Below are 57,325 nucleotides of genomic sequence, written 5' to 3'. Positions count from 1 at the left end.
GCAAGCGCTTCGAAGCGCTGTCGGCGAACCCCTTGTTTGCCGGGATGGAATACACTGAAGATCGTGCAAAGCTTGAGGAGTGGATGCCCCTGATGATGAAGGGACGCACCACGAATGAAAAGATCGCGGCGACACGCACTGAAAGCGGTACCGACGTGAACTTTGGCGCACTGACCACTAACCTGCTCCATCACCTGACTAAGCAGCCGGGCACCAAGATTACCTATAACCAGAAGGTTACCGATCTGCATCGCGAGCCTGACAATCGCTGGCGACTGACCATCCAAGATACCCAGACCGGCGCAACTCGCACCTTACGGGCCCGGTTTGTTTTTCTTGGCGCAGGCGGCGGTGCTCTACCACTCCTGCAAAAATCCGATATACCGGAAAGCCACGGTTATGGCGGTTTCCCGGTGAGCGGTCAATGGCTGCGCTGTGACAAGCCGGAAGTGGTCAGTCAGCATCAGGCCAAGGTGTATGGCAAGGCAAGCGTAGGCTCGCCCCCCATGTCCGTACCCCATCTGGATACGCGTGTCGTGGACGGCAAGAAATCTCTACTGTTTGGTCCATTTGCAGGCTTCACAACGAAATTCCTGAAGCAAGGCTCCTTTATGGACCTGCCTAAATCCATTCGAGCCAACAATCTGGGCCCCATGCTGGCTGTGGCACGGGATAACATGCCCTTGACCAAGTATCTGATCGGTCAGGTCATGCAGACGTTCGACCAGCGTATCGAGGAGCTTCGGGGCTTTTATCCAGAAGTGGACAAGAATGACTGGCGCCTTGAGATTGCAGGTCAACGCGTTCAGATCATCAAGAAAGATCCCAAGACGGGCGGCACTCTGCAGTTCGGAACGGAAATAGTGTCGGCACAGGACGGATCGATTGCAGCGCTACTGGGTGCCTCTCCAGGCGCGTCGACGTCAGTCTCGATCATGCTTACGCTCATTCAGCGCTGCTTCCCTGAGCAATACAAGAGTGAGGCCTGGCAGGCTCAGTTATTGAGGATGTTCCCAGCACTCAATGGTTCGCTGGATAAGGACCCTGAGCTGCTTCAGCGCGTGCGTTCACACTGTAATGAAGTTTTGCAACTCCGATAATATCGGTGAAAGAGGACGTGTTGAGCACGTCCTCTTAGAATAATTAGAATATTTAGCTAGCGTGTATTCACTGGACAACCGTCCACCCCGCCCCGAATACCGCCTCAGTGACTGTCGAATGCCATGAGAAACTCTTCCATGGCATTCGATTCGCGACCTTACTCAAGCCACTGCAGACGTCCAATCCACCCAGCCAAACTTCCAGGTTGCCAGGATCAGCAGACCAAAGACGATCCGATACCAGGCGAACATCGCATAACTGTGGTTACCAATAAATTTCAGGAGACCACGCACGGCGATCATCGCGAAAATAAAGGACGTGATGAAACCGATAGCGAATACAGGTAGGTCACTGGGCTGAAAAAGATCCCTGTACTTGTAGCCTGAATAGACCGCGGCGCCGACCATGGTAGGCATGGCGAGAAAGAATGAAAACTCGGTTGCAGCTTTTCGAGAAAGGCCGATCAGCAAACCACCAATAATGGTAGACCCCGAACGGGAAGTACCTGGGATCATAGCCAAGCATTGAATGCAGCCAATCTTGAGCGCATCGACCCAGGTCATGTCATCGACATGATCGATATTCGTGTTGTGTTGGCGCCGCTCCGCCCACAGCATGATCACCCCACCAATAACCAGTGCCATGGCTACCGTGATGGGATTGAACAGGTATTCATGGATCGCATCGGCAAAGGCAACGCCCAGAATGACGGCTGGAAAGAAGGCTACCATCAGATTTACGGTAAACCGTTGAGCTTCTCGTTGGCGGGGCAAGCCGACCACGACATCGATGATCTTGCGGCGAAACTCCCAAACGACAGCCAAAATCGCACCCAACTGAATAATGATGTTGAACGCCATGGCTCTATCGCCACCAAATCCCAACAGGTCGGCCACAATAATCTGGTGACCTGTACTTGAGATCGGCAGAAACTCGGTCAAGCCTTCTACGATGCCCAAAATTAGCGCCTGGATGGCACTCCATAGATCCATTCGTTTCTCCATATAGCTGCCGAGGTAGCAGCGCTAGCTTGCTTATTCAATTGGGGGAGTCAGGTCTACAACCGGAACGCCGTGAACAATACCAGGCCTTACTTTTCGTTGGCATACGTTCAATAAAACGGAGCGATACAACTGAAGGTAAGATACGGTCCCTGTCCGACATATTTTCCCAGGGTGCTTAGGGTGTCTTCTTTTGAAATAGTTGCAGCCGTTTTAGGCGTTATCGCGGTCTGGCTCACGGTTCGGCAAAATGTTTGGGCCTGGCCGGTCGGATTAGTCATGGTCGTGATGTATGCCTGGGTCTTTTATGATGTCAAACTGTACTCAGATATGCTGCTTCAGGGCGTTTATGCCGTTCTGCAGCTCTATGGCTGGTGGCAGTGGGTCAAGGGCGGACAAGATCATCAAGGACGACACGTCACTCGTCTTTCAAATGCAGCTCTGCTGGGTAATCTGCTGGTAGGTGCTCTCGGGACAATTGCCTTAGGTTATTTAATGAGCACCCATACCGACGCAAGCCAGCCCTGGCTGGATGCGGGGCTGACCAGCTTTAGCCTGGTTGCTCAGCTCTGGATGGCACAGAAGCGGGTCGAATGTTGGGTGCTTTGGTTCGTAGTCGATGTAATCTACGTTGCGCTCTTTATCTACAAGGCCCTCTACCTGACCGCCCTGCTCTATGTACTGTTTGTTGGTTTGGCCGCGCGCGGCTGGTTTGTATGGCGACGTGAGGTAGCAACCGTATGAAGGTGATCGTACTGACAGGCCCTGAATCCACTGGCAAGTCATGGTTGGCTCAAACGCTCAAAGACAATCTGGACGGAATGCTGGTAGGCGAATATGTGCGGGAATACTTTGCTACGCTAGGGCGCGATACTACCTACGAAGACATCACCCCTATCGCGCGTCGTCAGCTTGAACATGAAGACGCAGCACGCCAGCAGCGCCCCGCTCTTCTGATCCTAGATACTCATCTCTTAAGCAACATCTTGTGGAGCCGCTTTCTATTCGATGATTGCCCGGACTGGCTGGAAGCTGCATTGCTTGCGCGCCACTACGATCTTCATCTGCTGCTGGACCCGCGGGAAGTACCCTGGAGCAACGACGGACAACGCTGCCAGCCCGACATGCGAGACCGCCTGGCCTTTTATGAGGCTTGTAAAACGTGGCTGGATAACCATAAGCAAACCTATCGGTGCATCGGAGGCAACTGGGCGAATAGACAACGCCTGGCCTTGCAATATGTCACTGAGTTGCTGGAAGGTTAGCGTACCTGCATGTCTATCCAGTAAAATGATGAAATCATTTGGAGGCCCTATGCCAGACGACGATTTCTCATCATTCGCCAGTGAAATGCGAGGCGTTCGACGCTTGGTAGATGACCATGCAGACACCGGTAAACCGCGCACGGATCGTCAGCAGGTCGTCAAGCGTCGTGAAGCCGCCATACAGTCAACGGCAGCTATCAAGGTTGATGGGTTGTCTGATCAGTTCATCATCGACGTGGGGGCTGAAGACGAGCTTTACTGGGCACGTGATGGTGTTCAGGATAGCCAGATTCGTAAGCTCAAGGCCGGACAGATTCCGTTTGACGGCAGCCTGGATTTGCATGGCATGACGGTAGAGAAAGCGCGCGCGACACTGTGGGACTTTATCGCTGAGGCAACGAAATTCGAAGTTCGCTGCGTTCGCATTACTCACGGGAAGGCAGCGCGCCTTGATGGACGACGTCCGCTCATCAAGAGTCATGTCAACACTTGGTTGCGTCAACATTCTCAGGTGCTGGGCTTTGTGTCTTGCCAACCGCGCCATGGCGGTACTGGCGCCGTCTATGTACTGCTTAAACGAACCATGCTGGAAGGTCGGGACGAATAACCTAGCTTTCCAGTCAGAATTGATTTTAATCGCCGCAGCCCCTACTCTCCTCATCCCGCATCGCTGCGGTGTCAATATCCATAGGAATTACCATGTCATTGGAACAACACTACTCCGCCATTCTTTCTCAGTTAGGCGAGGATGTTTCCCGGGAAGGCTTGCTGGATACGCCCAAACGTGCCGCCAAAGCCATGCAGTACCTGTGCAAAGGCTACAACCAGACGTTGGAAGAAGTGGTTGGAGATGCGCTGTTCACTTCAGACAATAGCGAGATGGTACTGGTCAAAAACATCGAGCTGTATTCGCTGTGCGAGCACCATATGCTGCCCTTTATCGGCAAAGCTCACGTAGCCTATATGCCAAGCGGCAAGGTGCTGGGCTTGTCCAAAGTTGCCCGCATCGTTGATATGTACGCGCGCCGCCTGCAGATTCAAGAAAACATGACCCGTGAAATTGCCGAGGCGATTCAGAAAGTCACCAACGCGGCGGGTGTAGCGGTAGTCATCGAGGCTCAACATATGTGCATGATGATGCGCGGCGTCGAGAAGCAAAACTCATCGATGGTTACTTCCGTCATGCTTGGCCAGTTCCGTAGCAACGATGCAACACGCGCCGAGTTCATGGGCCTTATTAACCGATAAGTCTGATGCTCGTGAAAAACCGGCCTGAATGGCCGGTTTTTTATTTAACCTGCATTACGGTGTTGGGCCTGTACGTCATCAAGCCCCTTGGCCTGGATAGTCCATAACGACTCGAACAGTCCTCCACTTCGCTGCAGAACAGCCGGTGGGCCATCTTCAACAATACGCCCTTTGTCCATCACGATGACCCGATCGAACGATGCGACTGTAGACAACCGATGGGCTACTGCCAGAACGGTACGTCCACGAACCAGGTCCGTCAGCGCCATCTGAATTTCCTTTTCCGAATGCGTGTCCAGCGCAGAGGTCGCCTCATCCAGAATCAGGATGGGGGAGCCCTTCAAAAACGCCCGCGCAATGCCCAAGCGCTGACGCTGCCCTCCTGACAAGCGAGCCCCTCGTTCGCCTACCAGTGTGTTGTACCCTTCGGGTAGCTGGCGTATGAAATGATCGCAATAGGCGTGACAAGCTGCTTTATAGACCTCTTCGTCCGTAGCATCAGGTTTTCCATAACGGATATTTTCACGGATGGAGCGATTGAAGAGAGCAATCTCCTGCGGCACCACTGCGATGGCTGCGCGCAAGCTGTCTTGGCTGACTTCATGAATAGGCTGACCATCGATAAGAATTCGACCGCTACTTACTTCGTCCAGACGTTGAAGAAGGTTAATCAGCGTAGACTTGCCTGCCCCGGAGGTGCCCACTAGGCCAACCTTTTGGCCTGAGGGAATGTGCAAGGACAGGTCATCAATGACTTTGGATCCGTCAGGATAGCTGAATGAAACATGCTCAAACGTGATGGAGCCTGACTTGGCATTGAGAGTAGCAGCATTTTCTGTGTCCTGAATGCCATGGGGCTGGGCAATCACCTTGAGCGTATCGGCTACCGTTCCAAACTGCTGCGCGGCATCGACCAGTGCCAGCGCCAAGTCTCTGGAGCCATGCAGAATACGGAAGGTCAGTGCACTCACCACGACGACGTCACCAGGCGTAACAGTACCTTGTCGCCAAAGGTAAATAGCCCAGAGCAGCATAGAGCCAGCCATCAAGGTCAGGCATATATCGTGTAGAACTCGCGCTTTCTCCACGTACATCCAGCTACGACGCTGAGCACGTGCCTCAACACCCAGTTCCCGCGCTAGGCGATCACGCTCTCGAGCCTGAGCCGAAAAAGCCTTGATAGTCCAGACATTGGAAACCATGTCCACAACCTCTCCGCCTACACGCGACGCTTGCTCGGCAAAGGCCTGATGCTTATGGCGACCACGGATGCCAAAACCCGTAATGATGCAGCCAACCAGCAGCACAAAGCCTATCAACGCCAGCGCCATTTCCCAACGGATGGACAGCATAACGACTACCGCCCCCAGGAAATCGGTACAGGGCGGGACGATACGCCACGTCAACGCGGAAAAAATATTCGCGACGGCTGTGCTGGTCTGATTGATTCGATTGCCCAATGCGCCAGAGAAATGCTCCTTGAAGTAACGCATTGGGTGGCCGGTCAGATACTCGAACAGATCGATTCGCAGATCTACGCCTGTCTTGACAATAGTCCGACAGCCAAGCCACCCACCTCCTCGCCACAGGATGTTTTCAAGAGCAATAAGTCCGATGAAAAAACCAAAGGGGAGCCAGACATTGGCTTCCATTCGGTTGTCACTGGCCATGGCATCCACAAGAAGCTTCATGGCGTACTGAACGGCAACGGCGCAGGTGGCGCCGCCAACCATTAGGAAAAACAACCCTCCAAACGCCAAACGGCGCCGACAGACATAGCGCCATAGAAACGCAATCGGACGAGAGGGGAACGGTCGCCCCGCTGGAGAGTTGGAAGTGTTGCTCATGAAGCCTGCCCTTCAGCCATCGCAGCGAACTGAGCCTGTTGACGCTCCAGCTCTTCTGCCAACGGAGAGTAAATGGCTCGATGACCCTGAGGATCAGCATAACCATATAAACCGACTTCACATAGGCGCTCATCGTTCCATCCCGGATAGTCCAAGATGGGATACAGGCAAATGCCTTCGACAGGGATATCCTGAGTCATGGCGTTACGAACTTCTTCACATACGTATGCCAGCCATGAAGGCCTCGCCTCACCTTCCGCTCCTGTCTCTGCAATCATGAGCGGCCGCTGGTAGCGGGCATAGACCTCAGCCAACATTCCACGCAAGGGACGATACAGTGGATCATCCCGAAAAACGGTTTTACCGCCGTTAAACCATTGATTGTCGGAATAGAAGTTGAGCCCAACGATATCAAGATATTCAGCCTTCCCACCGAGCCCCGGCCAAGCTTTTCCACACAACATGTCCCAGGCTTCGAACTGAGACTGCCGGTAGGCTTCGGCCGCCTCGCGGTCTGCTGCTCTACCAGAGGCAGGAATCACATTGATGAGTGGGTCCGCCTGGACGAACCGAGCCTTGGGCGCAACACCACGAATGGCTTCGATGGCAGCAATCGAGGCTCGGATCAACTGATGCTTGAGTTCAGCTCCCCGCTTGACACCCTTGGGGTTGAACTGACCCGTATCACCACCACCCCATGCCCAAAAGGATATTTCATTGACTGGACAATAAAAGGGTACTTCTATGCCTTCGTCACGCATAAACGTGGCAACAGCCTTTGTGAATCGCTCAAAGCGTTCCACAAAGCCGGGATACCAAATATCGATGTCGTCAGGCCACCCATAGTGGCACAGGTCCCACACAATCTGGACACCCTCTTCCCGGGCGGCTTTGACCTGGGGAAGCAGGCTCGACCAGTCAAAAAAACCTGGCCGCGTCTCAATCAAATGCCAGCGCACACCATCACGAGCAGCCTGAATACGATGGGTACGCAAGCGCGCAAAGTCGGCTTTCGCAAAGCGATCATGCCCCGTCGCCTGGATCAAATCCAGGCGACGGTTATCGAAACGGCGGTGAGTTGAGCACTCGAACCCACCCAGGAAAAAACTGTTAAAAGTCCCAGGTACATGCATCGTAATGTGCTCCGGTCTTTATACTGCCGAGACTTCAGCAGTGTCCTCAACCACACCTTCCGATTCCGCGATACGCTTGTAGGCTGTCAATGCCTGTCCAACGACCTGGTCCATGTTGTAGTACTTGTACGTACCCAAGCGGCCCAGGAATGTCACGTTAGGCGTTGAGTTAGCCAACTCCTGATATCGCTTGTAGAGCTCGGCATTTTCCGGGCGAGGGATTGGATAATAGGGGTCGCCCTCCGCCGACGGATATTCATAGGTCACGCTGGTTTTCAAATGCTCTTGGCCGGTCAGGTGCTTGTATTCACTGATACGGGTGTATGGAACATCTTCAGAGGGATAATTGACGACTGCCACAGGTTGGAACTGCGCCGAATTGACCGTTTCGTGATGAAACTTTAGCGAGCGGTACGGCAACTTGCCGTAGCAATAATCAAAATATTCATCGACAGGACCGGTATAGATCAGATGATCGAACTGGACTTCGTTGCGGATCTCGCGGTAATCGGTGTTGAGCATAACCTTGATGTTGGGATGATTCAGCATCTTCTCGAACATACGGGTGAAGCCATGCAATGGCATGATCTGGAAGGTATCGCCGAAATAGCGATCATCCGTATTGGTACGGGTAGGAACGCGCGAAGTGACTGATTTATCCAGCTGTGACGGATCAAGCCCCCATTGCTTACGGGTGTAGCCACGGAAGAACTTCTCGTAAAGCTCACGGCCTACCTGATTGATGACGACATCCTCGGATGTCCGGATAGGCTCTACCGGTTCAGCCCGACCTTTCAGGAAGCTCTCGGCCTCCTCGTCTGTTTTCAGGTCAAGACCATACAGCGCATTCACCGTGGTACGGTTGATCGGGATCGGTACCAGTTGATCGTCCACATAAGCAAGCACCTTGTGCTCGTAGGTACGCCACTCGGTAAAACGGGAAAGATAGTCCACGATCCGCTGCGAGTTGGTATGAAAAATATGCGGGCCGTAGCGATGAATCAGAACCCCTGCCTCGTCATAGTGATCATAGGCATTGCCCGCAATATGGGGCCGGCGGTCTACAATCAGGACACGCTTGTTGAGCCCTACGGCCAGACGCTCAGCCAGTACGCTCCCGGCAAATCCGGCGCCTACGATCAGATAGTCGAACCCACGTCTCTGGGATTCGTTTGAACTCGCTACACCTGCAGACATGGCTTCCCCCTCGTTTATCGTGCGCATTTCATTTGCTCCGTCATGCCCTGCCAAGTGGCATCCCACGACATTTCACCCAGGATAGAGTCGGCCTGTTTCAAAAGCCCTTCCCGGTCCTGGGCATCTACCAGCGAAGCCTCTACGGCACGAATGAATGCTTCAGCGCTATCTGCAATACGGACGATACCCGACTCACCATAGGTGCGTACCACATCGGTAATGGGTGTCGATACGACAGGCTTACCGCCTGCCAAGTATTCGGGCGTCTTGGTAGGACTGATGAAACGTGTCGACTCGTTTAAGGCAAAAGGCATGATCGCGACGTCCCAGCCCGCAAGATAATGGGGCAGCTCGTCATATACCTTGCCGCCCAAGAGATGAATGTTGTCGAGCTTAGGCAAACTATTGGGATCTATCTTGACGACCGGACCAATCAGCACAATGTGCCAATCAGGCCGTTGACGCGCGACCTCGGCCAGCAAGTCGATATCCAGACGCTCGTCAATCACGCCATAAAACCCAAGACGCGGATGCGGAATACTGTTCTGGTCATCAGGATCAAGCTGCTCGGCGCGGGCTTGAGCGAAATGAGCGATATCTACACTGCTCGGGAAAGGATGGGCGTTAGGGTGGCGCTCGCGCTTGGCCTCATACAGGCTATAACCGCCCGTAAACACCACATCGGCCTTTTCCAACAGAAGTCGTTCACGTTCCAGCATTTCCGGCGGCGCGCCTCGGAAAGCAGAAAGCTCATCCATGCAGTCATACACGGTAAGCGTGGATTTAAGGTGATGGCTGAAGGGCCAACTCATGGGAGTGTAATACCAGAGAACCGCCTCCTCGATTCCGGACTCTTCGACGTATCTGTCCAGCAGACGCTTCAATACTGCCTCAGCCGCCTCGCCCTGTACGTCAGCAGGCAGTCTGGGTACCAGACGCGTAACGCCTAGATCAGCTTCGATTTCTTCAAGCCAGGGATTGGGTTCATCCGATGGCATCGGCTCTTCAAAGAACAGTACGTTGTAGTCGCGCGCAAAGCGGGACATCAAGTGCTGAGGCCGTTGGTAGACGAAATTCCAGCGCAGATGGGAAAGACAGATCAGGGTAGGAAGGTTTTCCCTGCCTGATGCATCAAAGCCCATTTCCGTTCTGGATGACGGCTTTGACTTGCCAATCTCATATTGAAAGGGTCCAGCCCAGCTCATCGATTACTCCTTAACTCGTGTATGACCAAGTCAGGAACTCGTACAACACGAATCGAGTTCTATGCCTTTTCCCGTTGGAAAGATCCGGTTCTTTCCATTTAAGAGCTAAACCCGCCGGCTATTCAATACGCCAAAACCGGCAAAAATCAGAACACCTTGCATTCGAACATCATCGAATATCAATAGAGTCACTGGGCGGTGAGACTGGTTCTGAGCAAACCCAGTTCCAACCCTTTCGTCGATACATGTTTTTTTACACTTATCTCATTCCTGTAGGAACTAGTCGTCATATCACCGGGTCTGGCTTTATACATGCATATTCTTTGTGCATGGCCTGTCTTGTTTGCCGCTTCGAATAGGCCGCTGAACCTCGTTCAGCGCTTCGCTGTGTCGGCGTGCTTTGTATTACGACTAGATCAATGGAGCGTGACGATGATTCTTGTGACTGGGGGCGCGGGTTATATAGGGTCGCATGCTGTTTTGGAGCTGTTACTGTCAGGGCAAGACGTTCTCGTGTTGGATAACCTGTGCAACAGTTCACGTGTAGCATTACAACGGGTCGAGCAGCTAGCTGGCCGCAGCGTGCATTTCGTCAAAGGTGATATACGTCGACGCACGCAGTTGGATGCGCTGTTTGCACAATATCCAATCGAGGCTGTCCTGCACTTTGCCGGGCTCAAAGCGGTAGGCGAAAGCGTCAGACACCCGTTGAGCTATTACGACAATAATGTGGGTGGCAGCCTGACGCTTTGCCAGGCAATGGCTGACGCGGGCGTCTTCAAGCTAGTATTCAGTTCATCAGCAACCGTTTACGGCATGCCTGACACGGTTCCTATCAGCGAGCAGGCACCTACTGGTATACCAACTAATCCGTACGGGCAATCCAAGCTCATGGTTGAAAACCTGCTGCGCGATCTGGCTACTGCAGATCCTCGCTGGTCCATTGCCCTGTTGCGCTATTTCAATCCCATAGGTGCACATGAATCCGGCATGATTGGTGAAGACCCAAGTGGCATTCCCAATAACCTTCTGCCGTATATCACGCAGGTAGCCATTGGCCGTTTGGAGCGCTTGAGCATCTATGGCTCGGATTACCCTACTCCAGACGGTACCGGGATACGTGATTACATCCATATGGTCGATCTGGCCAAAGGACATCTTTCCGCCCTGCGCAAGCTGCAAAGCGTTAAGGGAGCGCACGTCTGGAACCTCGGAACCGGGCGCGGCTATTCGGTACTGGAGTTAATCAGGGTGTTTGAAGAGGTTGCACAGATGCAGCTGCCCTATCGCTTGGCGCCTCGCCGCGAGGGGGATGTTGCGGAGTGCTGGGCCGATCCTCACAAAGCCGAACAGGAACTGGGTTGGAGAGCAGAACGCAGCCTGACGCAAATGATTGCCGATGCTTGGCGCTGGCAATCGCAGAATCCAAATGGTTATCGTGTTGCAGAGACAGTGAAGAAGTCCATCAAACAGATTCCAGCAAAGCCTATTACAGGCACTACCGGAAGCCGGATAAACACGTCTGCCAACGCCTCGGCTTGATTCTCAGCTATAAAAAGGCCGCTGTAAAACAGCGGCCTTTTTATTCCCGTCAATCAGTCATACATGCCCACATGCTGCGGATGGCTTGCAACACGCTGCAGCCAGGCATTGATGGCAGGGTACCGAGACAAGTCGAATCCACCCTCTGCCGCTACGTGTGTATAGGCGTAAAGCGCAATATCGGCAATAGAGTACGTATCGCCTACCAGATACGGTGTCCGGGAGAGTTGCTGCTCCATAACATCCAATGCCTTATAGCCTTCCTTAAGGCAACTTGCATGTTCGGCACGCCGCTCTTCAGGCATGTCAAGGTAAAACTGAATAAACCGCGCCACTGCTATGTAGGGCTCATGACTGTACTGCTCGAAGAATTGCCATTGCAGTACATGAGTCCGCAAACGCGGCTCCTGGGGCAGGAATGTGCTGCCTTCTGCCAGGTAGTTCAGAATGGCATTGGACTCCCATAGGTAGGAGCCATCATCCAGTTCAAGCACAGGAATCTTGCCATTGGGGTTTTTTTCAAGAAACGCTGGAGAGCGTGTCTCGCCCTTTAAGATATCTACATCAACCCATTCATAGGCAAATCCGCGCAAGGCCATCATCAGCTTGACCTTGTAGCAGTTGCCGGAACGCTGGTCTCCATAAATCCGGTACATAATGATCTCCTTTCATTACAAGGCCTGGGCGGCCTTTATGACACTGGCCAAACGGCTCAGCCCTTCATCAACACGCTCAGGTGCCACATGGCTGAAATTCAGGCGCAAGCGACCAAGGTTGCCCTCCGGGTCACTGAAGAAAGGCTCCCCAGGCATGAAGGCCACATCCTGAGCCAAAGCGGGCTCCAACAGCAAGCGTGTGTCGATTGGCTGGCGCAGTGTTAGCCAGAAAAATAGCCCCCCCTGAGGCTGATTCCAGTCTGCAAGCTCACCAAAGTGGCGAACCAGCGCAGCCTGGAAGGCATCGCGACGAGCACGATAGAAATTGCGCAGATCCTGAATATGGGCTTGATAGCGTGGTGTTCCGACCCACTGTAAGGCCTGCCACTGCCCGATACGGTTCGTATGCAGATCAGCGGCCTGCTTGAGGCGCAACAAATAAGGATACAGATCAGGAGAGGCAATCAGATACCCCACGCGCAAACCAGGCAGTAACGTCTTGGAGACCGTACCGGTATAGATCCAGCTGGTTCTCTTCAAGCGGCTTACGATAGGCGTAGCCGGTGCATCATCAAAGATCAGCTCGCGATATGGCTCATCTTCAATCAGCGTGACGCTGAACTCATCCATCAAGGCCGCCACCTGATCACGGCAGGCTTCGGTGTAACGTACACCGGATGGGTTCTGGAAAGTAGGAATCAGATAGGCAAAGGCTGGCTTGTTGGTCTCGAGGCACTGGCGCAGCGCTTCAATATCCATGCCTTCCGCCGTTAGTGGTACTGTCAGGCAATCGGCACCGAAAAATTGAAAGCTTTGCAGCGCAGCCAGATAGCTGGGGCCTTCTAACAGCACCTGAGTATCTTGGTCGATGTAGAGTTTTGCAGCCAGATCCAATGCCTGTTGCGAACCAGCCGTAACCAGTACTTGACTGGCATCACACTCAACGCCCAAGGCTCTGGCCTGGGCAGCGATCGCTTCGCGCAGCTCCGGCTCTCCTTCGCTCGTTCCATACTGCCCCAGATTCACCGGCAGAGCATCCCATTCCACGCGAGGCAACATCTCCTGCGCAGGCAGACCACCTGCAAAGGACATCACTTCCGGACGCTGTGCCGCTGCCAGAATTTCGCGGATAAGACTGCTTTTTAGACGGGTAACGCGTTCGGAGAAAGCCATGGAAGCACCAGTAGTCAGCGGCCGGAGAATAAGTCAAACTGCTTGACCGAAACTACGCTGAACCGGATAGAAGCGTCAATATGCTTGACCTAAAAAATACCGTAGCCCAACGCCAGGCGATGCAGTCATTCTTCTTCGGCTACCAGGCATTTACCGCCAAGGCCGACGAAATGCTTTCGCGCCGCGGGTTTAGCCGCGTACACCAGCGTATTCTCTTTTTCGTGGCTGGCTCGCCAGGAATCAGCCACAAAGAGTTGCTGGAGGCTTTGGGGGTTACCAAGCAGGCAGCTAATCCGCCCGTTCGCCAGCTAATTGAAAAGGATATGCTTGTGGTGGAGTCAGACGCGGAAGACAAGCGCAAGCGCAAGTTGCGGCTGACATCGCACGGTGCAAAGCTTGAGCAGCTCCTGCGGCGGGAACAAGTCAAGCTGCTACAGCGTGCCTTTGACGAAGCCGGAGAAGCCGCAGTAGAGGGATGGATGAAAATCAACCAGACGCTGGCAGGCCAGGAGCGCCAACGCGAATCGAGCCGGAAAGACGGGTCGACTTGAGCACAGACTAGCGGCTTCATTCAGACAAAGCCTGATCGACTGTACGGCTCCTTCTACAAGTGAGTGTATCGGTACGCCAGCCAACAGGCTGTTTATGCTGGAAAAAAAGGAAGTCCAGCCATGACAGCCGAATTACTTACCGCTTTTATACTTTTCGCCTTCGTATCCTCAGCTACTCCGGGTCCCAATAACATGATGCTGCTCGCGTCAGGCGTTAACTATGGTTTCCGCCGGACACTTCCGCATATGTTCGGCATTAGCCTTGGGCATATGGTGATGGTAATCACCATGGGATTGGGTCTTGGACAATTGTTCAGCCTGTACCCCTCACTGCACATGGCCTTGAAGGTCGTGGCTACTGCATACCTGTTGTACCTGGCATGGAAAATTGCCAACGCCGCACCGCCTACGCCCAAGCAGGCTTCCGGCAAACCATTCGGTTTTTTTCAGGCAGCTGCCTTTCAATGGGTTAATCCAAAAGCCTGGGTAATGGCCATAGGCGCCGTCACCACGTATTTGCCCGTTCAAGATTTCAACAGCAACCTGCTGCTTATAGCGCTGCTGTTTGCGCTTATCAACCTGCCTAGCGTTAGCCTTTGGACGCTGTTTGGTATGGCATTACGTACACTTTTGAATAGCCCGATGCGTCTGCGTGCGTTCAACTGGACGATGGCTGCCCTGCTAGTTATTTCTCTGTACCCGATTCTGCTGTCTACCCATTGAAGACCGTACCATGACCATATCCACCGCCTTGCGCCCTTTTGCCGACACATCGCCTTCTTCAATCGTTGCCGGTTTCGTAGCGATGCTGGTTGGCTACACCAGCTCCCTGGTGCTTATGTTCCAGGCAGGCCAGAATGCAGGGCTGAACAGCGCTCAGATTTCCTCCTGGATCTGGGCGCTGTCCATCGGGATGGCGATAACCACGATCGCGCTCTCGCTGCGCTTCAGGACTCCCATCGTCATCGCGTGGTCTACCCCCGGTGCTGCCCTGCTGATGACCAGCTTGCCTCAGGTCCCTTACAGCGAGGCTATTGGCGCTTTCATGTTATGCGCCCTCCTCACGGCCTTCTGCGGTATGACTGGCAGCTTCGAGCGTCTGATGCGCAAGGTTCCTGCTGCATTGGCCGCCGCGCTGCTGGCGGGCATCCTGTTTCGGATCGGCATTGAGATCTGCTCGGCTACTGAGCAGCAACCTCTGCTTGTAATAGGCATGTTCCTGACGTATTTGCTGACCAAGCGACAGGCACCCCGTTATGCCGTATTGGCTGCCCTGATGATTGGAATGATCATCGCCGCCGTCGTAGGACTGTTGCATTTCGAGCACTTTCATTTGCAACTGGCGGTGCCTGTCTGGACCACACCGTCCTTCTCCATGTCCGCCATCATCAGCATTGGTATTCCGCTATTTGTTGTTGCCATGGCTTCTCAAAACATGCCAGGCATTGCGGTGTTGCGGACCGACGGTTACCAGACACCTGCCTCACCCCTGATATCCGTTACCGGAATAGCCTCGTTACTGTTGGCCCCATTCGGCTCCCACGGAATTAACCTGGCGGCCATCAGCGCAGCCATCTGCACAGGGCCTGAGGCCCACGAAGACTCACAAAAGCGCTACACCGCAGCGCTCTGGTGCGGCTTCTTTTACGGTATAGCCGGAACGTTTGGTGCAACACTGGCAGCCCTGTTTGCAGCGCTTCCTAAAGAATTAGTGCTATCCATCGCCGCACTTGCACTGCTTGGGTCCATCATGAATGGGCTTAACAGTGCCATGAGCGACCCTAAACAACGCGAAGCCGCTCTTGTCACCTTTCTTGTAACCGCTTCAGGCATGACATTATTAGGCGTTGGGTCGGCTTTCTGGGGAGTGGTCGCAGGCCTGATCACCCAGTTAGTCCTGAATTGGAAAAAGGCTGCTTGATCAACGATGATATAGGTAGAGCCCATACAAAAACGGCTCGCCTAGGCGAGCCGTTCGAGCACAGATAACCGCTTAGCGTTTACCGCGATTATTACTACCAAAGCCTGGACGCTGACCTTCACGGGCTGGACCATTACGGCGCTGTGCCGGTGCGGCCCGTTCCCGGGCAGGGCGCTCGCGACGTCCGTCATCGCCAGAGGCATGTTCTTCACGAGTCCGTACCGGACGCTTGCGCCCACTTTCGGATGGGCGCTCAGCCAATGGCGTGCCACCACGGCGACCCTCGCCCTGCGGCTTGCCAGAGCGCTTGTCACCACGGCCGCCGCGGCCAGCCTCAACAGGCTTGCCAGACTTGCGTTGCATACGCTCAAGCTTTTCGCGAACCTTCGCGGTCACAGGAGGCAATTCAACAGGCGTCAGCCCTACTTCTGCGCTGAGAATATTGATCTCACCCTGCATCATCTCGCGCCAGCGACCCATGGACAATTCAGCCGTCAGGAAAACCGGTCCGAAACGTACCCGCTTCAAGCGGCTGACCAGCACACCCTGGGATTCCCACAGGCGGCGAACCTCTCGGTTACGTCCTTCCATGACCACGCAATGGAACCAGTGGTTGAAACCGTCACCATTGGGAGCCTGTTGGATATCGGTAAAACGTGCAGGACCGTCTTCCAGCATGACACCTGTCTTGAGACGCTCGATCATGGCCTCATCGACTTCACCACGCACACGTACCGCGTACTCCCGGTCCATCTGATAAGAGGGATGCATCAAGCGGTTGGCCAGTTCACCATCGGTTGTGAACAAAAGCAGGCCAGTCGTGTTGATATCCAGACGACCAATATTGATCCACCGCCCGCCTCTCAAGCGCGGTAATCGGTCAAACACCGTAGGACGCCCTTCGGGGTCATCACGGGTGCAAACTTCACCTTCAGGCTTGTTGTAAATCAGTACACGGCGAACATTTTCGGTGGCCTCTTCGCGGCGTAGCACACGCCCGTCCACAGCAATGGCATCCTGAGGCGTAACACGCTGACCCAGAGTGGCGACATTTCCGTTTACTTGAATACGGCCCTCGGCAATCCAGGCTTCCACATCACGGCGGGAACCTACACCCATACGGGACAGGACTTTCTGGAGTTTTTCCCCGACTGGGGTATGAGGAGTGTTGTCGTTCATAAGGCACCTCCCGGTGTAAGCGGCAACAAAAAGGCGCGCATCATAGCGTCACCTGGCCCTTGAGCCTAGCGACTAAATGACTCGACGTGCAGGCCTTTCGACAGAAAAGAGATGGATGGTCTGAGATGCAGACGGCCTGCATGAAGCAGGCCGTCGAACAAGATGACTGCCTTAATCGAGCGCAGCCAGGGCTTCGCGGCAAAGCTGCTCTATCTTTGTCCAGTCACGCGCCTTGATAGCGTCGGAAGGCAGCATCCAGCTACCTCCTACGCACATGACATTGCTTTGCTGGAAATAGGCTTTGACATTACTCGGATTGACGCCGCCCGTTGGGCAGAATCGAAGATCGCCAAAAGGACCGGCAAAGGCTTTAAGCGCGTCTATTCCACCGTAAACGTTGGCCGGGAAGAGCTTAAAGCGACGGTAACCCAGCCGATAGGCACGCATGATGTCTGAAGGCGTAGCAATACCGGGCAGTAGCGGCACGTCGCTTTTAACGCCTGCCTCAAGGATTTCGTCCGTGCAGCCGGGCGTTACAATGAACTGAGCACCTGCTTCTACCGCAGCATCAAACATGTGGGTGTCCAGAACAGTACCGACACCCACCGTTAGCTCCGGGCGTTCCTTGCGCAGCAGGCGCACAGCATCCAAACCATGGGCAGAGCGAAGCGTGACTTCCAGTGTCTTGAGCCCCCCCGCTGCCATCGCGTCAGCAAAAGGCAGGACGTCAGCCGGATCGTTGATCACGATGACGGGCAGGATGCGTGCTTTCTGGCTCAGCGCATCAATGGCAGCGATCTTGTTTTGCATGTCACTCATCCTCAAGGGCACCAATAGATCTTCAGCGGCTCTCGCAGGAAGGCGCTGATAGGAGTCGCCAGCTCATCACCGGCGGTTGCAGCGGTTTGCAGAGCGGCCAACTTACTCTGGCCCTGGATGGCCAGGAACTGATTGTGAGCACCAGACAACAATGCGCGTGTCATGGTCAGGCGTTGACGAGGCACGGAAGGTGCCCACATGGGCAGGCACAAGCGCTCGCTCTGTGGATCAAGCGCATCTTCAAGCCCAGGGCTTCCGGGAAACAACGAAGCAGTATGTGCATCGTCGCCCATTCCCAGCACCAGTACATCGATAGGCTTGGGCAGATTCTGCAAGCGGTTATCAGCCTCCTGAGCAGCCGTTTCAGCGTTTTCGCCAGCGGCATAGAGGTCTACAAAAGTCGCTGCACGGGCTGCATTACGCAACAGGTGCTTGCGAATTAGCCCGCCGTTGCTATCCGGATGTTCTAAAGGCACCCAGCGCTCATCGGCGAGCGTAATCGTGACCTTCGCCCAGTCCAGCTCCTGCTCGGATAACTGTTCAAAGAACGGCACTGGGCTACGACCACCCGAAACCACCAGTGTGGCCGTTCCTGTCTGTGCAATGGCCTCACGAAGCGCAGCCGCTACAGCTTGGGTCAGCTGCTCAGCATGGGCCTCACGACCGTTCAGCTCGATGAATTCGACGCCTTGTGGCAGGTTAGATATCGCCATACCAGGATCTCCCGTCACGTGCAATGAGAGCAATGGAAGTCAGCGGGCCCCATGTGCCAGCTGCGTATGATTTCGGGGTATCGCCCATTTTTTCCCAGCCTTCCATGAGCTGGTCGCACCAGCGCCAGGCCGCCTCGATCTCGTCCTTGCGCACGAAGAGAGACTGGTTGCCCTGCATCACTTCCAGCAACAAACGCTCATACGCGTCTGGTACCCGCGCCGACTTGAAGGCCTCGGAGAAGTTGAGCTGCAACGGACCGCTGCGCAGCTGCATCCCTTTGCTCAAGCCCTGATCCTTGGTCATGACCTGCAGGGAAATCCCTTCGTCCGGCTGAATACGGATGATCAGTCGGTTGTTGATCAGACTCCGCTGCTCAGGCGCGAAGATGTAGTGTGGCGGTTCCTTGAAATGAATAACGATCTGCGAAAGTTTTTGCGGCATACGCTTGCCGGTACGCAAATAGAAAGGCACTCCGGACCAACGCCAGTTACGAATATCGGCGCGAATGGCCACGAATGTTTCCGTGCTGCTGCTCTCGTTGGAGTTTTCTTCCTCCAGATAGCCGGGTACCGGCTTGCCATCGCTGTAACCACTCGTGTACTGGCCCAGCACGACACGGCTGGCCAGCTGATCGGCGGTGATCGGCTCGAGCGCCTTGAGCACCTTGACCTTTTCGTCACGGATACTGTCCGCCGAGAGATCAGCGGGCGGGTCCATTGCAGTCAGGCAAAGCAGCTGCAGCAGGTGGTTCTGTACCATGTCGCGTAGCTGCCCGGCCTGATCGAAATAACCCCAGCGGCCTTCGATCCCTACTTTCTCAGCAACCGTAATCTCCACGTGGGAGATATAGTTCTGGTTCCATTGGGTCTCGAACAGACTGTTTGCAAACCGCAGAGCAATCAGATTCTGTACGGTTTCCTTACCCAGGTAATGGTCGATACGATAGACCTGACTTTCCGGGAAGAACCGAGCCACGGAGTCGTTCACGACACGCGAAGACTCAAGGTCATGGCCGATGGGCTTTTCCATGACGACACGTGTACGGCTGCTAAGCCCTACCGCATCAAGATTCTCGCAAATCGAGCTGTATACTGAGGCGGGTGTTGCGAAATACGCAATCACCGTTTCGGAGTCACCTACGTCTTCGGCCAGTCCGGCATAGTCTTCCATGCGTCGGAAATCCATGGCACGGTAGCTTAAGCGGGCGGCGAAACGTTCCCAGACGGCTTGATTCCAGTCAGCATTCGGCACGTAATGCCGAACCCGCTCTTCAATATGAGCGAGCTGCTTGGTGCCGTCTCCTTGATCTCGAGCAAGCGCGACGATACGCGTGTCATCATGGAGGAGACCTTCGCGATCGAGTTGGTAGAGAGCCGGAAACAACTTGCGCAGAGCGAGATCGCCCAACGCGCCGAACAGGGCCAAAGTGCAAGGGAGTACGCGAACTGCTGGCATATATTCGTTCTTTTACGAAAAGTTGGTGAATGAAAGCCCAGTTTAAGTGAGCTTTCCCCTTTTACGTAGTATAAAAATCAAAAATTTAATAAAACCTTTTTGTGCAGCCTTATTCCTCTATAGCTGTACGATAAAAGGATGACAACTTTCAGGAGCATTTGATGGATCGGGCCAGCACATTGCTGCAATTGATTCAGACCCGCCTGCCGGAATTGAACCGTGCCGAACGCAAGGTAGCCGAGGTTATTCTAAACAATCCACGGCAGGCTACCCGCCTGACCATTGCTGCTCTGGCGCAGGCAGCTCACGTCAGCGAACCGACCGTCAACCGCTTCTGCCGATCACTGGGAATCAGCGGCTACCCTGAAATGAAGATTCAACTGGCTCAGAGCATCGCCAGCGGCGCCGTCTACGTAAGCCAGGCGGTGGAAGCGGATGATGAGCCTGAAGCCTACTCAGAAAAGATTTTCAGCAGCACCATCGCCTCGCTCGATAATGCTCGTCAGCGCATGGATGCTCAAGTGATCAATCGAGCCGTCAATCTCCTGATTCAGGCACGGCAGATTCATTTCTTTGGCCTGGGTGCATCTGCACCCGTAGCGCTGGATGCCCAGCACAAATTCTTTCGCTTCGGTCTGGCTGTTTCGGCCCATTCAGACATTCTGATGCAGCGCATGCTTGCGTCTGTAGCGCAGATAGGCGAAGTCTTTGTCATCATTTCCTACACCGGCCGCACGCGCGAACTGGTGGATGTTGCCAAGCTGGCACGGGATAACGGGGCATCAGTTATCGGGATGACTGCTGCTAATTCTCCGCTTGCGAAGGTTTCAACACTTAGCCTTGATATTCCAGTGCCCGAAGATACTGATATCTATATGCCAATGTCATCACGTATCGTTCAGCTGACAGTACTCGACATTCTGGCCACTGGCGTTACGCTGCGCCGCGGCGTTGATTTCCAGCCGCATCTGCGCAAAGTAAAGGAAAGTCTGGTAGCAACACGCTATCCAATGGAGCAGGAACAGGAAGAGTTGTAATCGACGAGAAAGGCTGGAGCAGTACGCTTCAGCCTGTAGCGAGGTTACTTCTTCTTGAGCTTCTTGAGACGCTTGCTGGCCTTTTCGACCACATCCTTGCGCTCTTTGTCCTTCATGGACTTCCAGCCCTTGATTTCATCGCGGCTGCGGCCGCATCCCTGACAGACTTCATCCTTAAGCTTGCATTGGCTTACGCAGGGACTCTCAACCTTACCCACAGGGCTACCTCAGCATCTGGACACAGCGAACAGTATAAACACACTGTTCGCTGCGCCCAGTACCATCTGCGGAATTAGAACACCGCTTGGACCTTCAGGCCGCCGACAACAGCATTATCAACTTCCTTGACGCCGCCCGGGTTACGCATGTACTGAATATTCGGACGTAGGGTGAGCCAGTTGGTCACGTGTACGCCGTAGTACAGCTCAGCATCGTATTCGCTGTACTGCAGCGGTACGTAGCCTGGGTTGTCATAATCGTCGATACCGGTAGCAAGGTTGGCTGCACGTTGCGCATCACGCGCATCGCTGTTGGTGTGGATACGGGCCACACCGAAACCGATGTCGTCTTTTGGTCGCGCATCGAATGGTCCCTTGTACACCACACCAGCCTGGATGTAGTTGTCTACCTTGTTGGTAGCCTTGTCATGCACCGTGAAGTTGGCGAATACACTCAGACCACGAGAAGCATCACCGTTGTGCTTGGTCAGCTGCTGCTTGGCTACAACCCAATAGCCATGCTTACTGGAATGACGGCTGGAAACACCATCCACATCATCCGCATCAGCGGTGCTGTAGTAGTAACCGAAGCGGTACTCACCCGGTAGGCTGTTCAGTGTTGGCAACCATACCAGCTCAACTGGCAGGATCACGCCTTTGGCACCGCTGGTATTCATCTTGAAGCCATTACCGGTTTCAAGCAGCGACGGGTTCTGCTCGTAAACCCCAACCTGCGCAAACAGCTCAGGTGTCAGGTTGTACTTGACGCGCATGGCCCACTGGCTGACCGGCCAGTTGTACCACTGATCACCTACCCAGTTACCCACCTGGGAGCCACAGAACGCTAGGTTCTGGAAGTCACAGTCGAACGAGTTGAAATCTTCACCCTCGCCGAAACGACCCGCTTTGATGTCTAGGCGGCCATCAAAGAACCCCTTGCTCAACCACAACTGGGTAAGGCGCCAGGTCTGGCCGCGACCCCAGACTTCTTGTACGGAAGAATACGTACCGGAACGTGGATCACCAATATTGTCGTTGGTCAGGTTACGGCCGTCACGTGAAGTAATGGCAACTTTGAATACGGAATTCTCCCAACCCAACGTCTTGTTCATGTCGACCGCCAGGCCGAACATGTACTGGGAAGACCAACGTGCGGTGTGATCCTTGTCGTATCCACCTCGCATGTTGGTAGCGCCTTCCCCGACGTACTCCAACTTGATGTCGTAACCCTTATCTAGCAGTTCAGTACGCAGGCCACCCCAATCGCCTGTCATACCACCTGCTTCAGGGTCGAAGGCATCGGCTGCATAGGCAGTGGCACTGAGTCCACCTAGTGCAGCTAACGACAACACAGCCAAGTGCCGTACGCGTTTGCCTTTATGCTTATACATTCTTCTCGGTCCTTTATAATTTTTAATGGGCTATACGCAACACACCACAGGTCCCACGCCAATAACTGGCTAAACTTCACGGCAGAACATTGAGTACCTCGTAACAGGCTCCCATGGTGTGGTAGTCGACCTTTCCGGCCGGACTTTTTTCGTCGGAATACTTAGTATTTCGACGGTCGAGGATGCGCCACCAAGCGCCATACTCGTGATCAATGAAATGCTCCCAACTATAGTGCCAGAGCTGTTCATATTGTTTCCAATATTTACCGTTGCCGGTGCGCTCGGCAAGCAAGGCTGTAGCCGCCAAGGCCTCGGCCTGAACCCAGAAGTACTTGTCTGGATCACAAACGCTGCCATCCGGAGCGAACCCGTAATATAGGCCACCATGTTCATGATCCCATGAGGTTTTCCACGCGGCATCAAACAGCTCTGCAGCACGTGGCGCCAACCATGTCTGGGGACGATGGCGCTCGAGAATCAGCAAGAGCTTGGCCCACTCGACCTGATGTCCAGGCTGGAAACCCCAAGGGCGGAACAGGTTGGCAGGATCATCTCTGTTGTAATCCCAATCGATGCTCCAATCCTGATGGTAATGCTCCCAGATCAACCCGCCTGATACATCCTGAGCAACCTCAGCGCTTTCCTGGCTAAGTGCTGCCTGGCGCTGAGTCATGTTGAGTGCAAGCGTTTCGGCGCGGTCCAGATAGCGGGACTCTTGTGTCGCCTCATAGGCAGCCAGAAGCGCCTCGCAGGCATGCATGTTGGCATTTTGTCCACGATAGGAGGAAACCTCGGACCAGTCGGCACTGATCTCATCACAGTACAGACCTTCTTCTTCACGCCAAAAATGACGCTCGAAGGTATCCCACGCTTCAGCCAGCCATGCTCTGGCCTCCTCGACTCCTGCCATGACGCCGTGAGAGTACGCCAGGATAACGAATGCCAGACCATAGGCATGATTGGTGCCGTCTACTACTTTGTCGCCCTTCAGTAGCCAGGCGTAGCTGCCATTGGGCTGCAGATGCTTTTCCCTTAGAAAGCGAAGCCCGTGCCGAGTGGCGCCCAAGTATTCAGCGTTGCCAAACTGCCGATAGGCCATTGCAAAATTGAAGACGAAACGGGTACTGGAGACAAGATGGCGCGTCTCTCGGTCGTAGATATCGCCATTGTCACGGAAGAACTGGAAAAACCCGCCCTGCTCGTCGATGCAGCGCGGATAGTAGAAAGCCAGCGTATGCTGGATATGATCCAGCAGAGTGTCACGTTGACGGAAGTCTGGAAAGTTCATACGAAGTCCCTTAGGCAGGAAGCGGCGAAGTCGCCATCATGGCGCGAACGTCATCAAGCGTCGGCGCATAGGCCCCCGATTTCTGGCAAGACACCGAGGCACAGGCAGCTGCGAAAAGTAGTCGCTCTTCCAGTGATGCGCTTGAAATGATCCCTGACGCCAACCACCCCGCCATACAGGCGTCACCGGCACCTACGGTGTCCGCCACATGAATCGGAATACCAGGCTGAGTCCACTCCCCCTGGCTGGAAAGCAGCGTGATACCCTTGGCACCCTGCGTATAGAGGATGTTGGCCTCTGGATTCATGTCTCGCAGGCGGCTCAAGCCCTGTTCAGGCGTTAGTCCGGGATAGATATTTTCCAGGTCTTCGTCAGAAAGCTTGATGTCGTCTGCCAGCCTCACAAGGGTTGGAAAGATACGACGACAGTAGTCATCGCCCATCAGGTTTCGCCAGTTGGGGTCGTAGCTGATACGTTTACCTGCTGCCTTGGCCTTTTCTGCCTGTTCAAGCAGTTTGGAAGCCAACGGCTCACGGGCCAGACTGATGCAGCTGAAGTGGCAGAGTTCAGCAGCCTCGAGCCAGCCTTGCGGCAACGCATCCGGATCAAAGGCTAGATCCGCCTCCCCAGCAAAGAAATACCGAGGTGGATTGCTGGACGGCACTACTGCCACAAGCGGATCAGCTTCGACCCGCTGCAGAAAACGCATATCCAGTCCGGACACCTGAGACTGCTCATGAATCTCATCGCCTAGAGAATCCAGGCTGATTGACCCCGCAAACGCAGCGGGTACGCCCAGACGCGCCAGCGTCCGGGCAACATTCCACGGTGCACCGCCTGGATGGCCTTGCCACTGTCCGGGTGAATGCTGGACCAGATCGGTCAAGGCCTCTCCAAAAACCACCACACGTGGCAATGTCATAACTTTCTCCTAAGCGATACGAGCACCTGAAGCAGGTTCGAATAATACGAGACGCTCTACATCAAGCTCTAGCGTTACGATTGATCCGATTTCAGGAGTGTCGACTGGCGCTACTCGGCAACACACCTGGACGCCATTGACCTCGACATAAACCAGAGTGTCGGGACCTGTTGGCTCCACGACCTGCACTCGGGCGCTAACCAATGGCAAATCGCCGATCTGACCACTGCGAATACAGATTTGCTCAGGCCGAATCCCTAAAATTGCTTCGCGACCGTCTGCCAAAGCGGTTTGAAGCATGGGTAGAGCAATAGCGGTGCGCTCGCCGTGCCCCTGCAAACGCACCACAGGGCGCCCACTTTCCTGCTCCAGCGCAACAGGAATAAAGTTCATTGGCGGAGAGCCAATAAAGCTGGCCACAAAGAGGTTGGCAGGATTGTTGTAGATTTCCTGGGGGGTACCAAACTGCTGAACTTCACCGTCTTTCATGACTGCGACACGATCGCCCAGCGTCATGGCTTCGATCTGATCGTGGGTAACGTAGACCGTTGTGGTTTTGAGCCGCTGATGCATGAGCTTGATCTCGGTGCGCATTTCCACACGCAACTTTGCATCAAGGTTTGAGAGCGGCTCATCGAACAGGTAGAGCTTGGGGCGGCGCGCCAGTGCGCGTCCCATGGCGACACGTTGTTGTTGCCCACCGGATAGCTGCGAGGGTTTGCGCTCGAGCAGATGCTCGATCTGCAAAAGCTTGGCGACACGGTCCACTTCCGCCGCGATCTGGTCAGCAGGTGTCTTGCGGATCTTCAACCCAAAGGCGATGTTTTCCCGCACTGTCATGGTCGGATACAACGCATAGGATTGAAATACCATGGCGATATCGCGGTCCTTGGGCTCGACCGTAGTGACATCCTCACCACCCAGCATGATGGCCCCGCTGGAAATATCTTCCAGGCCAGCGATGGCATTCATCAGCGTAGACTTACCGCAACCGGAAGGACCAACCAGGATCAGGAACTGCCCGGTCTCGATACTGATGTTGATACCTTTAAGCGCTTCCTGAGCAGCGTTGCCGTAGGTCTTGCGGACATTTTTAAGTTCTAGTGCGGCCATGATTGTTCTTATCCTTTGACGACGCCCGAGGTCAGACCACGGACGAAATACTTGCCGGCGAAGATGTAAACGAGCAGTGTCGGCAGCGCCGCAATCATCGCAGCGGCCATATCAACGTTGTATTCCTTGGCCCCGGTACTGGTATTGACGAGGTTGTTGAGCGCTACCGTAATCGGCTGCGCAGAGCCGCTGGCGAACACTACGCCAAACAGAAAGTCATTCCAGACCTGAGTGAATTGCCAGATCAGGCTTACCATCACGATAGGGGTGGAAAGCGGCAGCAGGATCTTCCAGAAGATGGTGAAGAAGCCTGCACCATCGAGACGTGCCGCCTTGATCAGGGCATCCGGAATACCGACGTAATAGTTCCGGAAGAAAAGCGTTGTGAAGGCCAGACCGTAGATGACGTGAACCAGCACGAGTCCGGTCGTGGTATTGGCCAGACCCAGCTTGCCCAAGGTGAATGACATTGGTAACAGAATGACCTGGAACGGGATGAAGCAGCCGAACAGCAGCATGCTGAACAATACGTTCGAGCCCTTGAAGCTCCACTTCGACAAGGCGTAGCCGTTAAGCGCACCGATGAAAGTCGAGATGATGACGGCAGGAACCGTGATCATGAAGGAGTTCCAGAAGTACTCGTGAACCGTACTCCAGGCCTTTATCCAGCCAATGAGTGTCCAGTCTACGGGTAACGTCAGCAGGTTACCGGTGCGCACGTCATCCGGTGTCTTGAAGCTGGTTAACAGCATGACTACCAGTGGCACGAGATAGACAGCGCAAGCCACCAGAAGCGTAGTGTGAATTGCAATGCGGTTGAAAGACCAGCGCTTGCTGTGGGAAAGATCAGCCATGACGCTTGCTCCGCAGTTCGGAATAAAGGTAAGGCACCAGGATGGCAAGCACCGCGCCAAGCATCAGGACGGAGCTGGCCGCCCCCAAGCCCATTTGCCCGCGTGTAAAGGTGTGTTGATACATGAAGACCGCAGGAAGGTCGGATGAATAACCGGGTCCACCGGCGGTCATGGCCATTACCAAGTCAAAGCTCTTGATCGCAATGTGCGACAGGATCATCACGGCACTGAAAAAAACAGGTCGCAAACTGGGTAGAACGATGCGCAGATAAATCGTGGGCAGCGAGGCTCCGTCGATTTGTGCGGCACGAATGATGGCACTATCCACGCCGCGTAAACCGGCCAGGAACATTGCCATGACAAAGCCGGAGGCCTGCCAGATCGCAGCGATCAGCAAGCAATAGATGACCCTATCCGTATCAACAAGCCAGTCAAAGCGGAAACCTTCCCATCCCCAGTCGCGCAGGAGCTTGTCCAGGCCTAACCCTGGGTTGAGCAGCCACTTCCAGGCGGTACCGGTAACGATCATCGATAGCGCCATGGGATAAAGATAAATGGTGCGGATAAAACCTTCGCGTCGGATGCGTTGATCCAGCAGGATGGCGAAGAACACGCCGATGATCAGGCAAAGCAGGATAAACATCCCGCCAAAGATGGCCAGGTTTTTACAGGCCACCAGCCAACGGTCGTTAGCCAGTAGGCGTTCAAACTGGGCAAGACCTGCAAAGTTATACACCGGCATGAAGCGGGACGTAGTCAATGAGATCACGGCCGTCCACAGCATATAGCCGTACAGGCAAACAATCATTGCCACCGCGGTAGGGGCCAGAACCAGCTTGGGAAGCCATTTCTGGAGGCGGTCAGGCTTTCGTACAGACGTGCTGGTACCTGTGCGCATGATTTGCACTTCGCTTAAAGACATCGAAGAACTCCTGATCCAACCCGTAGGTTGGTATTTGCATCAGGACCGGGCGTCTTGCAACGCCCTGCCCTTACTGCATTACTGCGCCGCTTTGATGGAGGCGACCAGTTGTTCGGTCGCCTTTTTGGGGTCGGCGCTTGGATCGTTGAAGAAGTTGGTGATCACATCGAAGACAGCGCCCTGGATATAGCTGGTGTTGGCCATGCTATGCGCCAGGCTTGGCTCCGCTTTGCCCGAGTCGTTGGCTGCCTGGAAATCCTTCATGGACTGTTTGGCACAGTCATCGAACTTCGCCATGTCGATATCATTGCGAACAGGAATCGAGCCTTTGTTCAGGTTGAAGACTTCTTGGAAAGGCTTGTCGATGACAGTACGGGCCAAGTCATCCTGGGCTTTCCTGTTTGCCTCGTCCTTGAGCTTGAACATGGCCAGGGAATCGATGTTGTAGATGAAGTCACCCTGAGTGCCCGGCATGACTACGCACAGGTAGTCCTTGCCAGCAGTCTTGTTTGCAGCCGTAAACTCGGCCTTGGCCCAGTCGCCCATAATCTGCATACCGGCCTTGCCATTGATGACCATGGCGGTAGCCAGGTTCCAGTCACGGCCCGCTGCATCTGGGTCGATGTAATTGCGAATACGCTTGAAGGTCTTGAACACTTCAACCATTTTGTCGCTGCGCAAAGTGTCTTCGTCAGTTTCGACAAATGCCTTGTGATAGTCCTCTGGCCCCATCATGGCCATGACCAGCGACTCGAAAATGGTGGTGTCCTGCCAGTTCTGACCGCCGTGGGCAATCGGGATGATGCCTGCTGCCTTGAGCTTGTCTGCAGCCTCGAAGAACTCATCCAGCGTCGTTGGCACCTTGGCGCCCGCTTTCTGGAAGGCCTCAGGGTTTATCCAGAGCCAGTTGATGCGATGAACACCGGCGGGAACGGCGACGTAATCACCATCATGCTGCATGGTTTCAGCGATGCGCTTGGGCATGATGCTGTCCCATTTTCCGGCCTTGGCGATGTCGTTCAGGTTGGTAAGAAAGCCCATGTCAGCCCACTCCTGAATGTCGGGGCCTTTGAGCTGTGCTGCAGAAGGAGGATTGCCAGAAACCGCACGGGTTTTCAGAACGGTCATCGCGGCCTCACCGGCACCGCCGGCAACCGCGAAATCCTTCCAGGTATCGCCCTGCTTTTGCATCATTTGCTTGAGGGTATCGACAGCCCGAGCTTCACCACCTGAAGTCCACCAATGCAGGACTTCCACTTCACCCGCCTGGGCGGTTAGGGGTAATTGGCTCAAGCAGGACAAAGAAACCGCGAGGGCGAGACGATTGAGTGCTTTCATGATCAGTGACCTTGTTGTTTTTATAAATCTGATCGGAGTCTAGCCAGCCCTTGGCCAGCGTGGGTAACGAAGGGAATCATTAATGTCACAATGCCGTTACATTAGGCGGCTTTTGTAGATATCGATCACAATTTTACGCTACTCGTTTCAGGACGCCTCTAGCGCGGCAACGTCAGCGTGACCCGCAGGCCCCCTTCCCGACGATTGCGCAAGACCACCTCCCCCCCATGGGCATGGGCTAAATTACGCGCAATCCCGAGCCCCAATCCGTATCCCTGCTGTTGACCTGTCAGGCGGACATGCGGTTCGAAAACCTGCTCTAAATCCTTTTCTGGCACCCCTGGGCCTTCATCGTCGACATGCAACATGAATACCTTGCCATCATCCTCCACCGTCAAGTGCGCCCGATTACCGTATTTCAGCGCGTTGTCGAGTACATTGCCGATACAGCGCTTCAAGGCCAGCGGCTTGCCGGGATAGAGAGCTACCGCCTCACCTTGCAACGTCGCTCGAGGCTGCTCACCGGCCTGGTAAGGCTCGACGATATTGCTCAGCAGGAGATTGAGGTCTACCGACTCGATGTTTTCGTGAATATCGGTGTCCTTGACGCACTGCAGTGCTCCCTTGACTAGCAGATCCAGTTCGTCAAGGTCTCGATTGAAGCGCGCCTGCAATGCCTCATCCTCCAGTAACTCGGCACGGAGCCGCAGCCGGGTGATAGGGGTCCGCAGATCATGGGAAATCGCACTGAAAAGCTGGCCCCGCTCGGCCAGGTATCGACTGATACGATCACGCATGGTGTTGAAGGCGCGTGTGACTTCCTGAATTTCACTCGCCCCGACTTCAGGAAGGGGTTGAACCTGTGCCTCCAGCGAAAGCTCACGTGCCTCTTGCGACAAACGTTTAAGCGGCCGGCTCTGCCAGTGGATGAGCAGGCCGATGAACAAGAGCAGAAAAGCGCTGCTGAACAGGATGAACCAAGCCTGCTGCAGAGGCAGGAACGGCTCATCCAGGGTGAGATAAGGGGCTGGCATCAGTGTCCCGATGTAGACCCACTCCTCCGGACCTATTCGTATCTGGGTGACCAGAATGGGCGGATCTAGTGGTTCAAAGCTGAGGACGTAGTGCGCCCAGGAGCGTGGCAACTCATCCAGGGAAAGATTGCCATTGAACAGGCGCAGGTGCTTGGGGCTGACAAACTCCACATACATCGGCATCCCATTGCCGAGACGCTCCCGCAAGACTGACTCCACAGCATGAAGTACCGCCTGCTTGCCAGGCGAATCGGGCAGCGGCTCCATGATCAAGGGCTTTTCATTAAGCGATACGAAAAACCGTGTACCGCCCATATTACGCAACTGCTCCAGCACTACCGGACGATACGCCGGCGGTAGCAGACTGAAGTAACGCACGCTGGCCGCAATGGAGTAACCAAGGCTGCGCGAAGCGTTCAGCAGACCTTCCATTCGGCTGGCACGCAAGTGCGATATCCAGAAGAGGCTGGAAACGCCCTGGGCCAGCAGAACCGCCAGCAGCGTAAGCAACAGCATTCTTCCCAACAATGAGTGCGGTACCAGCCGCTGGAGTGCCTTAAAAAACATCAGCGGTCGGGCCATGCACCTGCGCCGCCAGAAGGTAGCCACTGCCGCGTACCGTGCGAATCAGTCGAGGCGATTTCCCGGTGTCACGCAGCCGTTGACGCAAGCGGCTGACGGCCATGTCCACGATGCGGTCAAGCGGCATGACTTCACGCCCCCGCGTCGCGTTGGCAATCGTGTCACGGTCAAGTATTTGCTGGGGATGATCTAGAAACAGTTTGAGCAGAGTGAAATCAGCGCCGGACAGAATGACCTCTTCTCCGTCCTGGTGGAACAGCCTGTGCGTGACAGTATCAAGACGCCATTCATCAAACACCAATGTGTGTCCCGACTTGGCGTCACCAAAACCTGCGCGCCGGAGAAGCGCTTTGATCCGCGCCTGTAATTCCCGCGGACTGAATGGTTTTCCAATGTAATCGTCAGCGCCCAATTCAAGGCCAATCACACGATCTGCCTCATCGGAGCTGGCAGTCAGCATGATGATAGGTACTTGAGAGATGGAACCACTCAGCGCCCTGACCCAACGGCAAAGACTGAAGCCGTCCTCACCCGGCAGCATAACATCCAGTATCAGAAGATCAGCCGGCTCGGCTTTAAGCGCAGTACGAAATCCGTAGCCGTCTGCCACAGCCCGAACGCTAAATCCGGCACGGCTCAGATAAGCCTCAAGAAGCTCACGAATGTCCTGATCGTCATCGACCAGCAGGATGGATTTACCCATCGGCGTCATAGCGTTATCCCTTGTCTTTTTTATTATTGCCCTGGTGTCGAAGCATGCACGACACCAGGGGGAACGCCAAGAGGTGAAACGCGGTATTACTGACCGTTCAGGCTTTGCTGCAAGGCAACCCCTGCGCCAAACAAGCCAGGGTACTCGGCGGTGACCAGCCAGGCAGGAATATCCTGAAGGTAGGCACTGCTCGTCTTACCCTTGTCCGCAAACGCCTTGGCAAAGGCGCCGTTCTGGAAGCGCTCAACAAATCGCGGCAGAATTCCACCGGCGATATAAACGCCACCCAACGCACCTAAGGTCAGCGCAGCATTACCAGCCACACGGCCCAGCCATACGAAGAACTGCTCCAGCACCTCGTCGGCATAGGCGTCACCGGACAGCGCCATTTCACAGATCTCGGCAGCGGTCACGCACTTCTCTTCGCGGCCATCCAGTTCACAGCTGGCCTTGTAGAGATTCACCAGGCCATTGCCGGAAATAATACGCTCCGCCGACACGTGGTTACCAAACTGGCGCTTCAAGATTTTCCAAATTTCGAACTCACGTGGCGTGCCGATCGGCAAATCAACGTGACCGCCTTCGCTGGAAAGTACCATCCAGCGGTCATCCCCGATCGGCAGCAGACCGGCCACACCCAAGCCAGTCCCCGGCCCGATGATCAGACGTGCCCGATTGGCATGCGCCGCTCCCTCACGGACCTGAACGCAATGCGCTTTGTCCAGCTTAGCTACAGCCCAGGCCATTGAGCTGAAGTCATTGATCAGAAGCAGGTGAGTCAGACCAAGCTCAGCGCAGAAACGCTCGCGGCTGATAACCCAGTGATTATTGGTAAAACGGAAGTCACCCTCGCCTACCGGCCCCGCGCAGGCGAGACATACGGAGTGGATATCGTCAAGAGCGACACCGGTACGCTTGAGGTATTCACGCACAGCATCTTCGGGACGCTCGAAATCGGCACACGCCATCACCTCGATCGCATCAAGCTGCTGGTCACGCCACAATGCGAAACGGGCATTCGTGCCCCCGATATCCCCTACCAAAGCCAAATTCATTTCAGCGCCTCCAGGCTGGATGTAAATGCACTCGCACCCTTTTCGGCGGTGCTCATTGCTTGCCGCATGAACGCAAAGAGTTCACGTCCCGTTCCAATTCCCATGCCTTGCGGGGGCGCCACCTGCTCCCGAGCATTCCACTCGGCAGGATCAACCACCACGATCAACTCTCCGGTTTGTCCATTGACACGCACCAGATCACCGTCACGTACTTTCGACAACGGACCGCCATCGATTGCCTCAGGGCATACATGGATAGCCGCTGGCACCTTGCCGGATGCTCCAGACATACGTCCATCAGTCACCAGAGCGACCTTAAAGCCTCGATCCTGCAACACGCCCAGGTAAGGCGTCAGCTTATGTAACTCCGGCATACCAAGGGCCTTGGGTCCTTGAAAGCGGACCACCGCTACAAAATCGCGGTCCAGCTCACCTGCTTTGAAAGCATTAGCAAGCTCGGCTTGATCAGCAAATACTCTAGCAGGCGCTTCTACGATCTGGTGATCAGGCGCTACGGCAGATACCTTCATGACCCCACGGCCAAGGTTGCCATCCATCACACGCAAACCACCTTCAGGGCGGAACGGGCGCTCGACCGGACGCAGGATTTCCTCATCCAAGCTCGCCACAGGTCCTTCACGCCATGTCAATGTGCCATTCTCCAAGAATGGCTCCTGCAAGTAACGACGTAATCCATGACCCATGACGGTGTTCACATCTTCATGCAGCAAACCGGCATCCAAAAGGGTGCGAATCAGGAAATTGGTGCCACCAGCCGCATGAAAATGGTTCACATCCGCCTTGCCGTTGGGGTAAACCTGCGCCAGCGTTGGAACGACAGCCGACAGATCCGCCATATCCTGCCAAGTTAGTTCGATACCAGCCGCCTGTGCGATGGCGGGAATATGCAGGGTATGGTTGGTAGAACCACCGGTTGCATGCAAGGCCACGACCGAGTTGATAATGGCTTTTTCGTCAACGATTTTGCCCAACGGGATGAAATTACCGTTCTGCTGGGTGATACGCGTTACCTGACGGGCCGCCTCACGGGTCAGCTCATCACGCAAAGGCGTATAAGGATTCACAAAGGACGAGCCTGGCAGATGCAGGCCCATCACTTCCATAACCACCTGATTGGTGTTAGCTGTACCGTAGAACGTGCAGGTGCCCGGGCTGTGATAAGACTTCATTTCCGACTCAAGCAACTCCTCACGGGTTGCCTTACCCTCGGCGAACAACTGGCGTACCCGGGCTTTTTCCTTGTTGGAAATGCCTGAAGGCATTGGACCACCCGGCACGAAAACGAATGGCAAATGACCAAAACGTAGAGAGCCAATCATCAGGCCAGGAATGATCTTGTCGCAGATGCCCAGGCACAATGCGGCATCGAACATATTGTGGGACAGTGCCACAGCGGTGGACATTGCGATGACTTCACGGCTGAGCAGGCTGAGCTCCATGCCTGCTTCGCCCTGGGTTACGCCGTCACACATGGCTGGCACCCCACCGGCGAACTGACCAACGGAGCCTATTTCGCGCAGAGCATCTTTGATGATCTGGGGGAAATGTTCGTAAGGCTGGTGCGCAGACAACATGTCGTTGTAAGACGAAACGATAGCGACGTTAACCTCATCCATAAGGCGCAGACGTTGCTTGTCCGCAGGACCGCATCCGGCTACGCCGTGGGCAAAGTTGGCGCATTGTAGCTTGGCACGCTGAGGGCCTTCGCTCGCAGCTGCCCGGATCATTTCAAGGTAGCGCGTACGCGTAGGACGGCTACGCTCAATGAGACGCTGTGTAACTTCAAGGACGCGAGGATGCATGGTTCCGATTCTCCAGGCAGGCGAAAAATTTGTTGTTTTTAAAACAAATTTGATCTGAGTGGCTATTATTCCTCTCAAAATACGCGATAGTGTAATTGTTTTTACAACAAATCCTGCCAGAACGAGGTTTCAAATATGAGCATTCGTATTGCTATCAATGGTTTCGGGCGTATCGGCCGTAATGTTCTTCGTGCGCTTTACTCCGGAAATTATCGTCAGCATATGCAGGTTGTCGCCATCAATGACTTGGGTGACGCGTCCATTAATGCCCATCTCCTGGAATTCGACAGCGTGCATGATCGTTTCAATGCTGAGATTTCCGTTGATGAGAACAGCCTGACCGTGAATGGCGACCGTATTGCGGTATCCGCCATCCGAAATCCGGCAGAGCTTCCCTGGAAAGACCTGAATGTTGACGTGGTGTTCGAATGCACCGGTCTGTTCACCAGCCGCAGCAAGGCGGCGGCTCACCTGGACGCAGGTGCTTCCAAGGTCATTATCTCCGCACCTGGTAAGGAGGTTGACGCCACAATTGTTTATGGTGTGAATGACAATATCCTGCGTCAGTCCCACCAGATCATTTCCAATGCGTCCTGCACAACCAACTGTCTGGCCCCGGTCGCTCAGGTCCTGAACCGTGAGTTGGGTATCGAGCATGGTCTGATGACCACGATCCATGCCTATACCAATGACCAGAACCTGTCGGATGTCTATCATTCCGACCCCTTCCGTGCCCGCTCGGCTACTCAGTCGATGATTCCAACCAAGACCGGTGCGGCTGAAGCCGTGGGTCTGGTGCTGCCAGAGCTGGTCGGTAAGTTCAGCGGCATGGCTGTACGTGTGCCGACTATCAACGTGTCGCTGGTCGACCTGACCATTCAGGTTTCCAAGACAGCAGATGCCAAGACAATCAATGCCTTCATGAAAGCGGCCAGCGAAGCCTCGCCGGTATTGGGTTATAACGACCGTCCACTGGTGTCGATCGACTTCAACCATAACCCGCTGTCCTCAATCTTCGATGCCAACCACACCAAGGTCACCGGCAATTTGGTGAAGGTCATGGCTTGGTACGACAACGAGTGGGGATTCTCCAACCGTATGCTCGATACCTGTCAGGCACTGGTAAACGCTCCGGCGTAACACAGAACCTGACACAGACGAATCGGCCGGATCATCTCCGGCCGATTTTCATTATAGCGGCTATTGCCTCATTGCTCTTCCCGATCCTCTCCCATCGGATCGATGGCCTCTTCCAGACGCAGATCGTTAAAATCGATCTTGAGTCCGGTCTCCATGACATCCAGCTCCGCCAGTAATGTCCGAAAACTGGTCTCCTCTGCCGGCTTGGCTGTTGTTTCGGCAGGCTCCGGTGACATGACTGACGCATCTTCTGCTGCCAGCGCGTGATCGTCGAGAACAGGTTCTGGCTCGAACTCCATCTCCCGAATAGCGGCCAGCGTTGGCAACTCATCCAGGCTTTTCAGGTTGAAATAATCCAGAAACGCTCTGGTAGTGGCAAACATGGCCGGGCGGCCCGGCACATCACGATAGCCAACCACGCGAATCCATTCGCGCTCAAGCAATGTCTTGACGATCTGGCTGTTGACTGCAACACCACGCACTTCTTCGATTTCACCACGGGTGATTGGCTGTCGGTAGGCAATCAGCGCCAAGGTTTCCAGAAGCGCTCTCGAATAACGCGGCGGACGCTCATCCCAAAGACGACCGACCCAGGTTGAATACCGCTCCTTGACCTGCAAGCGATAACCGCTGGCCACTTCCTTGAGCTCAAAACCTCGCTTCTTGCACGAGCCGGCCAGCACAGCGAGTCCATCGCGTAACTGCTTGGGCTCGGGCCGTTCATAATCATCGAAGAGTTCCGCGAGGCGTTCCAGCGTCAGCGGTTTACCGGCAGCCAGCAGTATTGCTTCGAGCAGAGGCGCCAGTTCTTTAGGGTCGGAAACATTCATGGCGCGCATCTTAAAGAGGTTGTTGCCAGAGCAGAAGTCACCCTGAAGAATTTCCGATGATCTTATCCAGATGTCCATATCTGTGGGGCACTTGTCATTGCAGACAGACACAGCGCGCAGCACACTTGATTGATCCGTCCAGAGTATGAACCATGAATGCCGTCCGCGTTGTTGCCAGCCTTCTCTATCCAGACGTAATGAGCCTGGATGTAACCGGGCCGTTGCAGGTTTTTGCTTCTGCCAATGTTGAACGGCAGCGACAAGGGCTGCCTCCGGCTTATCAGATAAGTCTTCTGGCTGATCAGCCCGGCCCAATCATGACCTCATCTGGCATTCAGATCGTGGCGGATCAATCCTGGCGTGGCATGCCTGCGGAGCAGCTCGATACCCTACTGGTTCCTGGCGGTATTGGCGTCGAGCAGCAATGTCGACATACCGAGCTGCTGGACTGGCTGCAACAGAGCCAGCCTCGCCTGCGTCGTCTGGGGTCCGTTTGCTCCGGCGCCCTGATCCTGGCTGAGTCAGGACTGCTGAAGGGCCGACGCGCCACGACACACTGGGCTGACCTGGAAGCGTTGCAGCGTTACACCGCCATACAAGTTGAGGGAGACCGCCTGCATACCTACGATCCTGCCGGGCAGGACGGTTATGCCGATGTCTTTACTTCCGCCGGTGTTACGGCAGGCATTGACCTTGCGCTGGCCCTGGTTGAAGCGGATCTGGATCGACCTACAGCATTAAGCGTAGCGCGCAGACTCGTCATGTTTTTACGTCGTCCCGGTGGTCAGGCACAGTTCAGCGCCTGTCTTTCGCCGGAGCCCAGCCGAACTCCTCGTTTGGCCGCATTGTTGGACTGGATACCCGCGCATTTGGGGGAAGATCTTTCCATCGAGCGTCTGGCAGAGCAGGTCAACATGACGCCTCGCACCTTGTCGCGTGCATTTGGCAGGGAGTTGGGCATCACTCCGGGACGCTATGTAGAACAGGTTCGCCTGGAGACCGCCAGAGCACTTCTACATGATGCACAAGCCTCAATCAGCACCGTTGCTCGCCTCTGTGGCTTCGGCCACCCGGAAAGCCTTCGCCGGACGTTTCAGAAACATTTGTCAGTCAGCCCGCAGGCGTATAGCGCCCGATTCGGTGACCCCATACGAGGACTTGATCATGCTTGAGCTACGCCCTAACTGTGAATGCTGTGATCAAGACCTGCCACCTGACACAAGCGACGCATTCATTTGCTCTTTCGAGTGCACATTCTGCAAGACATGCGCCTTGAGTCACCTGCACGGCTGCTGCCCCAACTGTGGAGGTGAACTGGTCAGAAGACCGATCAGACCGGCACAAAAGCTGGCGCACTTTCCTGCCAGCCTGAACAGAAAGACACAGCCCTGCCGATAACCATACAGGCTTTCTAATGGACACGCTTTTAAGGTCCATACCTAGTACATCAACGCTATCGCCGCCTCAAGCGGAGCGGAGCGAATTTGAGCGGCAAGATAGCGCAGAACGCAGCATTCAGGATTCGCCAGCACTTGGTCGAATTTGCGGCTCGCACTATGGTGTCCGCGAAGAAAATATTGCCTTCACTAACGGCTATGTAGCATATAGGAACAGCAGCCGGCCTTCGAAAAGTTGATCCGCAGGGGCTATATCGGTCAGATATCTCTCAAAATTCCTACAATAACGGATATCCCCCTGATTTCCGCATCAAGCCGGTGGAAGATCGAGCCCGAGGGCAACCGTATCTCACTCCTACGCCGTAGGCGAGCCGCCCTTCATATGAAGCATTGCTGTCTGGTACAAATTAAAGGACGCCGTTGCCAGCCTAGCGGATTACCGGATTCACCCAAATGTTGATGCCCTCCCCACTCGAGTATGTACTGTAGGACGTGAAACTGACGAAACGCCTGGAGCAGGCCGAGGCCTGTTCCACGGCAAACCCCGCCACTGAGCAGGTAAATGCATGAAAGAAAAGACGGGCTGGTTAGCCGAGCTGGCCACTTTTGAATCCCAGGGCACTCCGTGCGTGTTGGTCACCGTTGTTGAAGAGAAAGGCTCAACGCCGCGTACTACAGGGACAAAAATGATAGTCACTGCCGATAGTTTACGTCTGACGATTGGCAGCGGTCACCTCGAGTACAAGGCCATCGAGATTGCGCGGCAGATGCTCAAGGAAGGAATACGCGAGCCGCGCATCGAACGGTTTGCGCTGGGTGAACGTCAGGAACCATGCGGCACGGAAGCCACAGCATTGCTGTTTGAGCCCATGGGCCAGCACACGGTGCACGTCGCCGTGTTTGGTAATGGACATGTGGCGCGTGCTCTAGTACCACTACTAGCCAGCCTGCCATGCGAGATACGCTGGATCGACTCACGTGTTCGGGAGTTTCCAGACACTCTTCCTAGGGGAGTTACCAAAATCGTTACGGACGAACCTCTGGATGAAGTAGACGCCATGCCAGGCGGCACCTACTTTATCGTCATGACGCATAATCATCCGTTAGACCTTGAGCTGACCGAGCGCATCCTGACCCGTAACGATTTTGGCTATTACGGACTGATAGGCTCAAAAACCAAGTGGGCGAAGTTTCAGCATCACCTTGCAACCAAAGGTTTTACAACCGAACAGATCAATCGCGTACGTTGCCCTCTGGGAATCCCGCAGATTAAAGGTAAACTTCCTGCGGAAATTGCGATCTCTGTAGCGGGAGAAGTTATCGCGACCTATAGCGCACAGGCTACGCTACAAGAAGCCTCTCCACTGCGTCTCGTTCAGCCGACACATAACCATTCCTAATAATGTCGCGCGGGTTTGAATTGTCGACCTTGCAGTGGTTGATCGTGCGCGACAGGTTGCATGCTTGACCTGTCTACCGTTAACACACTGGATGATTAAGAAGGGATATGACTACTCAAGCCTACCGTGCCGCTCTGCTCCACTGCGTTGCCGATCCGAATGACGTCGGCATTGAGGCTGCCTGTGAGTTCGTTGAAGACGGATTGCTGGTCGTAACTGATGGTCGCATCGATGCAATGGGAAACGCAGCCACGCTGTTGCCCGTACTGCCTGAAGGAACCGAGGTGATTGAGCACCCGGATGCGCTGATTACACCAGGCTTTATCGACACGCACATCCATTACCCACAGACAGGAATCATCGCGTCCTATGGCGAGCAGTTGCTGGACTGGTTAAACAACTACACCTTCCCGGCCGAGGGAGCGTTTGCTGACTCAGCCAAAGCGGCGGAAGTCGCCGATATTTTCCTCAAGGAGCTGTTACGTAACGGCACCACAACTGCTCTGGTGTTTGGCACTGTACACAAGCAGTCTGTAGAGGCATTCTTCGAAGCGGCCGAAAAGCTCAATTTGCGCATGATCGCCGGCAAGGTCCTGATGGATCGAAATGCTCCCGACTTTCTGATAGATACTCCGGAGTCCGGCTATGCAGACAGCAAGGAGCTGATCGAGCGCTGGCATGGCAAAGGCCGCCTGCACTATGCCGTGACACCGCGCTTTGCACCAACGAGCACGCCAGAGCAGCTAACTCTTGCAGGCCAGTTGCTTGGGGAATATCCGGATATCTACCTGCACACGCACCTTTCCGAAAACATCAAGGAAATCGAATGGGTAAAGTCGCTTTTCCCCGAGCGCAGCGGTTATCTTGATGTCTACGATCATTATCAGCTGCTAGGTAAACGATCGGTGTTTGCACACGGTGTACACCTTTGCGATGAAGAATGTGCCCGCTTGAGTGAGACTGGATCAGCCGTAGCCTTCTGCCCTACTTCGAATCTGTTCCTGGGTAGCGGCCTTTTCAAACTGCCACAACTTGAGCAGTATAAGGTGAACGTTGGCCTGGGCACGGACGTTGGTGCCGGCACAAGTTTCTCGATGCTGCAGACGGTCAACGAGGCGTACAAGGTTATGCAGTTGCAAGGCGAAAAACTGCACCCGTTCAAGGCCTTTTACCTTGCTACGCTAGGCGGAGCTCGTGCATTACGCCTGGAGGATAGGATTGGTAGCTTCGCTCAGGGTAACGACGCAGACTTCGTGGTGCTTGACTACCATGCAACACCTCTGCTGAGTTATCGCCTGAAGCAGGCCAAGTCGCTGGAAGAAAAACTGTTCGCCTTGATGATGCTGGGTGATGATCGAACCGTTAAGGAAACCTACGCCATGGGTGTGAAGGTTCATCAGCGCTAAGGCGCCAATGAAAAGGCCGGCTAGAAAGCCGGCCTTTTGTTAAGGGCAAATGGTTATTCACCTACGATCAGCAGCGGGTTGAATCCGCTTCGATCAAATTGCCCTTCTTCTGCAAGCTTCATATCCAGCATAAGGCTAGCCAGATCATCCGCCATTGGTTCCGCTCCCAGATTGAACTCTTTGGTTACAATCTTGAGATAGCTGTTGCAGTCGCTACATGTTTCCGCCTGCGCAGCCACCGGCGCTTTGCCTTGCTCATCTTCGAGGCTCAGGTACTTCACCGTACGGCCTTCCCCGCACACGCTGCACTTGCTGCGCTCCAGATGCCATTCAGTCGAACACAGACCACAGTGCAAATAGCGTACGCCACTGCGGTCTCGATCAGCATGAATGATACTGGCGACAGGAGCCGACCCGCAGCATGGACAAATCGTTCGTGCATTACCGGACGGCCTTTTAGGTGGCGAAGATAGACACTGTGTAAGACGAACCCAGGCGATCTGCAATGCTGCCGAGATAAAAGGAAGCAAGGCACGATGCTCTACAGGGCCTGGACGGCCATCCAGAATATCGTCCGCCAGTGCTTCCCTTGTCTCATGGTCCAGATGACGCAGTGCAGTCAAAAGCTCACGCTGCTTATCGGCCACGTGGAGCTCAAGCGTATCAAGCAATGCGTTCAGCTCAGCCTGCCAATCAATGTCACGACGCAAAGCATTGATTCCAAGCGGCGGCATACCATGCTCCAGCGCCAGCGTGAAAGCGCTTGGATCAGGTAGCCAACTGGCTTCATGCTCGTTCAAGACAATGTCCTGCGCTTTGACGAGCTGCGACATGAACAGCAAGAACCCGCTGAGCGGCTCGACTTTCTCAGAAAGCTCCTTGAGCCTTCGTGCCCGCATGGCAAATACCTGCTTTTTAGGCGGTACAACGGGAGCCGGATCCATGATCCCCGTCGGCGAGGTCCCATATTGGTGAGTGGCAGTAGCTGTCACGGCGTCCCCTTCGTTGGCATATGATGCTCATTGACCGCACCCGAACGCGAGCCGGTTCTTTCCTTTTCTTTGCGCTCCTGCTCCACAATATCATCATACCAGAGGCGATGATGATGCTTGGCCCAGGCACGGCTAACCCGTCCCTGCGTCATCGCTCGGAAGGAGCCTTTCACCCAGATCGCCGAGTAGACGTGAATGATCAGCGTGATGATCGCAACAAAGGCGACGTATGCATGTACGAGGCTCGATACCCGCAGCCATTCACGCGGAAAATATTCCGCGAAATAAGGCCGCCAGATAACGATACCCGAGATCAACAGCAACGGCACACTCATGACCATTAGCCAGTACACCAGCTTCTGACCGGGATTGTTGATGCCGATCGGTGGCGCCAGTTCGTCCCGGTTACTGAGTACATCACCAATGTGCTTCATCCACTCGATATCATGACGCTTGAACAAGTTGACCTTGAAAAAGCGTATGGCCATGACCACGAAACAGAGTGCCATGATCACCCCGATAAAGGGGTGAACCATGCGCGTCACTGTCGGACCGCCAAACAGGGCGGTCAGGTCAAAAAAGAAGGGGTGAAAGAACGCCAGACCGCTGAGCACCAGACATACGAATGTAATCGCGATGACCCAATGGTTCAGACGGCTGAACGTGCTGTACCGCAGGATGCCTTTCTCGCTGCTTGAAGGGGTCATTTGCGATCCTCCTCTAGGGCCTCGTGACGAATCTCCTCATCCGGCGTGTCTTCCGGCTCCTCCTTGGGGCCCTTCATCACGTAGTGCGCAAAGCCTGCCAGGGCAGTCAAACCAATCATCGCGGACATGATGGGCTTGGTAATGCCCTTCCACAGCCCTACCAGCGGACTGATCTGCGGATCGCTCGGCAGATTACTATAGAGCTCTGGTTTGTCGGCATGCTGCAACACATACATGACATGGGTACCGCCTACACCCGGTGGATCGTACAGACCAGCATTGGCGTAACCACGATCATTGAGCTGGCCTACCCGCATCAAGGCATGTTCGGTCATGTCTTCCTTGGTACCAAACATGATAGCGCCTGTTGGGCAGGTCTTAACGCAGGCAGGCTCCAGACCGTGGTAGACACGGTCCGAGCACAATGTGCATTTATAGGCCTTTTGATCCTTCTTGGAGATACGCGGAATGTTGAATGGACAGCCTGACACGCAATAACCGCAACCGATGCAGTGCTCGGAGTTGAAGTCCACGATACCGTTGGCGTATTGCACAATCGCCCCGGGTGCCGGACAGGCCTTCATGCAACCAGGCTCTGCACAGTGCATGCAGTTGTCCTTACGGATCAACCACTCCAGATTGCCCTGCTCGTTCACATACTCATTGAATCGCATGACCTGGAAGGTAGTAGGGCTAAGGTCTGCCGGATTATTGTAGCTACCATCGCAATGACCGATCTCATCACGCAGATCGTTCCACTCCGAACACGCTACCTGACAAGCCTTACACCCGATGCACCGGGAAACGTCGATCAGCTTGGCGACCTTCTCCACTCCGCCGTCACGTGTGTGCGGCGAGGCTTCGGTGGTCGCGGACCGGGCGACGATGTTTTGAAAGTTGACTTGATCGCCTCTCATGATTATCGCGTCCTCATACCTTCTCGACGTTCACCAGGAACGACTTGAACTCAGGCGTCTGCGTGTTGGCATCGCCCACCACTGGTGTCAGGGTATTGGTCAGGAAACCTTTCCTGGCCACGCCTTTGAAGCCCCAGTGAATAGGAATACCAATCTGGTGCACCGTGCGTCCTTCCACTTGAAGCTTATGGATACGCTTGGTAACCACCGCAATGGCACGGATGAAGCCACGCTTTGATGTGACCTTCACCGTATCGCCTGCCTTGATGCCAAGCTCATTGGCCAGGTCTTCCCCGATTTCCACAAACTTTTCTGGCTGTGCAATGGCATTGAGTCGCGCATGAGTGGTCCAGAAGTGGAAGTGCTCCGTAATCCGATACGTCGTAGCGGCATACGGAAAGTCCTTACTGGTCCCCATTTGCTCCCGGTCGCCTTTGAACACACGTGCCGCCGGATTGTTTTTGGCTGCAGGGTTGTTCGGGTGCATCGGGTTGTAGTCGAGAGGAGACTCGAACGGCTCATAATGCTCAGGGAACGGCCCTTCCGCCATCATGCTACCGCCAAAGAAGTGCGCAACACCTTCCTGGTTGAGAATAAATGGGCTAGCACCGGCTTCTGGTGGCGACGTCCAAGGAAAGTCTGGAATATCTGGTCCAGCCCAACGCTCGCCGTTCCACCAGATGAGCCGCTTCTCGGGCGCCCAAGAGGTGCCATCAGGACGCGCGCTTGCACGGTTATACAAAATGCGTCGATTGAGAGGCCACGACCAGGCCCATCCCAATGTAATACCGACATTGTAAGGATCGGCGTTATCGCGTCTATCCATCATATTGCCGGCACGAGTCCAGCAGCCAGAGTAAATCCAGCAGCCACAGGCTGTACGACCATCATCCGTCAGATAACCAAAGTCATCCAGCAGATCGCCCTTCTTATGGGTAATGGTCTTGCCATCAGCACTTGGCAGATCAGCCAACGCGCGACCGTTGTACTCCTGAGCAATATCCTCTGGATTAGGCTCCTCGGGATTGCTATAGGGCCAGGTCAGGTTAAGGATTGGATCAGGAAACGCTCCGCCCTCGTCACGGTACATCTGCTGCAGGCGATGGAAAATACCCGCCATGATGGCCACGTCCGGACGCGCTTCACCAGGTGGTGGCGCTGCACGCCAGTGCCACTGCAGCCAGCGGCAGCTGTTGACGATCGCACCGTTTTCCTCGGCAAAGCATGTAGTAGGCAGCCGGAAGACTTCAGTCTGGATCTTCGAGGAATCCACATCGTTGTACTCACCGTGATTCTTCCAGAATTCGGTGGTCTCGATATCCAGTGGGTCCATCACTACCAAGAACTTGAGTTTGGAAAGTGCCTCAACGTTCTTGTTCTTGTTGGGGAACGAAGCCAGGAAGTTGAAACCTTGCGCCAGGTAGCCTGTTATCTCGCCATTGTGCATACGCTCAAGGGTATGCATAACGTCGTACAACGGCTCTGTGAGCTTGGGCAGCCAGTCATAACACCAGTTGTTTTCTGCCGTGGCTGCATCGCCATACCATGACTTCATAAGGCTTACATGGAAGCGCTTGAAGTATTTCCAATAAGACACCTGCCCTGGACGTAACGGCTGCTTGGCACGCCGCTCGATATAACCGTCAAAATCCTGCTCTTCATGGGAAGGCAGACGGATATAGCCAGGAAGCTGGTTTGAGAGCAGACCCAAATCGGTCAGGCCCTGAATGTTAGAGTGCCCACGCAAGGCATTAACCCCACCACCTAGCATGCCGATGTTACCCAGGAGTAACTGCACCATACTGCCGGCACGAATCATCTGCGCGCCAACAGAATGCTGTGTCCAGCCCAGCGCGTAGAGAATGGTCATGGTTTTGTCTTCGGCAGCCGTCTCGGCAATCATGTCCCAGACTTTCTGGACTTGATCACGTGGCATACCGCAGACGCTTTCAACCTTCTCGATGGTGTAGCGGCTGTAGTGCTTACGCATCAGCTGATAAACGCAGCGGGGATGCTGTAGGGTTGGGTCTTCCTTCACCATACCCTTTTCATCGAACTCGTAACTCCAGCTCGACTTGTCATAAGCACGGATATCGTCCTGCTTATAGCCAGAGAACAAGCCGTCATGAAAGTCGAAATCCTCTTTTACGATGATTGCGACGTCGGTATAAGCCTTGACGTACTCATGGTTGATCTTGTCAGTAGTCAACAAATAGTTGATCAGACCGCCCAACCACACGATGTCAGTGCCTGTCCGAATGGAGGCATGGTAATCCGCCACGGCGCCCGTACGGGTGAAGCGCGGATCGATTGAAATGAGTTTGGCGTTGTTCTTTTCCTTGGCCTCGATTACCCAGCGGAACCCTACAGGGTGCGCCTCAGCCGAGTTGCCGCCCATGGAAAGGATCAGATTGGCATTGCGGATATCAGTCCAGGAATTCGTCATCGCACCGCGACCGTATGTTGGGGCAAGACCTGCCACCGTCGGTCCGTGTCAAACGCGTGCTTGGTTATCCATTACAACAACACCAAGACTCCGTGCGATTTTCTGCGTGAGGTAAGCCGTCTCATTCGAGGTAGCAGACGCTGCGAGAAAACCAGTCGTAGTCCAGTGATTGACCAGATGACCGTGCTGATCACGGGTCACAAAATTCTTGTCCCGGTCATCCTTCAAATGACGCGCAATGCGGTCTAGCGCCTCATTCCAGCTGATGCGTTTCCATTCGTTGGAACCTGGTTCGCGAACGGAGGGATGCGAAAGGCGAGATTCACTCTTGACGAAGTCGAGTGCGCCAGCACCACGAGGACACAGGGAGCCGCGACTGACCGGATGATCCGGATCGCCCTCAATGTGGTAAATATCCTCAACGGTATTGATGCTGTTATCGCCTCGGCTATAAATCAGCATGCCGCATCCTACGGAACAGTAGGTGCAGGTGTTTCGAGTTACCTTGGCTGCAGCAAGTTTGAAATAACGGATGGACGCCATGGCAGGTTCAGGCGCAAAGCCCAACATTGCCATACTCGACGTTGCCACCCCGGTCGCGCTTAATTTTAAGAAGTTTCTTCGCGATACACGGATCGACATGGGGGTTACTCCAGGCACAACTTTCACGGATCAACCCTTCGGCCCCAAGATATTCGCAATTGTTCCCCAAAAAGTTCCAATACCTTACGAAAGGTTACAAAGGGTAAATATATAAATAGGCATGTCTTGGCTCTCTACTGTACGCGTTGCGCTGCTAAAAGGACTGTCTGCTGCCCGGTACACGTTGTGTTCCATTGCTGTTTACCTATGCCAACAATGCGCCAGATCGGTATCCACACAGTACAACGCCGGAGCGATATCGGCACTTGGAGAGCCGTGCGCAGTGTGCAGCACATGGGTTGTTAATCGCCCCATGACCAGCCTCTTGAAATGGCATTGAATCAGGCAATGCGTGATGAGCCAGAGCAAACTAGGAAGCCAGCCGTTTGTCCCGCTCAGACAAGCCTTTTCTGATCGTAGTCACGTCCGCGGGTGATACGCCTGGTCCTGACCCTATCAGGACCTTCCTTACCAACGAAGAGCAAGGCATCAATTATCACCAAGGAGTCTTGCATTACCCTATGCGAGCACTCTTGGATATCGAAGACTTTCCAATTGTTGACCAAAGCGGCACAGCCAACCGAAAACCTGCGACTGGCCGTTATCAGGTCCACATACCGCTTGGTTATACTGATAGCTTTGGCCACTGATCGCGACATGCAAAAACTCAGATGGATGCTGTTTGGTTCAGGGCTGACCCTGGTAGTGCTGGGCTTCTTCCTGTGGTTTAACAATGAGCAGATGTCTCCATTGATACAATCCACTCACACGCCCCCACCTGTCAAAAATCCAGGCAGCCTTTACGCCACGGTACAATCGCAACAGATGCCACTTACCGCTACAGGTGATTTCGCTCAGGTCGAAGGCATCATTCACGAACGCTGTACGGTCTGTCATTCCAGTCAACCCACCAGCCCCTTGTTTAGTGAGGCACCGGCTGCGGTTCTATTGGATACGACTGATCAGATCCGGCAAATGGCCCCGCGAATCAAGCAGCAAGCCATAGATTCCAATGCCATGCCTTTAGGCAATGTCACGCAGATGACCCAGTCCGAGCGAGACCTCATAGGACGCTGGATTTCAACGCTTAATGGCGGCCGCTGAAGCTATCAGACATTTTCCAGCCCTCGACGCAACTGCTTCTTAAGCAAACGGGCACTGTCCAGGCAAACAAGCAGTACGGCAATCCAGATCGGTCCGTATGTCCAGAGCTGGGAAGAGACAAATGCTTCGTCCAGCAGCAGGATCGCGACAAACACAAGCAGGGCCGGCTCGATGTAGCTTAGGATACCAAACAGCCCCATTGGCAACAGTCGGCTTGCAGCCATCATGGCGCCAAAGGCCACCGCGCTCAACAAGCCAAGCCCCGGTAGAAGGATCCACAAGCTCGGCGCCACCTGCAGAGCCGAGGCAGGACTGAAAAAATAGAGCAGCACGATAGCCAAAGGCGCCATGCACAGCATTTCTAGAATAAAGCCGGACAGCGCATCAATTTTCATCCAGCGCCGCAACATGAAATAAGGTGGATAACCCAGAGCCGACACCAGCGTAACCCAGGAAAACGCCCCGGTAGCCCACCACTCATGAATGACGCCGATCAAGGCGAAGACTACAGCGACCCGATATAACGGTCTCATCTCTTCGCCGTAAAACATGCGGCCGACTATGACCATCACCAGAGGCAACAGGAAATAGCCCAGTGTTATATCCAGAGTATGCCCTGTCATCGTTGCCCAGACAAATACCCCCCATTGCGATCCAACCAGTAAGGTGCTGCCTATTAGAGCCAAAATCAGCCGAGGCTCACGAAGCAATCGAGCAAGCGCCCGTCGCAGCATAGCGCCCTGTCGTGTCAGTACCAGAAGCAGCAATACCATGGGAATCGACCAGAGAATGCGTTGCGTCAGCACCTGAACACCGTTCAGTGGCTCCAGATAATTGAAGTACACCGGCATCACAGCGAACAGTACGGAAGAAAGCACCGACAGCGCCATACCCCGGCCAGATAGAATCATGCGAATGCCCTGCGTCCCAAACGATTGATCATCAAAGAGCCCACGATAACCCCACCACCTAATAGCAACCGAACAAGATCCACATCTCGATTCCAGATAAGAATATTCACGATTAGACCGGCAGGTACATGCAGTTCGTTCAAAATCGCCAGTGTTCCGCCGTTGACCCGGGTTGAGCCGATCGTCCACCAGTACATGCCCAGCGCCGTGGCAAACAGTCCCATCCAGATCAGTACGCCCCACTGTACGGCTGTTTGGGGCATACGCTCCAGGTTGCCAAACAATAGAAATGACGGCAGCGCAATCAGTAAGGCGCCTAGGAAAAAGTATCCAAAACGGTGATACAGCGGGATATCCGAGGGATGACGCTGTACTAGGTACTTACACAATACCTGTCCTGCCGCGAAGGTCAGATTGGCCAGCTGCAACAACAGAAATCCTGACAGATACTCACCCTCGAGCCGCTCCAAGCGAATCACGACGGCCCCTAGAACTGCCACCACAGCGGCGACCAATGACCACGGATTGAAGCGGCGACACACCACATCATCCAAAAGCGTCACATAAATAGGCGTCAGTACGGTAAAAAGGAGTACTTCCGGTACCGTCAGAACTGCAAAGCTTCGGTATAGGCACAGGTATGTAATGCCGAATTGAAAGGCACCCGCCACCATCAAGCCTGCAATGAAGCGCGGCGCAACACCTCGCCACCGAGTAAACGGCAGAAACACAGCGGCGGCCAGCAATACTCTGATCAATACAGCAAAATCACTGTCGACCTTACCGGCCAGGTATTCCCCTATCAAGCTGAAGGAAAACGCCCAAAGTACAGTGACAGACAACAGATACGGCATAACGACCACTCAGCAAAAGTTGCGCGACAGTACCGCGCTTTTTAGCATCAGAAAAGTCTTCACCTCTTGATACCGAATCCACGAGACACTAGGAATAACCAATGCCCAGACGAAAAAAAGCCTCCCGAAGGAGGCTCAATCCAAAGGTAAACGCCTGAACTTAGAGTGCTTCGGCCAATTGAGCCTTCGCCAGTTCCAGTCCCTTGGCCATTGCTTCTGGCCCCATCGCAACGCCCTCTACATGGATAAACGTCACATCAGTAATGCCAATGAAGCCCAGCACCTGCCGCAGGTAAGGCTCCTGATGATCAAAGGTATTTGCAGGACTTCCGGTGTAAACACCACCGCGCGCCGTCAGAATATATGCGCGCTTGCCTTCAAGAAGCCCTTGGGGCCCCTGCTCAGTGTACTTGAACGTCACACCTGCACGTAGTACATGATCCAGCCAGGCCTTCAGGGTACTAGGGATAGCAAAGTTGTACATGGGTGCGGCCAGTACGAGAACATCGGCTGCCAACAGCTCTTGGGTCAGCTCGTTCGAACGTGCAAGAGCTGCTTTTTGTGCCTCGGAATGTGTCTCGGCTGGGCTCATCCAACCTGCCAGAAGGTTTTCATCCAGGTGAGGAATAACATCAACGGCAACATCCCGTACCGAGATTTTGTCTTCTGGATGTTTATGCTGCCACGCTTCGATGAACTCAGCGGTAATCTGACGAGAAATCGAACCTTCTTTACGAGCACTGCTTTCAATCACGAGAACCTGAGACATTATGCTGGCGTCCTTTGTAATGGGAGAATGAGCACAGCTTAATAACAATTAAGTTGATATAAAAACGGAATTTATAGCTAATACCAATCAACTTTATTGATATAACAATGTCTTATCATGGCGTTTACGCTGCCCGATTCGCTAAGGAATAGGTATGAAGGCTCCTCGAGTTACGCTAGACCAATGGCGCACCTTACAGTCAGTGGTTGACCACGGCGGTTTCGCACAAGCTGCCGAGATGCTACATCGCTCTCAGTCATCCATCAGTTATACAGTCGCGCGCATGCAGGAGCAGCTGGGCGTTCCGCTGCTACGCATCGAGGGGCGCAAGGCGGTACTGACAGAAGCCGGAGACGTCTTGCTAAGGCGCTCACGCCAACTGGTTAAACAGGCCAGCCAGCTGGAAGAGCTTGCCCACCATATGGAGCAAGGCTGGGAAGCAGAGGTACGCCTGGTAGTCGATGCAGCCTACCCTACTTCCCGTTTGGTCAGCGCACTGACCGAATTCATGCCACAAAGCCGTGGATGCCGGGTTCGCCTGAGGGAAGAGGTACTGTCTGGTGTAGAGGAAGCCTTACTTGAAGGCATGGCCGATCTTGCTATCAGCGGTCTGAATATTGCGGCTCACCTAGGCGCAGGCTTGGGTACAGTTGAATTCGTCGCAGTCGCCCATCCAGATCATCATCTGCATCGACTGCAGCGTGAGCTGACGTTTCAGGACCTTGAGGCTCAGATGCAGATTGTCATACGAGATTCCGGTCGCACCCAACCACGAGACGCTGGCTGGCTGGGCGCGGAACAGCGCTGGACCGTCGGGAGCCTTGCTACAGCCGCCACTTTTGTCCGCAATGGGCTGGGGTTCGCCTGGCTACCTCGTCATTCTATCGAGCGCGAAATCAATGAAGGTACGCTAAAACCTCTTTCGCTGAGCCAAGGAGGTAACCGCTTCCATCCTTTTTATATGTATCAGAGTCGAGAGCGCCCGCTCGGTCCTGCCTCTCAGATACTGGTTGAACTGATCAAGAAACAAGGTACAGGGCATGGCCAGTCTTGATAAGTGCCATGCAAACCGCGCTACGCTCATACATAACCAACCCTAAACCCAAAAGGAGCGCTTATGCTCAAAGCTTTCTTTACTGCCGCCACGCTTGTACTGGCTTCTTCTGCCTGGGCTGCCGAAAATCCTCATGTCGTGCTGACCACCAACCAGGGCGAAATTGAACTGGAACTGGATGCACAAAAAGCGCCTGTCAGCGTACAGAATTTTCTTTCTTACGTAGATTCAGGTTTTTACAAAGGCACCATCTTCCATCGCGTCATTCCAGGCTTCATGATCCAGGGCGGCGGATTTACTCAGGACATGCAGCAGAAAGACACACAAGCCCCTATTCGCAACGAAGCGGACAATGGACTTAAAAACACACGCGGTACCGTATCCATGGCACGCACCGCAGCGGTCAATTCGGCAACCAGCCAGTTTTTCATCAACGTCTCAGACAATGCCTTTCTTGATCATGGCCAGCGGGATTTTGGTTATGCCGTCTTCGCAAAAGTTACTCGCGGCATGGACGTAGTAGATAAGATCGCCGGTATCTCGACTGTTAACAAAGGCATGTTCCAGAACGTTCCACGCGAACCGATTTTGATCCTCGCGGCCAAAAGATCATAAGCCTGCTTCCGATTAAAGTGTGACTGCTTATTCTGCTGACAGGCAGTCACACGCCTCTGAGGATCAGGCTTAAGACAGCGCGGCTTCCTGCCGCATACACTGAACGGCAACGAGAGCGCATATGGTTTTTCGCCTGTTTGAAACTATTATTGATCCCTTCAAGCCTGCCTCCGACGAAACACCTCCCAGCAACGTAATGCGGTTCTACATCCACTACCTTAAACAGGCCTGGCCTGCTTTTCTCTTTCTATTGGTAGTGGGCCTGGTAGGTTCCCTTATCGAAGTCGCACTCTTCAGCTTCCTGGGTCGAATCGTCGACTTGGCACAGAGTTCTGCTAACAGCACGGTTTTCTTTCAGGAGCATGGCCATGAACTAGTCTGGATGGCAGTCGTTACACTCTTGTTGCGTCCACTTTTTATCAGCCTGCATGACCTGCTGGTCCATCAAACCATTACTCCTAGCCTGACTACACTGATTCGTTGGCAAAATCATCGCTATGTCTTGAAGCAGAGCCTCAGCTTCTTCCATAACGATTTTGCAGGTCGTATTGCCAACCGTATTATGCAAACCGGAGCCTCGCTACGGGACTCCGCTGTCCAGGCAGTGGATGCCATCTGGCATGTACTTATCTACGCCGGCAGCGCCCTGGTTCTTTTTGCCCAGGCTGACGTCTGGCTTATGGCTCCCCTGATTATTTGGATCATCGCGTACATCCTTACCCTTTGGTACTTCGTACCCAAGACCAAGGAGCGATCCGTCATCTCGTCCGAAGCACGCTCAAAACTGTCCGGACGGATTGTTGATGGCTACACAAACATCATGACGCTCAAACTCTTTGCTCATACTCGGCAAGAGGAAGACTACGCTCATGAAGCCATGGCAGAACAAACAGAAAAAGCTCGCTATGCGTCACGTCTGATTACCGCCATGGGTGTCACTATTTCCCTGTTGAACGGCTTCCTAATCGCCGGAACGACGGGACTTGCCCTGTGGCTTTGGCATAAAGGTCTTATCTCAATCGGAGCGATCGCTCTTTCTACAGGACTTGTCATCCGTATCAACAACATGTCCGGCTGGATCATGTGGGTAGTCAATGGCATCTTCGAAAACATTGGTATGGTTCAGGATGGCCTGGAAACTATTTCACGCCCCCGCACCGTCATTGATCAAAGCAGTGCCAAACCACTTGAGATTGAGCGAGGCGGAATCCGCTTTCAAGAGATTGCCTTTCACTATGGCAAAACCCGTGGCGTTATCGAAAACCTTAACCTAGACGTAAAGCCCGGAGAGAAAATAGGCCTTGTCGGACCCTCTGGCGCAGGGAAATCCACGCTGGTTAACGTCCTGCTTCGCCTGTATGACTTGGAAAAAGGGCAAATCTTGATTGATGGCCAGGATATTGCTCACGTCACTCAGGAAAGCCTTCGCAGCAACATAGGTGTCGTAACTCAAGACACATCACTACTGCATCGCTCGATTCGCGAGAACCTGACGTATGGCCGACCCAATGCAACAGACGAAGAAATTCAAGCAGCCGTACATAAGGCTAGAGCAGATGAATTCATTCCATTACTGACTGATGCGCAAGGACGAACCGGGCTCGATGCGCAAGTAGGCGAGCGTGGGGTCAAGTTGTCCGGCGGGCAACGCCAGCGTATTGCGATTGCACGCACCCTACTCAAGGACGCGCCTATTCTTCTGCTGGATGAGGCAACATCAGCACTGGACTCAGAGGTCGAGGCTGCCATTCAGGAAAGTCTCGAAACGCTTATGAAAGGCAAGACTGTGATAGCCATCGCTCACCGTCTCTCTACCATCGCACGTATGGACCGACTTGTTGTGATGAATAAAGGCCAGATCGTTGAAACTGGCTCCCATGAAGAATTGATTGCTCAAGGAGGGTTATATGCCCGTCTATGGCATCACCAGACGGGCGGATTCGTAGGAGAAAGCTGAGGCTATTTCAAAAGAGCTGTTTGGCAATATTGGTCAAGCAGCTTTTTTTGGTTTTCAATATCCAAGCCAGGATAGAAACCCTGAATCTTCTGAAAACCACCAAACCACCATTGCTTTTCAGTCACGCACTCATAAACAGGGCATTGCTCGCTACGGGCGGCACAGTCCTGGTAGTACGTAAGCATTTGGCTTTTGTCAGCGCTGCCTTGAAAACTTCCCTTGCGGTCCCTCAAGGAAAAGAAGTCAATAAAGGCTGGACCGCTGTAATGTCTGACCTGCACTTCAAGCGCGGATGGGTAAAAAATCACCAGCAATACGTTAAAAAGCAGCCACATGATCAGCGCTGTAACGGGTACAGGCAGTCGTGCGCGATAACGCCCTCCCGCCTTTATGAAAGCAGCAGTGACTGCAGTTGTAAGTGCCAAGGCGAACAATAACGATGTCAGGCCATTGACAACATACCCATGTGTACCCGCCTCCAGTCCATTGGGTAGCGACATTGAGTCATAACCAATATGTATCAGCTCCCATCCGAGCTGATTACCAAGTACAGCGAGCATTACCAGCACTGCAGCAATTCCAATAAGCACCCAAAAAGTGAGCTTGGTTGGCGATTCCGTTGATACGTTCTTTGCCACGGGACCCCTCATACATGATTAAAGCCGCGAGCCTGCCTTGCTTGCTATCACAGCGCAACGACTTTCAGCGAGCACCGAATGTCCATAATTGTTAATCATAAAAAAATGCTTGATTAGAAACCGCTTTTGCTTCAACCAAGAGCATCTTCACAGGTTGCTTCTCCCTCTATTCACGCCTCTACAGCCCGCTCGTATTCGTCTAACATGAATCATGTGATCTTCAGGTACACCTTACCGATAAGCGCAGTCAGTCGGCGAAGTGGGATATAAAACATGAGAAGTCGAAAAAATTATGACGAAACTGTTAAACTCCGCGCCCATCAGAACCGCATGTCGCGGTAGTTCGAGCTGATCACGTGGAAATTTTTAAAGAATTCACCTTCGAAGCAGCCCATTTCCTACCTAATGTTCCAGAAGGACATAAGTGTGGGCGCCTACATGGGCACTCCTTCAAAGTAGCCATCTATCTTGAAGGGCCGGTTGATCCCCACACAGGCTGGCTACGGGATTTTGCTGATATCAAAGCGATCTTCAAGCCTATCTATGAGAGACTCGATCACTACTATCTGAACGATATTCAGGGTTTAGAGAACCCGACCAGTGAAAATCTGGCAATCTGGATTTGGCGTGAACTGAAACCACAGTTACCCGAACTCTCTCGGGTCCGTGTTCACGAGACCTGCACAAGCGGCTGCGAATACCGCGGCGACTGAATATTACCCATTTATTACACAAAGGGTCAGTTGTCTGGCTGCTTTCTGACATAATTGCTGCCTTTCAACTGTCGATGAAACGATATGTTCGATCTCTTCAGCGGGCTAGATGTCTGGGTAGGCATTAGTCTGGTTCTTGCCTTGGCTTTCGTGCTGACATTTGAATTCATTAATGGTTTTCATGACACCGCAAATGCTGTCGCAACCGTCATTTACACCAAGGCAATGCCGCCTCATTTAGCAGTTATGTTCTCAGGTATATTCAATTTCCTGGGCGTTCTGTTTGGTGGTGTTGGTGTTGCCTATGCCATTGTTCACCTCTTGCCAGTCGATCTACTCATTAATGTGAACACAGGTCATGGCCTCGCGATGGTCTTTTCGCTTTTGGCTGCTGCCATTACCTGGAACCTAGGCACTTGGTATTTCGGTATACCAGCTTCTAGCTCTCACACTCTGATTGGCTCAATTTTGGGTGTTGGCCTTACTAACTCCCTTATCACAGGTATCCCCTTAAGCGAGGGCGTTAACTGGCAGAAGGTAATTGATATCGGCCTTTCGCTTATTGCCTCTCCAATAGCGGGTTTTGTACTGGCAGGCGCTATTCTTATAGGTCTAAAGCGCTGGCGCCCCCGTTCCAAAATGCATAAGACACCTGAGCAACGCCGCGAAATAGACTCAAAAAAGCATCCACCTTTCTGGAACCGTTTGATGCTAGTCATCTCGGCCATGGGTATGAGCTTCGTGCACGGCTCCAATGACGGCCAAAAAGGGATTGGCCTCATCATGCTGGTACTCATAGGCATCGTGCCAGGTAAGTTCGTCTTGGATCTGACTAGCACCACCTATCAGATTGAACGCACCCGTGATGCGGCTATTCACTTGGGTCAGTTCTACGAGCGTCAATCGAGTGTTCTGAAGGAGTACTTGGATTACACAGCTGGCAATCGGGATCTTCCTGAAGAGTTCAGCTGTGAAACCAGGCTTACAATCCCTACACTTAATGCGTTGTTAAGCAATCTGAATGGTGTGACCGACTATCGCGCCATGACCGTGGATCAGCGGACCCAAGTACGCCGCTATTTGCTTTGCCTGGACGATTCCGCAAAGAAAATTAGCAAGCTTCCCGTTCTGGAAGGCCGCGATGTTGAAGATCTGAACAGGCTGCGTAAAGACCTTACCAGCACAACAGAATATGCTCCGTACTGGGTGATCATCGCAGTAGCATTGGCTCTAGGGATCGGAACCATGGTCGGTTGGAAGCGAGTGGTACTGACAGTAGGTGAAAAGATAGGCCGGCAAGGAATGACGTATGCACAAGGTGTCAGCGCGCAGTTTACTGCCGTAATCGCCATCGGCGCCGCGAACATTTATAGTCTGCCCGTATCCACTACACACGTTCTATCTTCTGGTGTAGCAGGCACAATGATCGCCAACCGCAGCGGTCTGCAGGGCGGTACGGTACGTAATATTCTATTAGCTTGGGTACTAACTCTACCCGCCTCGATGCTGCTTTCAGCTGCCCTTTTCTGGTTGTCCAACCAGTTTATTGGGTGAGATCTTAGCTTGGTAGCTAACTAGCTATGATGGCTAGTTAGCTACTCGCCTCAGGCGACTACTCGTCGAATTCCTGTAGAAGCTCTAAACATCTCTTGCTTTAGCGAGTCTGTATAGGTATAGCCCCTTTAAGGGATATCAATACGCTTGAGCAGTATGGTGACGCCATGAGCCCAGCAGCCTATATAGTATTATTGATTATCGGATGGCTCGCATTAGCCGGTACGATGTTATGGGCAATGCTTAGAATAAGCCGATCTCCACGGCATCATAGACATTCGCACCCTGAAACAGACAAGCCGGTTACAGTAAAGCCTACTGGCTCAAAACCTCCGCAGCATCTTTTAAACCTATCTCATAAGGCTCGTTCCTTCCACGCCTGAGCGGCTAATAAAAACCGACCTATTAAGGTCGGTTTTTATTCATCTCTTCGCTATATCGAGCTGACCAACAAGGGCACTACTTCCGTACTGCTTTCGAACTCTCGTTCAATCATCTTTTTCAAAGTCAATAACGAATCCTGAGACGCTGGCTTTTCAAAAAGTTTTACGTGAGAAGTGATAAGGCCATTTAGCCAAGCGGCTAATTGCTCAGCAATTGTCTCCTTAGCATCACCTTTAACTTGAAAGGCAAAGCCAGGAACTTCTCCAATAACAAAACCAGAACCAATAGCAGCAAACATAAATCCACCTCACTCAATGCTTGTATCTAGTTGAGTGAGCAAGCGAGAGGGAGTTCGTGACTGTTTATCGGGAAAGAGCTTTTTGCTGAAAAGAAGAGGCCTAACCTCAGTAACTAGGCGGGAGAGACAGGCGGCAGCAAATAAGCAGGTCTTGCAGGCCACGCAAGAAAGAGCAGCCTATCCCTTTTATTTCTGCTGCAAAAGCAAAACCCCCGGGCGGTTAAGCCTGGGGGTTCTGGGTATAGGTGCTTGACGATGACCTACTCTCACATGGGGAAACCCCACACTACCATCGGCGATG

55 protein-coding genes (1 of these 55 cut by a window edge) are annotated in these 57,325 nt (G+C 53.8%); 22 read left to right on the top strand and 33 right to left on the bottom strand.

The window, feature by feature from the left end; translation table 11 throughout:
- Nucleotides 1–1,100 carry the 3' portion of a malate dehydrogenase (quinone) gene (mqo, locus tag GM154_RS23420; protein ID WP_073450725.1) on the top strand. The gene continues 391 nt to the left of window position 1, outside the view, so the window shows 1,100 of its 1,491 coding nt (coding positions 392–1,491); the start codon falls outside the window, past its left edge; its stop codon occupies nt 1,098–1,100.
- Between the two features lie 162 nt (nt 1,101–1,262).
- Here the strand turns inward: mqo and GM154_RS23415 are convergent, their stop codons facing one another.
- Nucleotides 1,263–2,093: an undecaprenyl-diphosphate phosphatase gene (locus GM154_RS23415; protein WP_010798420.1), complete on the bottom strand. Its 831-nt coding sequence runs from the start codon at nt 2,091–2,093 to the stop codon at nt 1,263–1,265.
- Nucleotides 2,094–2,285: 192 nt separating this feature from the next.
- Between GM154_RS23415 and pnuC the strand changes: the two genes are divergently transcribed.
- From pnuC to folE, 4 genes are all read left to right on the top strand, one after another.
- A complete protein-coding gene (gene pnuC / locus GM154_RS23410) occupies nt 2,286–2,846 on the top strand; it encodes a nicotinamide riboside transporter PnuC (protein ID WP_037030284.1) in 561 nt (186 codons plus the stop codon).
- Complete coding sequence (locus GM154_RS23405; protein ID WP_074826676.1) at nt 2,843–3,367, top strand: AAA family ATPase; 525 nt, start codon at nt 2,843–2,845, stop codon at nt 3,365–3,367. Before pnuC ends, GM154_RS23405 begins: the two co-directional genes overlap by 4 nt.
- Before the next feature lie 49 nt (nt 3,368–3,416).
- Nucleotides 3,417–3,974, top strand: a complete 558-nt coding sequence (locus GM154_RS23400; RefSeq protein WP_010798423.1) for a Smr/MutS family protein — start codon at nt 3,417–3,419, stop codon at nt 3,972–3,974.
- Nucleotides 3,975–4,066: 92 nt separating this feature from the next.
- Nucleotides 4,067–4,615 (top strand): GTP cyclohydrolase I FolE, encoded by a 549-nt coding sequence (gene folE / locus GM154_RS23395; protein ID WP_010798424.1) that lies wholly within the window; start codon nt 4,067–4,069, stop codon nt 4,613–4,615.
- 44 nt (nt 4,616–4,659) lie between these two features.
- Here folE and GM154_RS23390 read toward each other — a convergent pair whose 3' ends face one another.
- The 4 genes from GM154_RS23390 to GM154_RS23375 are packed head-to-tail and all read right to left on the bottom strand — an operon-like array spanning nt 4,660 to nt 9,997.
- Nucleotides 4,660–6,462 (bottom strand): ABC transporter ATP-binding protein, encoded by a 1,803-nt coding sequence (locus tag GM154_RS23390; RefSeq protein WP_219653540.1) that lies wholly within the window; start codon nt 6,460–6,462, stop codon nt 4,660–4,662.
- Nucleotides 6,459–7,595, bottom strand: coding sequence for a family 1 glycosylhydrolase (locus tag GM154_RS23385; RefSeq protein ID WP_219653539.1), 1,137 nt, complete (start codon nt 7,593–7,595; stop codon nt 6,459–6,461). Before GM154_RS23385 ends, GM154_RS23390 begins: the two co-directional genes overlap by 4 nt.
- A gap of 18 nt (nt 7,596–7,613) precedes the next feature.
- Nucleotides 7,614–8,819 carry a UDP-galactopyranose mutase gene (glf, locus tag GM154_RS23380; RefSeq protein WP_374940344.1) on the bottom strand — a complete coding sequence of 402 codons (1,206 nt, stop codon included), beginning with the start codon at nt 8,817–8,819 and terminating at the stop codon, nt 7,614–7,616.
- Entirely contained in the window at nt 8,807–9,997 is a 1,191-nt protein-coding gene (locus GM154_RS23375) for a glycosyltransferase family 1 protein (protein ID WP_125888446.1), read from the bottom strand. Before GM154_RS23375 ends, glf begins: the two co-directional genes overlap by 13 nt.
- Before the next feature lie 432 nt (nt 9,998–10,429).
- Here GM154_RS23375 and galE point away from each other — a divergent pair, with 432 nt between their 5' ends.
- Nucleotides 10,430–11,539 (top strand): UDP-glucose 4-epimerase GalE, encoded by a 1,110-nt coding sequence (galE, locus tag GM154_RS23370; RefSeq protein ID WP_219653538.1) that lies wholly within the window; start codon nt 10,430–10,432, stop codon nt 11,537–11,539.
- Between the two features lie 53 nt (nt 11,540–11,592).
- Here galE and GM154_RS23365 read toward each other — a convergent pair whose 3' ends face one another.
- Both GM154_RS23365 and GM154_RS23360 read right to left on the bottom strand, forming a co-directional pair.
- Entirely contained in the window at nt 11,593–12,195 is a 603-nt protein-coding gene (locus GM154_RS23365; protein ID WP_219653537.1) for a glutathione S-transferase family protein, read from the bottom strand.
- 15 nt (nt 12,196–12,210) lie between these two features.
- Nucleotides 12,211–13,368 carry a PLP-dependent aminotransferase family protein gene (locus GM154_RS23360; RefSeq protein ID WP_219653536.1) on the bottom strand — a complete coding sequence of 386 codons (1,158 nt, stop codon included), beginning with the start codon at nt 13,366–13,368 and terminating at the stop codon, nt 12,211–12,213.
- An 80-nt stretch (nt 13,369–13,448) separates the two neighbouring features.
- On the opposite strand from GM154_RS23360, the gene GM154_RS23355 reads away from it, so the two are divergent.
- The 3 genes from GM154_RS23355 (at nt 13,449) to GM154_RS23345 (ending at nt 15,840) form a co-directional block, all read left to right on the top strand.
- Nucleotides 13,449–13,919, top strand: a complete 471-nt coding sequence (locus tag GM154_RS23355) for a MarR family winged helix-turn-helix transcriptional regulator (protein WP_010798432.1) — start codon at nt 13,449–13,451, stop codon at nt 13,917–13,919.
- Nucleotides 13,920–14,039: 120 nt separating this feature from the next.
- Entirely contained in the window at nt 14,040–14,642 is a 603-nt protein-coding gene (locus tag GM154_RS23350) for a LysE family translocator (RefSeq protein WP_037030959.1), read from the top strand.
- Between the two features lie 10 nt (nt 14,643–14,652).
- Nucleotides 14,653–15,840, top strand: a complete 1,188-nt coding sequence (locus tag GM154_RS23345) for a benzoate/H(+) symporter BenE family transporter (RefSeq protein WP_219653535.1) — start codon at nt 14,653–14,655, stop codon at nt 15,838–15,840.
- 72 nt (nt 15,841–15,912) lie between these two features.
- Here GM154_RS23345 and rluB read toward each other — a convergent pair whose 3' ends face one another.
- The 4 genes from rluB to zwf form a co-directional block, all read right to left on the bottom strand.
- Complete coding sequence (rluB, locus tag GM154_RS23340) at nt 15,913–17,019, bottom strand: 23S rRNA pseudouridine(2605) synthase RluB (RefSeq protein WP_074826701.1); 1,107 nt, start codon at nt 17,017–17,019, stop codon at nt 15,913–15,915.
- A gap of 171 nt (nt 17,020–17,190) precedes the next feature.
- A complete protein-coding gene (locus GM154_RS23335) occupies nt 17,191–17,829 on the bottom strand; it encodes a bifunctional 4-hydroxy-2-oxoglutarate aldolase/2-dehydro-3-deoxy-phosphogluconate aldolase (protein ID WP_010798436.1) in 639 nt (212 codons plus the stop codon).
- Between the two features lie 11 nt (nt 17,830–17,840).
- On the bottom strand, nt 17,841–18,551 hold the full coding sequence (gene pgl / locus GM154_RS23330; protein ID WP_219653534.1) for a 6-phosphogluconolactonase: 711 nt from the start codon (nt 18,549–18,551) through the stop codon (nt 17,841–17,843).
- Nucleotides 18,538–20,007 carry a glucose-6-phosphate dehydrogenase gene (gene zwf, locus GM154_RS23325; RefSeq protein ID WP_010798438.1) on the bottom strand — a complete coding sequence of 490 codons (1,470 nt, stop codon included), beginning with the start codon at nt 20,005–20,007 and terminating at the stop codon, nt 18,538–18,540. Before zwf ends, pgl begins: the two co-directional genes overlap by 14 nt.
- A gap of 161 nt (nt 20,008–20,168) precedes the next feature.
- Between zwf and GM154_RS23320 the strand changes: the two genes are divergently transcribed.
- Complete coding sequence (locus GM154_RS23320) at nt 20,169–21,044, top strand: MurR/RpiR family transcriptional regulator (protein ID WP_074826707.1); 876 nt, start codon at nt 20,169–20,171, stop codon at nt 21,042–21,044.
- A gap of 44 nt (nt 21,045–21,088) precedes the next feature.
- Here the strand turns inward: GM154_RS23320 and GM154_RS23315 are convergent, their stop codons facing one another.
- From GM154_RS23315 to edd, 12 genes are all read right to left on the bottom strand, one after another.
- Nucleotides 21,089–21,262: a DUF1289 domain-containing protein gene (locus tag GM154_RS23315; RefSeq protein ID WP_010798440.1), complete on the bottom strand. Its 174-nt coding sequence runs from the start codon at nt 21,260–21,262 to the stop codon at nt 21,089–21,091.
- A gap of 74 nt (nt 21,263–21,336) precedes the next feature.
- Complete coding sequence (locus tag GM154_RS23310; protein ID WP_219653533.1) at nt 21,337–22,653, bottom strand: carbohydrate porin; 1,317 nt, start codon at nt 22,651–22,653, stop codon at nt 21,337–21,339.
- Nucleotides 22,654–22,729: 76 nt separating this feature from the next.
- Nucleotides 22,730–23,941, bottom strand: a complete 1,212-nt coding sequence (locus GM154_RS23305; protein WP_219653532.1) for an AGE family epimerase/isomerase — start codon at nt 23,939–23,941, stop codon at nt 22,730–22,732.
- Nucleotides 23,942–23,951: 10 nt separating this feature from the next.
- Nucleotides 23,952–24,863: a carbohydrate kinase gene (locus GM154_RS23300; RefSeq protein ID WP_219653531.1), complete on the bottom strand. Its 912-nt coding sequence runs from the start codon at nt 24,861–24,863 to the stop codon at nt 23,952–23,954.
- 9 nt (nt 24,864–24,872) lie between these two features.
- Complete coding sequence (locus GM154_RS23295) at nt 24,873–25,976, bottom strand: ABC transporter ATP-binding protein (protein ID WP_219653530.1); 1,104 nt, start codon at nt 25,974–25,976, stop codon at nt 24,873–24,875.
- An 8-nt stretch (nt 25,977–25,984) separates the two neighbouring features.
- Complete coding sequence (locus tag GM154_RS23290) at nt 25,985–26,830, bottom strand: carbohydrate ABC transporter permease (protein WP_010798445.1); 846 nt, start codon at nt 26,828–26,830, stop codon at nt 25,985–25,987.
- On the bottom strand, nt 26,823–27,752 hold the full coding sequence (locus GM154_RS23285) for a carbohydrate ABC transporter permease (protein WP_010798446.1): 930 nt from the start codon (nt 27,750–27,752) through the stop codon (nt 26,823–26,825). The genes GM154_RS23290 and GM154_RS23285 overlap by 8 nt, the downstream gene beginning before the upstream one ends.
- A 78-nt stretch (nt 27,753–27,830) precedes the next feature.
- Entirely contained in the window at nt 27,831–29,090 is a 1,260-nt protein-coding gene (locus tag GM154_RS23280) for an ABC transporter substrate-binding protein (RefSeq protein ID WP_010798447.1), read from the bottom strand.
- 158 nt (nt 29,091–29,248) lie between these two features.
- The gene (locus GM154_RS23275; RefSeq protein ID WP_074826720.1) at nt 29,249–30,706 is read right to left on the bottom strand and encodes an ATP-binding protein; all 1,458 of its coding nucleotides are present in this window, start codon (nt 30,704–30,706) and stop codon (nt 29,249–29,251) included.
- Nucleotides 30,681–31,418, bottom strand: coding sequence for a response regulator (locus tag GM154_RS23270; RefSeq protein ID WP_010798449.1), 738 nt, complete (start codon nt 31,416–31,418; stop codon nt 30,681–30,683). The genes GM154_RS23275 and GM154_RS23270 overlap by 26 nt, the downstream gene beginning before the upstream one ends.
- An 86-nt stretch (nt 31,419–31,504) precedes the next feature.
- Nucleotides 31,505–32,473: a glucokinase gene (locus GM154_RS23265; RefSeq protein ID WP_010798450.1), complete on the bottom strand. Its 969-nt coding sequence runs from the start codon at nt 32,471–32,473 to the stop codon at nt 31,505–31,507.
- A complete protein-coding gene (edd, locus tag GM154_RS23260) occupies nt 32,470–34,296 on the bottom strand; it encodes a phosphogluconate dehydratase (RefSeq protein ID WP_219653529.1) in 1,827 nt (608 codons plus the stop codon). Before edd ends, GM154_RS23265 begins: the two co-directional genes overlap by 4 nt.
- Before the next feature lie 135 nt (nt 34,297–34,431).
- Between edd and gap the strand changes: the two genes are divergently transcribed.
- Nucleotides 34,432–35,436, top strand: coding sequence for a type I glyceraldehyde-3-phosphate dehydrogenase (gap, locus tag GM154_RS23255; RefSeq protein ID WP_010798452.1), 1,005 nt, complete (start codon nt 34,432–34,434; stop codon nt 35,434–35,436).
- 68 nt (nt 35,437–35,504) lie between these two features.
- On the opposite strand, the gene scpB is transcribed toward gap, so the two are convergent.
- On the bottom strand, nt 35,505–36,266 hold the full coding sequence (gene scpB, locus GM154_RS23250) for an SMC-Scp complex subunit ScpB (protein WP_219653528.1): 762 nt from the start codon (nt 36,264–36,266) through the stop codon (nt 35,505–35,507).
- A 152-nt stretch (nt 36,267–36,418) separates the two neighbouring features.
- Between scpB and GM154_RS23245 the strand changes: the two genes are divergently transcribed.
- The 4 genes from GM154_RS23245 to guaD all read left to right on the top strand — a co-directional run bounded on the left by GM154_RS23245 (nt 36,419) and on the right by guaD (nt 40,469).
- Nucleotides 36,419–37,438, top strand: a complete 1,020-nt coding sequence (locus GM154_RS23245; RefSeq protein WP_219653527.1) for a GlxA family transcriptional regulator — start codon at nt 36,419–36,421, stop codon at nt 37,436–37,438.
- Nucleotides 37,431–37,664 (top strand): DUF1272 domain-containing protein, encoded by a 234-nt coding sequence (locus GM154_RS23240; RefSeq protein ID WP_083848848.1) that lies wholly within the window; start codon nt 37,431–37,433, stop codon nt 37,662–37,664. The genes GM154_RS23245 and GM154_RS23240 overlap by 8 nt, the downstream gene beginning before the upstream one ends.
- 565 nt (nt 37,665–38,229) lie before the next feature.
- Nucleotides 38,230–39,063 carry a xanthine dehydrogenase accessory protein XdhC gene (xdhC, locus tag GM154_RS23235; protein ID WP_219653526.1) on the top strand — a complete coding sequence of 278 codons (834 nt, stop codon included), beginning with the start codon at nt 38,230–38,232 and terminating at the stop codon, nt 39,061–39,063.
- Nucleotides 39,064–39,170: 107 nt separating this feature from the next.
- Entirely contained in the window at nt 39,171–40,469 is a 1,299-nt protein-coding gene (gene guaD / locus GM154_RS23230) for a guanine deaminase (RefSeq protein WP_219653525.1), read from the top strand.
- 53 nt (nt 40,470–40,522) lie between these two features.
- Here guaD and fdhE read toward each other — a convergent pair whose 3' ends face one another.
- From fdhE to fdnG, 4 genes are read right to left on the bottom strand one after another with little or no spacing between them, the layout of a single operon-like run.
- Nucleotides 40,523–41,413 (bottom strand): formate dehydrogenase accessory protein FdhE, encoded by an 891-nt coding sequence (fdhE, locus tag GM154_RS23225; RefSeq protein WP_219653543.1) that lies wholly within the window; start codon nt 41,411–41,413, stop codon nt 40,523–40,525.
- Nucleotides 41,414–41,457: 44 nt separating this feature from the next.
- On the bottom strand, nt 41,458–42,168 hold the full coding sequence (locus tag GM154_RS23220; RefSeq protein WP_074826741.1) for a formate dehydrogenase subunit gamma: 711 nt from the start codon (nt 42,166–42,168) through the stop codon (nt 41,458–41,460).
- A complete protein-coding gene (gene fdxH, locus GM154_RS23215; protein WP_010798462.1) occupies nt 42,165–43,085 on the bottom strand; it encodes a formate dehydrogenase subunit beta in 921 nt (306 codons plus the stop codon). The genes GM154_RS23220 and fdxH overlap by 4 nt, the downstream gene beginning before the upstream one ends.
- Before the next feature lie 13 nt (nt 43,086–43,098).
- A complete protein-coding gene (gene fdnG, locus GM154_RS23210; RefSeq protein ID WP_219653542.1) occupies nt 43,099–46,167 on the bottom strand; it encodes a formate dehydrogenase-N subunit alpha in 3,069 nt (1,022 codons plus the stop codon).
- Between the two features lie 392 nt (nt 46,168–46,559).
- Between fdnG and GM154_RS26105 the strand changes: the two genes are divergently transcribed.
- Both GM154_RS26105 and GM154_RS26100 read left to right on the top strand, forming a co-directional pair.
- A complete protein-coding gene (locus tag GM154_RS26105; protein WP_219653524.1) occupies nt 46,560–46,823 on the top strand; it encodes an ureidoglycolate lyase in 264 nt (87 codons plus the stop codon).
- A 7-nt stretch (nt 46,824–46,830) separates the two neighbouring features.
- Complete coding sequence (locus GM154_RS26100) at nt 46,831–47,277, top strand: hypothetical protein (RefSeq protein ID WP_219653523.1); 447 nt, start codon at nt 46,831–46,833, stop codon at nt 47,275–47,277.
- Between the two features lie 5 nt (nt 47,278–47,282).
- Here GM154_RS26100 and rarD read toward each other — a convergent pair whose 3' ends face one another.
- The 3 genes from rarD to GM154_RS23185 all read right to left on the bottom strand — a co-directional run bounded on the left by rarD (nt 47,283) and on the right by GM154_RS23185 (nt 49,811).
- Nucleotides 47,283–48,188, bottom strand: a complete 906-nt coding sequence (gene rarD / locus GM154_RS23195) for an EamA family transporter RarD (RefSeq protein ID WP_219653522.1) — start codon at nt 48,186–48,188, stop codon at nt 47,283–47,285.
- Complete coding sequence (locus GM154_RS23190) at nt 48,185–49,042, bottom strand: carboxylate/amino acid/amine transporter (RefSeq protein ID WP_074826753.1); 858 nt, start codon at nt 49,040–49,042, stop codon at nt 48,185–48,187. The genes rarD and GM154_RS23190 overlap by 4 nt, the downstream gene beginning before the upstream one ends.
- A gap of 160 nt (nt 49,043–49,202) precedes the next feature.
- Nucleotides 49,203–49,811, bottom strand: coding sequence for an FMN-dependent NADH-azoreductase (locus GM154_RS23185; protein ID WP_074826758.1), 609 nt, complete (start codon nt 49,809–49,811; stop codon nt 49,203–49,205).
- Between the two features lie 154 nt (nt 49,812–49,965).
- Between GM154_RS23185 and GM154_RS23180 the strand changes: the two genes are divergently transcribed.
- The 3 genes from GM154_RS23180 (at nt 49,966) to GM154_RS23170 (ending at nt 53,437) form a co-directional block, all read left to right on the top strand.
- On the top strand, nt 49,966–50,865 hold the full coding sequence (locus tag GM154_RS23180; RefSeq protein ID WP_074826759.1) for a LysR family transcriptional regulator: 900 nt from the start codon (nt 49,966–49,968) through the stop codon (nt 50,863–50,865).
- A gap of 63 nt (nt 50,866–50,928) precedes the next feature.
- Nucleotides 50,929–51,480 carry a peptidylprolyl isomerase gene (locus GM154_RS23175; RefSeq protein ID WP_074826760.1) on the top strand — a complete coding sequence of 184 codons (552 nt, stop codon included), beginning with the start codon at nt 50,929–50,931 and terminating at the stop codon, nt 51,478–51,480.
- Nucleotides 51,481–51,601: 121 nt separating this feature from the next.
- Nucleotides 51,602–53,437 (top strand): ABC transporter ATP-binding protein, encoded by a 1,836-nt coding sequence (locus tag GM154_RS23170; RefSeq protein ID WP_219653521.1) that lies wholly within the window; start codon nt 51,602–51,604, stop codon nt 53,435–53,437.
- A gap of 2 nt (nt 53,438–53,439) precedes the next feature.
- Here GM154_RS23170 and GM154_RS23165 read toward each other — a convergent pair whose 3' ends face one another.
- Nucleotides 53,440–54,075, bottom strand: coding sequence for a hypothetical protein (locus GM154_RS23165; protein WP_074826766.1), 636 nt, complete (start codon nt 54,073–54,075; stop codon nt 53,440–53,442).
- 356 nt (nt 54,076–54,431) lie between these two features.
- Between GM154_RS23165 and queD the strand changes: the two genes are divergently transcribed.
- Both queD and GM154_RS23155 read left to right on the top strand, forming a co-directional pair.
- Nucleotides 54,432–54,788: a 6-carboxytetrahydropterin synthase QueD gene (gene queD, locus GM154_RS23160; RefSeq protein ID WP_010798473.1), complete on the top strand. Its 357-nt coding sequence runs from the start codon at nt 54,432–54,434 to the stop codon at nt 54,786–54,788.
- Between the two features lie 84 nt (nt 54,789–54,872).
- Nucleotides 54,873–56,342, top strand: coding sequence for an inorganic phosphate transporter (locus GM154_RS23155; protein ID WP_219653520.1), 1,470 nt, complete (start codon nt 54,873–54,875; stop codon nt 56,340–56,342).
- 433 nt (nt 56,343–56,775) lie between these two features.
- Here the strand turns inward: GM154_RS23155 and GM154_RS23150 are convergent, their stop codons facing one another.
- Nucleotides 56,776–57,024, bottom strand: a complete 249-nt coding sequence (locus GM154_RS23150) for a hypothetical protein (protein WP_019365524.1) — start codon at nt 57,022–57,024, stop codon at nt 56,776–56,778.
- Nucleotides 57,025–57,325: the final 301 nt, after the last annotated feature.

Source organism: Pseudomonas sp. MAG002Y, assembly GCF_019400845.1.
Lineage (GTDB): Bacteria > Pseudomonadota > Gammaproteobacteria > Pseudomonadales > Pseudomonadaceae > Chryseomonas > Chryseomonas luteola.
The sequence above is the reverse complement of the archived record's forward strand: the minus strand, read 5'-3'. Positions and strand labels throughout refer to the sequence as shown.

Excerpts from the sequence above, each read along its gene's own strand:
- GM154_RS23415 (WP_010798420.1), bottom strand. The coding sequence starts at position 2,093 with ATGGATCTATGGAGTGCCATCCAGGCGCTAATTTTGGGCATCGTAGAA.
- GM154_RS23405 (WP_074826676.1), top strand. The coding sequence starts at position 2,843 with ATGAAGGTGATCGTACTGACAGGCCCTGAATCCACTGGCAAGTCATGG.
- GM154_RS23400 (WP_010798423.1), top strand. The coding sequence starts at position 3,417 with ATGCCAGACGACGATTTCTCATCATTCGCCAGTGAAATGCGAGGCGTT.
- folE (WP_010798424.1), top strand. The coding sequence starts at position 4,067 with ATGTCATTGGAACAACACTACTCCGCCATTCTTTCTCAGTTAGGCGAG.
- GM154_RS23390 (WP_219653540.1), bottom strand. The coding sequence starts at position 6,462 with ATGAGCAACACTTCCAACTCTCCAGCGGGGCGACCGTTCCCCTCTCGT.
- GM154_RS23385 (WP_219653539.1), bottom strand. The coding sequence starts at position 7,595 with ATGCATGTACCTGGGACTTTTAACAGTTTTTTCCTGGGTGGGTTCGAG.
- glf (WP_374940344.1), bottom strand. The coding sequence starts at position 8,819 with ATGCGCACGATAAACGAGGGGGAAGCCATGTCTGCAGGTGTAGCGAGT.
- GM154_RS23375 (WP_125888446.1), bottom strand. The coding sequence starts at position 9,997 with ATGAGCTGGGCTGGACCCTTTCAATATGAGATTGGCAAGTCAAAGCCG.
- galE (WP_219653538.1), top strand. The coding sequence starts at position 10,430 with ATGATTCTTGTGACTGGGGGCGCGGGTTATATAGGGTCGCATGCTGTT.
- GM154_RS23365 (WP_219653537.1), bottom strand. The coding sequence starts at position 12,195 with ATGTACCGGATTTATGGAGACCAGCGTTCCGGCAACTGCTACAAGGTC.
- GM154_RS23360 (WP_219653536.1), bottom strand. The coding sequence starts at position 13,368 with ATGGCTTTCTCCGAACGCGTTACCCGTCTAAAAAGCAGTCTTATCCGC.
- GM154_RS23355 (WP_010798432.1), top strand. The coding sequence starts at position 13,449 with ATGCTTGACCTAAAAAATACCGTAGCCCAACGCCAGGCGATGCAGTCA.
- GM154_RS23350 (WP_037030959.1), top strand. The coding sequence starts at position 14,040 with ATGACAGCCGAATTACTTACCGCTTTTATACTTTTCGCCTTCGTATCC.
- GM154_RS23345 (WP_219653535.1), top strand. The coding sequence starts at position 14,653 with ATGACCATATCCACCGCCTTGCGCCCTTTTGCCGACACATCGCCTTCT.
- rluB (WP_074826701.1), bottom strand. The coding sequence starts at position 17,019 with ATGAACGACAACACTCCTCATACCCCAGTCGGGGAAAAACTCCAGAAA.
- GM154_RS23335 (WP_010798436.1), bottom strand. The coding sequence starts at position 17,829 with ATGCAAAACAAGATCGCTGCCATTGATGCGCTGAGCCAGAAAGCACGC.
- pgl (WP_219653534.1), bottom strand. The coding sequence starts at position 18,551 with ATGGCGATATCTAACCTGCCACAAGGCGTCGAATTCATCGAGCTGAAC.
- zwf (WP_010798438.1), bottom strand. The coding sequence starts at position 20,007 with ATGCCAGCAGTTCGCGTACTCCCTTGCACTTTGGCCCTGTTCGGCGCG.
- GM154_RS23320 (WP_074826707.1), top strand. The coding sequence starts at position 20,169 with ATGGATCGGGCCAGCACATTGCTGCAATTGATTCAGACCCGCCTGCCG.
- GM154_RS23310 (WP_219653533.1), bottom strand. The coding sequence starts at position 22,653 with ATGTATAAGCATAAAGGCAAACGCGTACGGCACTTGGCTGTGTTGTCG.
- GM154_RS23305 (WP_219653532.1), bottom strand. The coding sequence starts at position 23,941 with ATGAACTTTCCAGACTTCCGTCAACGTGACACTCTGCTGGATCATATC.
- GM154_RS23300 (WP_219653531.1), bottom strand. The coding sequence starts at position 24,863 with ATGACATTGCCACGTGTGGTGGTTTTTGGAGAGGCCTTGACCGATCTG.
- GM154_RS23295 (WP_219653530.1), bottom strand. The coding sequence starts at position 25,976 with ATGGCCGCACTAGAACTTAAAAATGTCCGCAAGACCTACGGCAACGCT.
- GM154_RS23290 (WP_010798445.1), bottom strand. The coding sequence starts at position 26,830 with ATGGCTGATCTTTCCCACAGCAAGCGCTGGTCTTTCAACCGCATTGCA.
- GM154_RS23285 (WP_010798446.1), bottom strand. The coding sequence starts at position 27,752 with ATGTCTTTAAGCGAAGTGCAAATCATGCGCACAGGTACCAGCACGTCT.
- GM154_RS23280 (WP_010798447.1), bottom strand. The coding sequence starts at position 29,090 with ATGAAAGCACTCAATCGTCTCGCCCTCGCGGTTTCTTTGTCCTGCTTG.
- GM154_RS23275 (WP_074826720.1), bottom strand. The coding sequence starts at position 30,706 with ATGGCCCGACCGCTGATGTTTTTTAAGGCACTCCAGCGGCTGGTACCG.
- GM154_RS23270 (WP_010798449.1), bottom strand. The coding sequence starts at position 31,418 with ATGACGCCGATGGGTAAATCCATCCTGCTGGTCGATGACGATCAGGAC.
- GM154_RS23265 (WP_010798450.1), bottom strand. The coding sequence starts at position 32,473 with ATGAATTTGGCTTTGGTAGGGGATATCGGGGGCACGAATGCCCGTTTC.
- edd (WP_219653529.1), bottom strand. The coding sequence starts at position 34,296 with ATGCATCCTCGCGTCCTTGAAGTTACACAGCGTCTCATTGAGCGTAGC.
- gap (WP_010798452.1), top strand. The coding sequence starts at position 34,432 with ATGAGCATTCGTATTGCTATCAATGGTTTCGGGCGTATCGGCCGTAAT.
- scpB (WP_219653528.1), bottom strand. The coding sequence starts at position 36,266 with ATGAATGTTTCCGACCCTAAAGAACTGGCGCCTCTGCTCGAAGCAATA.
- GM154_RS23245 (WP_219653527.1), top strand. The coding sequence starts at position 36,419 with ATGAATGCCGTCCGCGTTGTTGCCAGCCTTCTCTATCCAGACGTAATG.
- GM154_RS23240 (WP_083848848.1), top strand. The coding sequence starts at position 37,431 with ATGCTTGAGCTACGCCCTAACTGTGAATGCTGTGATCAAGACCTGCCA.
- xdhC (WP_219653526.1), top strand. The coding sequence starts at position 38,230 with ATGAAAGAAAAGACGGGCTGGTTAGCCGAGCTGGCCACTTTTGAATCC.
- guaD (WP_219653525.1), top strand. The coding sequence starts at position 39,171 with ATGACTACTCAAGCCTACCGTGCCGCTCTGCTCCACTGCGTTGCCGAT.
- fdhE (WP_219653543.1), bottom strand. The coding sequence starts at position 41,413 with ATGGATCCGGCTCCCGTTGTACCGCCTAAAAAGCAGGTATTTGCCATG.
- GM154_RS23220 (WP_074826741.1), bottom strand. The coding sequence starts at position 42,168 with ATGACCCCTTCAAGCAGCGAGAAAGGCATCCTGCGGTACAGCACGTTC.
- fdxH (WP_010798462.1), bottom strand. The coding sequence starts at position 43,085 with ATGAGAGGCGATCAAGTCAACTTTCAAAACATCGTCGCCCGGTCCGCG.
- GM154_RS26100 (WP_219653523.1), top strand. The coding sequence starts at position 46,831 with ATGCAAAAACTCAGATGGATGCTGTTTGGTTCAGGGCTGACCCTGGTA.
- rarD (WP_219653522.1), bottom strand. The coding sequence starts at position 48,188 with ATGATTCTATCTGGCCGGGGTATGGCGCTGTCGGTGCTTTCTTCCGTA.
- GM154_RS23190 (WP_074826753.1), bottom strand. The coding sequence starts at position 49,042 with ATGCCGTATCTGTTGTCTGTCACTGTACTTTGGGCGTTTTCCTTCAGC.
- GM154_RS23185 (WP_074826758.1), bottom strand. The coding sequence starts at position 49,811 with ATGTCTCAGGTTCTCGTGATTGAAAGCAGTGCTCGTAAAGAAGGTTCG.
- GM154_RS23180 (WP_074826759.1), top strand. The coding sequence starts at position 49,966 with ATGAAGGCTCCTCGAGTTACGCTAGACCAATGGCGCACCTTACAGTCA.
- GM154_RS23175 (WP_074826760.1), top strand. The coding sequence starts at position 50,929 with ATGCTCAAAGCTTTCTTTACTGCCGCCACGCTTGTACTGGCTTCTTCT.
- GM154_RS23170 (WP_219653521.1), top strand. The coding sequence starts at position 51,602 with ATGGTTTTTCGCCTGTTTGAAACTATTATTGATCCCTTCAAGCCTGCC.
- GM154_RS23155 (WP_219653520.1), top strand. The coding sequence starts at position 54,873 with ATGTTCGATCTCTTCAGCGGGCTAGATGTCTGGGTAGGCATTAGTCTG.
- GM154_RS23150 (WP_019365524.1), bottom strand. The coding sequence starts at position 57,024 with ATGTTTGCTGCTATTGGTTCTGGTTTTGTTATTGGAGAAGTTCCTGGC.